The sequence below is a fragment of the Desulfotomaculum copahuensis genome (genome assembly GCF_001655685.1).
GTDB lineage: Bacteria > Bacillota > Desulfotomaculia > Desulfotomaculales > Desulfovirgulaceae > Desulfotomaculum_G > Desulfotomaculum_G copahuensis.
The window spans coordinates 115343-173013 of the sequence record NZ_LYVF01000137.1 but is presented as its reverse complement, the minus strand read 5'-3'; the positions used below and the strand labels follow the sequence as shown (position 1 = coordinate 173013).

Sequence of the window (57671 nt, the reverse complement as noted above, 5' to 3'; positions counted from 1 at the left end):
CGGCATATTGAATTCTGGTGGAATAATGTTCCATAAAGATTGAATGTCTTCATCCGGTATAAAACCCCTATAGAACCATTCGACAGCGTAAGTGCTTAATAGGGGGAATATTTTAATGTCCATCTGCATACGATGGATTTCTTTTTCCACCCGCGCCATTTCCTGCAGACGGTGGTTGTACTCTTTGAGCCGGGGATTGCGGTGGTCGAGGTAATATGCGAAATCCATAATAATCGCGGCTTCCCGGAAACGGCCCGCTTCGAAGTATTCTTTGCTTTCCCCCTTAAGGATGGACAGGATCATTTGTTTATCCTCTTCGTCTTTGATTGATTTTAAAAATTTACGCATGCGTGACTGGGCAGCGGAAAGCAACTGCCATTTTTCCGCTTCAAAAAGCACATGAAACCAGTTGGTCAAAAGATAAATATCATCCGGGGACGGGGAATCCTGTTCCGGCAGCGCGGACTGGGCCATTGCCCATGCTTCTTCTCTCATGCCGAGACGTAAATAAACGTCACAAAACAGCCCCGGGTGTTCCGTTACTTGATCGGGATAACGGCTTTGAAACTCTTTTAATACTTCCCCGGCCTCTTCCACCCGGTCCGTTTCCATCAGCATCCGGGCTTTTATACACAAAAAAGCAGCCTTGTTATCTTCCGGGATCACATCATAGGCGGCCTGGAACTGCTCCTGGAAGGAACTTTCATCTCCCTGCAGCAGTGAAATCTGGGCCAGAGCCAGACGCGCCTGGTAACTGGCGGGAGAAACCGTCAACACCTGGTTCAATAGATTGGCTGCTTGATTATATTTCCCGGCTTCGGCCAATTCGAACGCGTCATTCATCACATCTTCAATCTGGCCGCCATACTTGCGTAAAAGATTATACTCGTTGCGTTTAACCGGATCCCGCAGCGTTTCATAGGCCCGGCGAATTTGCTGGAATTCCTCGGGATGTGTCTCCGGCGGAAAGGCCTTCACCGCTTCAATATATCTTTTCTTGATCGTCTCCGGGCCGGCATTGGCCCGGGTGCCGAGGATTTTATAATAGTTTTCTACTTTTGGTTTGCGTTTTTTGCGTCTGAAATTACTTTCAAAGGCCATCTAGACATCCTCCTGAAATTCTATTTCAATCAGTAAGTCTGTGACCCGGTCAATGGTTTCCTGCAATCCATCCAGGTCGTTTTTTGTCATTGCCTCATCCAGCAGCGCGATTAGTTTTTGAATTTCAGGCCGTGATTCGTCGCCGCATTCCTCCAACAACCCCAGGGCGCGCTCACGGAGGCGGGATGCTTCTTCATGCAGCACTTCGGCCGGTAATTCTTCTTCCGGTTCCGGTGTGTCATCTAAGTCCCATTCATCTTCCATCCCATCATCAGGTACATCGCCGCCCGCAGCATTAAAAAGCGATTCAATCCTGGCTTTGCTTAGTTCAAAGGATTCCGCGGAACTGCGATTCAAATCGTCCTGAATCGTGACGTTTATTTCCTTGTTGTTGGAAACGCATCTGGCTGTTATTTCTAGGATGCCGTTCAAATTATAATGGAAAGTTACTTCTATGTCTTCCGCGCCGGCTCTGTTGGGGGGGATACCTTCAAGCAGGAATTCACCCAGCGGGTGGTTGTTTTTCACCCACTCGTTCTCTCCCTGGTAAACTTCAATGGATGCGGCTGTTTGGCCGGGCGATGCGGTGTAGAAAGTTTCCCTTCGCGTAACCGGGATGGTGGTGTTGCGCGGGATAAGCACATGAAACCCGCCCGGCCGCACGGAGATCCCTTTCCACTCTTTCAAAACGGCAATGCCCAGGGAAAAGGGGGCTACATCGGTTACGATGAGCCCGCTTTCGGCCAAAAGGCCCGACTTGATGCCCGCCTGCACGGCCGCTCCCAGTGCCACCGCCTCATCGGGATGCACATCGGAGCGGGGTTCTTTTCCGAAGTAGTCGCGGATTAATGCACGTACACGGGGAATCCTGGTGGAGCCGCCAACCAGGATGATTTCGTCTATCTCATTGGCTTTCAAACCCGCGTCTTTCAGTGCCTGGCCCACGAGATCCATTGTTTGCAGCAGCAGGTCGTCAATCAGAGCAATGAATTGTTCGCGGGTGAATATAATGGAAATGCCGACGGGTTGGTTATCCTTCACGGTTACCAGGGGCAGGAAGATTTGGAGTGATTCTTCCTGTGAAAGCCTGATCTTGATTTTTTCGGCTTCCTCTTTCAACAGTGCCCTGGCACGGATGTCGTCGCGCGGATCTATGCCGTGTTCCGCCATTATCTGTTCGGCCAGCCAGTCCACAATCAGCCAGTCGAAGTCCTCGCCGCCCAGGTGGTTGTTTCCGGTGGAGGCCTTCACTTCCAGGATGCCGCTCATCATTTCCAGCACCGACACGTCAAAAGTTCCGCCGCCCAGGTCATAAACCAGGATATAGCGGTCCTCCTTCAGGTGGGCCAAGCCAAAGGCCATGGCTGCGGCGGTGGGCTCGTTGATAATCCGTTCGACGATGAAACCGGCCAATTCCCCGGCTTGTTTCGTCGCCCGGCGCTGTTCGTCGGTGAAGTAGGCGGGTACGGTGATCACCGCTTCCTTTTCCCCCTCCCCGAACCAGTTGTCTGCGTAGCTTTTCAGTTCTTTCAGGATCAGCGCGGAAATTTCCTGGGGAAGCAATTCCCGGTCGCCGATCGGAATGCGTTCGTTCGAACCCATTTTTCTTTTTACGGCCGCTACCGTGCGGTTGGGCATGGCAATCAGCGCCGCCCGGGCATCCTCTCCGACGATGATGTTACCCTGCGGGTTGATCATCACCACCGACGGGATAATGCGCTCACCCCGTGGTGAGGGGATGATTTCAGGTTTGCCGTGATGCATGCAGGCAATTGCGGAATTGGTCGTTCCCAAGTCGATCCCGACCACCGGTCTCAAATTATTTTCCACATTATTTTTCTTGTTCATGCCGGGCTAATTATCCTCCTTGATCGTAATGACCTGTGCTTTTCTTAATAACCGCCCCTCGCTGGTTATGTAACCGCGTCTTACTACTTCCACCACCGCGTAGGGAGGATAAACATCCTGTCCTTCATCCGGGGGCATTTCCACTGCGCCGATGGCTTCGGCCAGTTGCGGATTAAAACTGCTCCCCAAAATGTTTATCTCCTGAATGCCGGTTTCAGCCAGGGCGGCCAATATTTGTTCAGTCCACTGTTCCAGCAGATGACGCCAGTGGTTCTGCCCGTCTGTTTCAAGCCTGTTCCGGATCATGTCGATGTCGTCCAGCCACCGGATGAGCATGGCGACCAGGTGTTCCACCTGGTGTTTTAACAAAGAAAAACCGGCTGCATCAATATCATGGGTGGCCTGCCACTGCTGAAGGGCTTCCAGACCGGTGTTCAGTTGTTTTATTCCGGTATGTGTTTCCTGACCAGTTTTATACAGCATGCGGGCAATCTTGTTCATCTGTGCGGCGACTTCAGACAGTTGATCGTTGTTTCTTGTTGCCCGGTCATGAAGCGCATTTAATGTTTTATCCATACGTTGCAGCTGTTCCGGCAAAATAGCAGCAAGGACATCAATGGGTTTTTTATTCTTTCCCCAGAACTTCCAGCCCAATTAGTATAACACCCCTTATCAGCGGCTATATTTTATCCTTTGACAGGCCCGTTTGCTTCCAGAAGATGCCGATTGTTTTTCCGGCAGGATTGCAAACCCGGTTTAATTTTTCGCGTTTATTTTTAATAATCCTTCCCTGTTGTAGCAGAATATCGGAAAGTTTTCTGTTATCAGGACACAATACTTGATTCCCCGTAATACATAATTTATTTACTGCCATTCCTCGTCAAGGTCACGTCAAAGTTAAAAACTATCAACAACCCGCCTAATTGTTAAAATTTGTCTGGCTTTTTGAAAAGGGCTGGGGCAGTTCCAAAAATTTCCGCATCCCCATCCCTTGATATGTATAGAAGAACCTGAAAATCAATTACATCCGGAATTGTTGCGTGAATTGGCGGAAGAATTCCGTAATTACAGCGAAAGTGGCGGACAGGTTTTTATTTCCACTCATTCACCTGATTTTATCAATGGCGTGGATATTTCGGAGCTGTTTTGGCTTACGAAGAAAAATGGTTTCAGTATAGTTCAGCGGGCATCTGAAAATGAACTTGTCAGGCGTCTCGTTAAAGAAGGCGATTTGCCGGGAGCTTTGTGGAAACAGGGTTTTTTCGAAGGAGCCGGTCCGCGATGAAAAAGATTGTTTTTTTATTGGAAGAGCCTTCATTAAAGGAGTTTTTGGAAATATTCCTGCCGAGGATTTTGCCGCCGGGGGTGTCGTTTATGGCGGTTCCCCATGAGGGGAAACAGGATTTGGAAAAGTCCATAATGGAGCGGAGATATTTGCCAACCAGTTATTGATAAGAGATGTTCTTGAATGCCTCCATGTGAATGCCGGCGGAGTTCGATCAGCCTGGCGGGCAGGGAAGTAACGTATACGTTCAGAGTGAGCAGCAGGGCCAAAAATGTACGCCTTCAGGTGGGAGTGGAAAACGGCCTGGAAATCATTATTCCCAGGGGTTTCGACCCGGGCGGCCTGGAGGGCATTATCCGGGAAAAACAGCACTGGGTGCTGGACAAGTTGGATTATCTCTCCCGTATGTCTTTCAACCGGCAACAAGACAACCGGGGGGTTTTATACCAGGGACGGGAATATGCGGTGGAAAACAGGCTCGAAAAGGGAGCCGCTTATAATGTAGTGGTGGAAAACGGAAAGATCATTGTGACCATGCCTGAGGGGGCAAAGGTAAACGCCGTCCTGGTCCTGGAACAATGGTATCGTTACCTGGCCCGTAATTTAATTCACGAACGGATTGGCACCTTGAACCAAAAGCTAAACCGTTCCTTTAACAGGGTTTTCATCAAAGACCAGAAAACACGCTGGGGAAGCTGTTCCGGGCGGAAAAATTTAAACTTCAACTGACGTTTGATCATGGCGCCGGTGCCGGTGCTGGACTATGTGATCATTCACGAGCTCATGCATTTGCTTGAGCCCAATCATTCCAAACGCTTCTGAGCGCTGGTGGCGGAGGCGTGCCCGGATTACAAGGAGCGCCGCGCCTGGCTGAGGAAAAACGGCCGACGTTTGATGCTTTATTCAACATGATTTTGGTTGAATAAAGTTCTTTAAGCCAATCTTAAATGCTCTTTGACAGGTCGTTTTCACGTCATTATAATTAATGTAATAATGCCTTTATGGGGGCTGATGATTATGGAGTCATTTGATCTAACAACTGACATCCAGCCGGTAACAGAATTTCGTGCCAAAACTTCCGAAATAATCGAAGACTTGAAAAAAAATCGCCGGACGATTATTTTAACCCAGCACGGCAGGCCGGCAGCGGTGCTTGAATCGGTGGAAGAATACCAGCGCAAGCAGGAAGAACTGCGCTTTTTAACAGGACTGGTTGCCGGCATGCGTGACCTGGATGCGGGCAGTGTTGTTAATGGTGAGAAATTCTTTCAATCGTTAAAGAATCGGGTGGACGATGGCAAGTAAAATGCCGGATAAAAAATTCTTTCTTACCAAACAGGTGGCCCTGGATATTCAGGAAATTGTAGAATATATTGCCCGGCACAGTGCTCAAAACGCCGTCCGGTTTATAGATGAACTGCTTGCAGTATGCCGCCGGTTACCGGATTTTCCAGAGATGGGCCGCATTGTGCCTGAGGTGGGGCAGCCTTTGATTCGGGAAATAATCCACAAAAATTACCGGATTGTTTACACCGTCCGTCAAGGGAAGGTATATATCCTGCAGATTTTTAATGCCGCAAGATTGTTTCGCATGCAGGGGTTGGACCTGAACCAGGGGCAAAAACAGGACAGATAAATAATCGCATGGTGCTGCAAGGCTTTCTGATCAATCAAAACCAGCAGCGACATGACCGGCGGACTTGAGGTAAAGTGTGAAGTAGCCGGCAAGTGGTTTTTGGTAAGAGGATATTTGCCGTTACCTGGCGAATATACACTGATTAAAGAATTTCCGGGGGGTGTGACGGTGAATCTTTTTGCCGTGATCCCGGAGCGGCTTTTTTCCGTCCTGTCCAGTCGCTTGAAGGAAGATTACGCGGCTATTTTATTCCGCATCTACGACCAGTACCAGTTGACCACTTTCGGCATGGAACGGGATGTGGTCATCGATCTGATCGTTGATTATATGGAGCAGAAGGACCAGTTTTTCGAGCAGGCGCTGGCCGATGAAATCTGGGAGGAGTCCCTGGATACGCCTGCCGGCTCCCGTGACCGGGCCGCTTTTATCCTGCGCAAGCTGGAAAGCACCGGCTGGCTGGCCGGCGAGGTTTACAGCAATTACGTACAGTATATCAGCCTGCCCGATTACGCCATTAAAATTTTGGATGTACTGGACAAGATCCGCCGCCACCGGCAGGTGGAATACCAGGGTTTTGTCTATGCTACCTATACCCTGTTGCATGCTCCGGAAGCCGATCGCCAGGGCAATCTGGCGCTGGAAAAGGCTTATGAGCAGACCGAACAGCTGATCAACGGATTAAAATCATTGAATCACAACATCAAGCGTTATATTGAACGGGTGCTGGCGGAAAAAGAACCGCGGGAGATTTTGAAAATTCACTTTCAGGATTACATGACGGAAATTATCGATCAAAGCTACCACCGCTTGAAAACTTCGGACAATGTATCCCGTTACCGGCCGAAAATCGTGGCCCGTCTGAACCAGTGGTACGGCGATCCGGTCTGGGTGGACCGGGCGGCCAACCTGGAAGTGCAGCGGGAACGCTATCCGGATCTGTCCGCCGCCCGGCAGGGGATCTACCGCAGTCTGGATTATATCCGCCAGGCGTATACCGGTCTGGACGATTTACTGGAGGAAATCGATCGGCGCAATGCCCGTTACGCCAACGCCTCCTTCCAGCAGTTGAAATACATCCTCAACAGCAGCCGGGACACGGAGGGTCAGTTGACGGAAATATTGAAATTTCTGGCTGAACAGCGCACCAGTGGGGGCAAACGCCCCGATGAACAGTTACCCGCCGGACTGAGTGGGCTGTTTGGCTTCTTTACCCAGGAATTTCTCAGCACGGATTCCCTTTATACCGGCCGGGAAGCGGTCCGGCACCACCAGCCGCAAGAGGTGCACGAACTGGAAACGGTTGATCCCGCCCGCCGGCAGGAACGTCTGCGTCACTTTCAGCAGCGGTTGGAAAGGCGTATGACCAGGGAAAAAATCAACGCCTGGATAATGGGCAAACTGGCCGGGCGGGAGGAAATTTACGCCCGGGAACTGGGTATTGCGGAAATGGATGATTTCATCAAGCTGGTCTACGCTTCCGCCTACAGCCGGTCGCGCCGGGTAAGCTACCGGGTGGAGCGCAAAGACAGGCCCCGGGTGACCGCCGCCGGCGGCAGTTTCGAATTCAAGGATCTACGCCTGAAACGGAAGTGAGGTAGCCATGGAACTGTTGGAACAGTTGAACCGCTTTTCCCCGGCGGAGCAGGAGGAATTTACGCGGGTGGTCAACCGCCTGCTGGCGTGCACTTTCATCACCCGGAAGAATGAGGACAACCGCCGGGACTATTACTTCACTGAACGGCACGAGGATTTGTTGCGCGACTATTTAAAGTTGGGCGGCTGGAACCTGGAGGGGGACCGTGCTTTCGGAATCTACCGGGTTTACAGCGAGTTCGCCTACAACCGGCTGCGTCTGAAGCTGGAAGAGAGCATCATTATACTGATCCTGCGCCTTTGCTACGAAGAAAAACGGCGTCAGATCAATCTGACGGAAAACATCATGGTTACCGTGCGGGAAATTCAGGATAAATATACCGCCTTGAAAATACGCAACCGGCCAATTGACAAAAAGACCCTGCGGGAGACCGTCGGTTTGCTCAAACGTTTCAACATCCTCCGTGTGCTGGACGGGGAGGTCACTGATCCGGACTGCCGGCTGGAGGTTTTTCCCACCATCCTTTTTGCCCTGCGGGTGGAGGACATCCGGCAGGTTTACGAAAAGCTGGATACCTACCGGCATGATGGCGGGGAAGAGCCAGAAGACAGGGCACAAGTTGAGCAACAAGCAGGAACTGGGACGGAAACGGAGTTGGTACCATGAAAGAACTGACCGGTATACGCCTGATCAACTGGCACTATTTTGTCGATGAAACCATCCGCATCCAGGGCAGCACCTTGATCACCGGGGACAACGGCAGCGGCAAGTCCACCATTTTAGACGCCCTGCAGTACGTGTTAGTGGCCGATTTGCGACGGATCCGGTTCAATGTTTCCGCCTTTGACGAGACCCGGCGCGATCTTTTGGGCTATGTGCGCTGCAAGACGGGCCGGGACAGCGAGAACGGGCGGAAATACGAACAACTGGGGGACATCACTTCCTACGTGGTTTTGGAGTTCTACGACGACATAAAGCGCAAGCACTTTCTTCTGGGGGCGGTCATTGACTCCTACGCCGACGACGCCACCTACGAGAGCCGCTTCTTTAAAATCGAGGACTGCCGGCTGGAGGACGATCTTTTCCTGTCCGGCCGGCGCACCCGGAACATTCGTGATTTCCGGACAGTGGTGCGGGAGCGGCGGGCCATTATTTACACTTCAGTGGAAAAATACCAAGCCGACCTCCGGCAGAAACTGGGCTCCCTGGGCGAGCGTTTTTTCTCCCTGCTGGTCAAGGCCATTTCATTCAAACCAATCACCGACATTCGCCAGTTTGTCTATTCATATGTGCTGGAGGAAAAACAGATCAACATCGATATCATGCGCGAAAACCTTTTGCGCTACAAGGAATACAGCGATCTGGCGGTCCAGACCGGGGAAAAGATTGCCGCCCTGGAAAACATCCGGGAAAAATACCTGGAGATCCGGCGGGACCGGGAGCGGGCGCTGATGCAGGACTACCTGATTTTACGGGCGGGCAAAGACGGCGCGGCGGCGGAACTGCAGGCCAACCTGGACGGCGCCCGGGCATTGGAAGAAGAACTGGTCCGGCTGGCACAGGCGCTGGAAGGGGTCAAGGAGAAGCTTAAACGCTGCCGGGAGGAAGAGCGTTCCTACCGGGACGCCCTGGCGGCCAATACCACTTTTCAACTGGTACAAAGCCTGCAAAAGGAAATTGAGGAGCTCAAGGGGCGTCGGAAGGAACTCTCCGCCGCCGGCCGCAGAGTTGCCCAAACCGCCCGGGAAGAATGCCTGGTGCTGGAACGTCTGTTGGAAAAAGCGGCCGGCGAATTGATCGCTCCGGCGGAGCGTGATTTGTTCACGCAATTGCTGGCCGGGCTGCGGGAACTGGCGGACGGCGGTACGGTTCCGGGTACGGATGAAAAGACACGACTCCCGTCGGCGGATAAGGATGGACTGGCCCCGCCATCCGCTACGGCGGCGGATTCATCAACGGGTGAAGAAACCCCGCCCGCCCTGGATCGCCTGATTGACCGGGGCCGGGAATCCCTGGCCCTGATCCGGGAAAGGGTGCAGGAGCAGATCTGGGAGATCAACCGCCGGCTGAAGGAACTGGCGCAGGAAGAGGGGACGCTGCAGCAGGAGTTGGCCAACCTGCGCCAAAAAAGGCATAATTACGACCCCAAGGTGACCGGGCTGCGTGATCTGATCCGGGAAAAGTTCCGCGCGGTCAAGGGTTTGGAAGTGGAGCCGCGGGTGCTTTGCGAATTGCTGGAAGTGTCCGATGAGAAATGGCAGGATGCGGTGGAGGGGTGGCTGAACACCCGCCGCTTTGATTTGATTGTGGAGCCGGAGCATTTCGACTACGCCCTGTCGGTTTATGAAAAACACAAAAAGGAACTGCGTCTTTCCGGAGTGGGTCTGGTGAACACCGGCCAGGTGCTCAAATACCTGAACCGCTATGAACCCGGTTCACTGGCGGTAGAAGTGCGTTCTCAAAACCGCTATGCCCTGGCCTACATCCACCATTTGATGGGTGATATAATCAAGTGCGCCGGTGAACAGGAATTAAAAAACCACCGCCGTTCGATCACAGCCACCTGTATGACATACAGCAACCATACCGCCCGTCAGATCAAGTTTGAAGTTTACGAGACACCGTTTATCGGGGAACGGGCTTATACCCGCCAGATCGCCCGCAAAGAAGCCCGCTTGCGCGAGATAGCCGCAATACACAGTGAACTGCTCCCCCAACTGGCCGGGCTGGAGACGATCAGCCGGGATTGCGGCGGCCGTGACGAACGTTATATTTTCCTGAAAGAGCACCGGGACACGTGGACGGAGCTGGCCGCCGCCAGCCGGGAACTGGCGGCAAAGGAGCGGGAACTGGCCGGCGTGGACACATCCGGTTTCGCCGCCTTGAAGCAAAAACTGGAAGAACTGGTGCTCGAAATTGATACTCTGGACGGCCGGGTGGGAAAATACAACCGGCGGCAAGGTGAATTGGAGACCGCCCTGGAACAAAAAGGGCGGGAACGGACCGCTCTGAAAATGGAACACGACCGGGCGCGGGAAGCATTTGAGCAGTTTTGCGCCCTGTATCCCCAACTTACCGTCGAAGGGGAAAAGCGTTACGCCCGGGAACTGCGCCACCATCAACCGCGGGAGATCGCAGCCAACTTCGCCCATAACCGCAAGAGTATGGAAACCCTGATCCTGAACAAGGAAAAGGGCCTGATCCTTCTAAAGACCGAATATAACAACCGCTATCAGTTCGGCGGCCGGGTGGAGGCTGGAGAGCACGAGGAATGGGAAGCGGAATACAAAAAACTGACGGAAAGCGAACTGCCCGCCTATGAGGAAAAAATCGGCCAGGCCAGGCGGGAGGCGGAAGAGGAATTCAAAGAGCACTTTATTTACAAACTGCGGGAAAATATTGAAAACGCCCGGGTGGAATTCAACTATTTGAATGACGCCTTAAAGGACATTTCATTCGGCGGGGATAAATACCGCTTCCTGGTTACCCCGGCGGAAAAACACCGCCGGTTCTACCAGATGCTGGAGGATACGGAAATGGTGGAGGGCGGGGTGTCCCTGTTTGACAGCATGTTTCAACAGCGGCACCGGGAGGCGCTGGACGAACTGTTCGACAAGATCATCAACCTGCCGCCCAAATATTTGCCCGATAGTATTTTCGAGTATACTGATTACCGCAGCTTTCTGGACTACGACATTAAGATCACCCATGCCAATGGCGATACCTCCACCTTCAGCCGGGTTTGCCGCGAGAAATCGGGCGGCGAGACCCAGACCCCGTTTTACGTGGCCATTGTGGCTTCCTTCGCCCAGTTATACCGGACCAAGACCGACCGGGACGGCATCCGGCTGATTCTTTTTGACGAAGCCTTTAACCGCATGGATATGGACCGCATGGAAAACTCCCTGCGCTTTATCAATGAGATGGGTATGCAGGCCATCATTGCCGCTCCCACTGATAAGTGCGAGTTCATCAGTCCTTACGTGCCTACCACTTTACTGGTTATGCGTGACGGCCGGGATGGCTGGATTGAGGATTACAAGCAGTTCAAGGAAGTTGCAGCCGGAGTGCGGGCGGAAGCGGCAGCGGCGGCTGGTTAGCCGCTGGCCGTCTGCACCGGATGCTTGTTATTGGCGGAATGCTGACGCATGAACCGTGGACATGCATTGTATAAGGTGTTAAAGGTATAAAGCAAAAATTATTAATGCTTAAATTACAGGCCAAAGTCCTTTGGCGAGTAATTCGCAGCGGTTTTTGACGCGTCAGCACTGTTGGCGGACTTGCCTGGCTTGGCTTCATTATATATACCGGTTTTTGTTAATTGAGCGCGGAAAAAACTTTGTCTTAAGTGGTGATGCCGTTTTGGATTACGCCCATTTTATCATGGAGACGCTGCTGGATAAACATGAGCGCCGTGATCCGGCCGGGGTTAAGGACGGGAAACGGCGCCTCTGGTTTCATTTCAATCGGCGGACCATGCCCGCTTACTTTGATGACACCACCGCCCGGTACAAGGAGGAGATCAACAGCGTCGCCCTGGCGCTTCAGCGCCAGGGTTTGATTGAAATTCGCTGGGTTAAGTACGAAGAAAACAATCTCATCGGGAAGGTAGCCCTGCAGGCGGAGCGTTTGCCGGATGTTTATGCCCTGCTTGGACGCCATCCCCGGGCCGCGCAACTGACCACGCTGGCCGGTCTGGCCCGTCATTACGCCCGGGGCGCGGCTCCCTGGGCGCAGGATTTTTTGCACACGGCGGCCTGCCGTCTGGAAGCAGGGGAACCCACCGGCTACTTTCAGCCGGAGCGCGGGCAGGCGGAGCGGCTTTTTAAAGTCATCCGGGAAATCGGCCTTTTGCCGGAGGAGGTGCCGTGCCGCATCTTCAGCCTGCGGGTGTTGGGCGACAGCAAGGCTTTCAACAGTCTGGCCGGCACGGTGGCACGCATCATCCGGGATTTCCACCCGGACTGGGGCGGTGCCGGCCGGGAAAACAGGCCGGAGATGGATGCCGGGGAGATAAAGCAGGTGCTGGCCGAAATGGGTGTGGTGGACAACCCCCAGCATATTTTCATCAGCGGCGGTCTGGATTTTGACACCGGTGAACGGCTGGTGCGGGTGAGTGATTTCTTCCCTGATCTGGGCCTGCCGGCGGAGATGGTGGACCGGCTGACCGTGAAAAACGTGACTGCCGATTATGTGCTGACGGTGGAAAACCTGACTTCATTTTATCAGTTCATCAAGAACCGCCGCGACAATTTCCTGGCCGTTTACTTGGGCGGGTATCACAATCTGTTGCGGCGGCGGTTTTTAAGCAAGTTGAAGGCATTTTTGGACGGCACCGGCCGGGCGGTTCCGTTTTATCACTGGGGGGACATTGATTACGGCGGTTTTTCCATTTTCGTCCACCTGCAAAAGCGCTGTCTGCCCGGATTGAAGCCCCTGTTCATGGATGTGCCTACCCTGGAGCGTTACCGCCGGTTCGCATCGCCCTTTACCGCCGCCTATGGCCGCCGGTTGCGCATACTATTGAAGGATGCGGATTACCGCATTTTTCATCCCGTGATTACCAAAATGCTTCAGGAGGGAGTGCGACTGGAGCAGGAGTGTGTGGACAGTTCGGACATGTTGGCCGGGTGTCGGACCACAGTTAACGGTAGGATTCCGTCATAGATGCTCTTAACCTCACCGGATACTATGTTAAATATTTTGGTCAGGAGAATATGACCCTGATGATCTGCTGCTACCGGTAGCGGGTATTGATGCTGTTTAGCGGATCTTTAGGAGTAGCCAGGTTTCCCGTTGGTATGAAACGCCCGGTGATTCAGGGATTTTGTTTTGAAGGCTTCTGTCCGGACATAAAAAGGAGTGGGGAACTGCATGCCGGAAGTGGAAAAACTTTGGACCAGGGATTTTATCTTTACGGATGTAACCGGCTTTTTATTGTTTTTCAGCTTTTATTACCTGATGTCCACTTTGCAGTATTATGTTTTACACATTGGCGGCAACCTGTCGTCGCTGGGCCTGGTCATGGGGGTCTTTACCATCATCGCCGTCATTTTGCGCCCCGTCACCGGTAACCTCCTGGATACCAAAGGCCGGCGCATCATTTTATTGCTGGGCCTGCTGATTATTTTAGCGTCATTTCTGGCCTACACCCTGGCCACCAGTGTCTGGTGGCTCGGGATAATCAGAATTTTTCACGGTATCGGCTGGGCTTTTGCCACCACCGCGGCCAGCACCATCATTGCCGACCTGGTTCCCCCGCGCCGCCGGGGCGAAGCTATGGGTTATTACAGCAATTTTATGGATCTGGCCATGGCCGCCGGTCCCTTTACCGGCGTTTTGATTTTACAGTTCGGCGGCTTTAACGCTGTATTCATCGCCGCGGCGGTCACCCTGTTGCCGGCGCTGGTTACCGGCTGGACGGTCAGGGAGCAATACCGGCCCGGTCCCGCCCCGGTCAAGCGCACGTTGTTCAGCCGTCCGGCCATCCTGCCGGCGTTGATCATGCTTACGGGCAGCATCGGTTACGGCAGTGTGGTCACCTATCTGCCGACATTCGTCCAGCAAAGGGGAATCACCGGCCGGTTTCTGGGCATTTCCGATTACGCCTTTTTTTACGTGGTCTATGCCATTACCCTGCTGGCCACCAGAGGTCCCTGGGGCCGTTTGTCGGATCGTTACGGACGTCAGGCGGCCATTATCCCCGGACTGCTGTTCCTGGCCGGTGGCACATTGGTGCTGGCTTTCGCCGGCTCCTTTCCGGTTCTCTTAATCGCGGGGATTGTTTACGCCGCCGGTTTCGGTTCCGCCCAGCCTTCGATCATGGCCTGGGCGGTGGACCGGGCCGGCGCCTCGGGTTGGGGGGCGGCGGTGGGCACTTTCTTTGCGGCCTTTGACGGCGGGATCGGGATCGGCGCCTTGTTGATGGGACCGCTCGCCCAGCATTTCTCCTACCGTCTGGTCTATGGCAGCGCCGGAGTATTGACCCTGCTGGGTTTTGTGATCTATGTTTTTGTTTATTTCGGTTCTTCAAAAACCCGTGGTAAAATGTATTGAATTTGAAGTGAAGACATGAAGAAAAATGGGGGCAGCCGGCGGTGAACACCACGTCCACATTTGGTCAATTAAGAAAAAATGAAAGGGAAATACGAAAAAACCTGATCATTGACGCGGCAATCGGCCTGTTTGCCACAAAATCATTTGAGAACACCAGCATTCGCGATATTGCCGCCGCGGCGGGAATTTCCCCGGCCTCGATTTACCGGTACTTTGCGGACCGGGATGAGCTTTTCGTGGAGGCTTTGTTGCGCGAGGGAAAAGATATCATTGCCGGTATGGAAAAACTGCTTGCGGAAAACGGCGGCTCTTCGATCGAAAAAATTTCCGCCGGTTTTGTTGATTATTTACTGGAGCATGATGCCTTTTTCCAAATGATGACCCACTTCATGCTGGGTGGTAACATCAGCGAAAAAGCCCTGACCAGGTTTAATCAGGCCGAGCGGTATTTGCTCAATGCTTTCGAAGGTATTTTTAAAGACATGGGGGTAAAGGAAAACGCCCGGCTTATCGCGCATGCTTTTTTTGCTTCACTGAACGGAATCGTGATCACCTTCAGAAAATATCCCGGCCGCAGCGAGGAAGAGGTGAAAAGGCACATGCGCCGTCTGGCCGGTCTTATAGCCGGCATTTTTAAAAAAGGTGCCGTGTGAGAGTTGCAAGTGTTCCCGTCCGGACAAAACCCCGGAGCGCCGGTTGAACTTTTCAGCCGGCGCTCCGGGTGTTGCAAAAAATGTGGATTTATTTTACCGGGCACGCTCACGCAATTCCTTTTTCAAAATTTTCCCCACAGCATTCCGGGGCAGTGCGTCCACGATGCGCACCGCTTTGACGCACTTGTATCCGGCCAGGTTTTCCCGGCAAAGCGCAAAGATTTCCGCATCAGTCAGATCCACCCCCGGCTTTTTGACCACATAAGCCAGGGGAACCTCGCCCCATTTGCTGTCCGGCACGCCTACAACCGCCACCTCGGCCACGGCCGGGTGCCGGCCGATCACCATTTCCAGTTCGGCCGGGTAGATGTTTTCACCGCCGCTGATGATCATGTCTTTCAGGCGGTCCACCACGTAAATAAAGCCGTCCTCATCCTTTTTCCCCAGGTCGCCCGAATGATACCAGCCGTCCTTCAATACACTGCCGGTGGCGCCGGGGTTGTTCCAATACCCCTTGAAAACCTGCCGCCCTCCGCAAACAATTTCTCCCACTTCCCCCGCGGGCAGCTCCCGGCCGGTATGCCAGTCAATTATCTTCACACTACCGTGAAAGACCGGTTTGCCCATGGAATTGCATTTTTCCAGTCCCATCTCATGAGTCCAGAACGATACCGCACCGGTATATTCCGAGATGCCGTAAACCTGATAGACTTTTATGCCTTTTTCGTAATACGTCTTGATCAGCGATTCGGGCACGGGCGCCCCCCCGCAAATGATAAAGCGCAGCGATGACAAATCCGTTGTGCTTGCTTCCGGCACCCTGATCATGACAGCGATCATCAGGGGCACGGACATCATGAAATTAATTTTTTCGGCTGCTATTAGCCGCCAGACTTCTACCGGATCAAAATTGGGCAAAAAGATGGTGGTGCAGCCTTTGTGGACATTGGCGATAATCGGGGCGAGACCCCCGATGTGAAAAAGGGGGGCCACGGACAGGAAGCGGTCGCCGAGACGCCAGTCAAGGGTATACGTAAGTCCGATCGAGGCCTGGTACAGGTTGTTGTGACTTAGTATGGCCCCTTTCGGTCTGCCGGTGGTTCCCGAGGTATACATGATTATGGCCGGATCCTCCCCGCCGGCGGTGGTTTCAGGTTCTTCTGTCCGCCGGCCGGCAAGAGCCTCCTCAAACTCAATGCCGGCACCGGATCCACCCACCCGGACCAAATTACGGATTGCCGGAACCTGTTTCAATTGTTCCACCAGCTGGCTGAATTCGCAGTCGTAAAGCAGGATCGAAGCTCCGCAGTCGGCAAGTATATAGGACAGTTCGGATGCCGTAAGCCGCCAGCTGAGCGGGACGGTGACAACTCCGGTTTTAGCGGCGGCATAAAACGCAGTGGCAAAATGCTGGTTGTTTTTGCACAATATGGCCATGCGGTCACCCCGGCCGGTTTTTTGCTCCGCCAGAAAGCAGGCGAACTGGTTTACCCTGTTATTAACCTGACGGAAAGTGTAGCGGTATCCCTCACCCGCAAATCCCTCCCGTTCCGGTGACAGAAAAGCCCGTCCGGTCATTGTTTCACCGATATTGATAGGCAAGTTTTATCCCTCCTGCCTCGAAAAATAACTGTATGTTAACGATGCCGGCATTGCCCGGCACCAACTGCCGGCGGTATAAATGCCTGTCCGGCTCCTTTCAACAGAGTATGTCCGCAGCCCCCACCTCCGCCAGCGCCTGTTCCTGATAGGCCAGGAAAAGGCTGTGGCACAGATCCTCCCACCGGCCCGCGGCATCCATGGCCTCCTTGCCCGGGACAAGGATTTGTTTGGCCAGGATTTCCTTGATTTGCGAAGAAAAATAATTCACCTTATCCTGGGGGGCTGCTTCAAGGATGCCGGCAACAAATTCCGCCGGGTCATACCACTCCGACGCCCTTTGCAAATCACGAAAAACCTGGGTCAGGAGAACATTGCGCGGACCCTCCCAGAGTTCGTTCACCGCCGCGTCACGGAACAATCTTGGCAGCGAGGAAAATTCCTCCATCACACCGTGTCCGCCGAAAATACTCATGGCCTTCCGGATAACATCCACGGCATCGGAAGCTGTAACAACTTTTTGCAACAGGATTAACTCCCTCAGGTTGAAACGTTTTTTTCGCATTTCCAGTGGTTCAGCCGAATTTAGTCCGGGCTGGAGCTTTCTGCCCAGGCGGACAAAAAGGTCGTATAGCTTGAAAGCTCCGGCGGTGGACCTTTTGGCGGTTTCCACCAGTTCAGCGACCTGGCGCGCCGCCATCGGAAACCGGTCGATCTTAAACCCAAAAACATCCCTGAACCTGCTGTACATGAGGGCCTCCCTGGCAGCCCGCAGCATTGCGGCCGCGCTTGAAACGCCCACGGCAATGCGGGACAGGGTCAGTACTATGCCCACGGCATTGGCCACACCACGGTCGACGGGACCAACGGCGTAGGCAACCGCGCCCCGGTAGTCCACTTCGGCCGTAGGCAGTTCCACAGTCCCCATTTTCCATTTCAGGCGGTTGATCACGTATCCGTTCCGGCGCTCCCCGGCCTTGTCGCCGGGAAGCCAGGACGGCACCACAAATGTGCCCACCTTTTCGCTGCCGGTCACCTTGGCGGTGACAACCGCGTAGTCGGCCTGCATCGCCGAACAGAAAAACTTGTTGCCATAAAGCCGGTAGGTTTTGCCGTCGGGCACCGCCTCAATGAGGTTGGCCGGTATGTCCGAACCCCCCTGGATTTCGGACATGAACTGGGCGCCGATGCCGAAATCGCCGTCGATCCCCTCCTTACAATGTGTGAGTATATTGTTCAGTTCGGGAATGCCGTGATCAGGGAAATTCTCAATCAGGGCGATCAGGCCTTCCGTGCAGGCCAGGGGGCACATGACCCCGGCTTCGCCGATCTGGTTGAGCAGGAAGCGTTTGGTAAATTGTTCCCAGACCGTTGTGCGCTCCGAGAATAAGCCCAGTGAAAAGATTTCCTTCTCCAACAGATGCGTTTCAAATGGCCGGACGATTCTGTCGATCCGGTGGTTGTGAGCATCATAATGCAAAATATAAGGACGGGCTTCCGGTCTGGCAATGGTGTCGGCAAGCTCTTTCCACCTGAATGAGACGCGTGGTGAAAACGCCAAAAGATTTTCATGCAGACTTTCCCATCCAACGCGGGCATATCTTTTTACGGTTTGCTGCAGAAACGGGTCGTCGCGGTAAAAATCAAAGCTGTTTCTCCGGGCCAGGAAATAATCGAAGGAATACGGGTTGTCACGGTCGGGCAGGCTCATTCCAAGGACACTCCTTTCCAATGTTGTTGGTGAAATTAACTAATTGAATAATACCAAACACTGTTTACCAATGTCAACATAAATCAATCAGATGAACGGTGATTAGGAGGCTTTGAAGAATGTATTCCCTGGTATTTACATGTGCGAACGGTATAAAATGATAACAAAATTCATTAGCGCAATAATTAAAAAGAAAACGGTCAGGGTCAAATTTCCGGCTGTTATGCGGGCGGCGGTGATCTCATTGAGTTTCCTGTTAATCAGGTCAAAGCACAAAAACAGCTTGTCGGAAAGCTGTCTGGCCAGGTCGGAAAGGGTTTCAATGGCGTCCCCCTTCTGGTGAAAATCGGTGGTCAGGATAAAATTTTGAAATTCACGTACATCGGCTTCAAACTCCTGCAATCCCTTCAACTGGCTGAAAGCGTGATCCAGGTTGACTTTAAGGTTTTTACTTTTTTTAAATAAACCCGTCTGCTCCTGATGAGTGGATTCCAGGAGATTGTCTATTTCGTCTTCAATTTTCCGTCCGGCTTCAAACAATTTTGCCGCCCACAAGTTACAGCATTTGTCATTGTTGATCAATCCGGCCACATTATGGTCGTATAACTCTGCTGCAAACTCAACCGCCGTTATTTCCGTCAATAATGAAGGCTTTTGTTGCAGAGCCTTTTGCACTGCTTGTAAAGCTTCGCCGCGCGTATAAATCAAAGCAATCACCACTTTGCCCGCTAAGATCCGATCCTGAAAATATTATGGGCACCCGGCTGCCTGATTACTCCTTTGGGGCGGGATGGAAAAAGGAACCGGGATTGCTTTCCCGGTTCCTGCTATTTCAACTGCGTTAGCGTTTTGTGATCTAACATGTTCGCAACTCAGTCATCACTGTCCAAATTGTTTTCCCGGAATTGCGTCTTGATTGTGGGTAAATTGCTGCCGGCTCCCTTTACGCTCTTCCAGATTGCTTCGTTTAAGAGTTGTTCGGGTGCCCGGTCTTCCACGGCCAGGTTCATTTTGGCCGACTCTGCGGCCAGGGGGGCGTTTGCTCCATTTATCTCATCGAGGGGTTGTTTGGGCACAATGGCCGTATAGGGAGTAAAATCAGGCTTGTCCGTAAAAGCGTTGATCATCGGTGTTGCCGAGGCGTCGAATTGAGTCATCGGCGGCACGCCTACGATCAGTTCCATGGTGCGCAGCATGGAGGTGGTTGTGTAAAAAGTGGAGTCCACTTTTCCTGTTTGTGTGTACGGGCTGATTACCAGGGCGATGGTACGGTGTGCATCCACATGATCCGGGCCGTTTTGAGCGTCATCTTCCGTCACAAAAATGGCCGTATCCTTCCAGTACCGGGACTTTGATACTGCTTCCACCAGTTGACCCAGGGCATAATCGTTGTCGGCTACCATTGCTTTGGGGGTCGGCATGCCCGGTTTGGTGCCCGAGGTATGGTCATTGGGCAGGCGCACAAGTTCTACGGCGGGTAGCTTACCGCTTTCCTCATAGTTGTGGAACTCTTTCAGCCATTCTTGAATACGCGTCTGATCTTTGATTTTCAAGTCATAACCGGGGTAATTATGATCCGTGTGGGCGGCAAGCCCGGGTTCAGTGGATGCCGTTTCACCTTTTGCCGAGGTAAAGAAACCGTAGTTGCGGTAATCAACATGGGCGCGGCCAAGGCTGTCCCAAAAATAAGCGTCTCTGGGATCCTTTGCGGGCGCCGTGGCCAAATTGCCTCCCTCGAAATCATAGGAGCGTCCTCTGCCGCCGTAATTGGTGGGCCAGTTCTTTTGCACATACGTATTGGCCATTGCTGCCGTAATCCAGTTCCAGCCGTCGGCTGAAACCTCGGCGTCGGCGTAAAAGTTGTCCAATGTAACGAACTGACGGGCCAGTTGACGCTGGTTGGGTGCTGATCCATCACCAAATAGATTCAAACCGGGGTCGCCGTTTCCTTTGCCCAGGCTGCCAAAAACCTGATCGTAGGTCCGGTTTTCTTTAACAACATAAATGACGTGTTTGATTGGTGAAGGATCACCGACGCGGCGGGGAATGACTCGTTCCTTTTGTGCTCCTTCAAGACGGACCTTCTCCTGTTCGTTAAAGCCGTTGTTTTCCACCACCTGCCGGGTATAGCGCGCCAGTTTGCCGGCATCAGGAGTATTGATGATCGACAGAGTACCGGTAATCATGGATCCCGTGTACTGGTCCGGCGGGGTGGGGGTTTTGCTGTAGGGATTGGGGCCGTTGGGGTTTGGCCCGGCGCCGTGGCCCTTGGCATTGGTCACGTAAAGCTGTTTTCCATCGGGAGAAATCTCAATTCCCGTCGGGTACCAGGCAGTGGGGATCATGCCTTCAATTTTGTCCTGGGCGTTGCCCCAGGCTTTGCCGTGCACATGCATAACTTTTGCCAGGCGGATCACTACAATATCATTGTTTCCCGCATTGGCTACATACAATGTGTTTCCATCCGGAGATACGGCCAGGGCGTTGGGGCTGCTGCCTTCCTGCGCACCGGGATAAGGCGACAGGTCTATGGTCCTGATCACCTGGTTGGTTGCCGTATCTATGATGGATATCGTGTCACTGTCGGAGTTGGCTACATAAAGTTCGCTACGGCCGGGGTTAATCGCCATGGCGCTGGGGTGTGTCCCGACGGTAATTGTTCCGGCGGCAGTTCCGTAGGTTGCATTGACAACCGACAGGGTGTTGCCGCCCCAGTTACTGACATAAGCCATTTTTCCGTCCTTCGCCAGCGTCACAGTGTAAGGATTGTGCCCTACCGGCACGGTTTTAATCACTTTGCGTTCCTTAACATTGATGATGGACATTGAATCATTGAGGTTGTTGGCAACGTAAAGGGTTTGTCCATCGGGTGAAATTGTCAAACCGGCCGGGAAATAGTTTACTTTTTTGCCCTGATCATCTGTGGCGGGGAAAACAATGGAACCGCTTTCGGTCAACTGCTGACCCTGGACGTCATAGATGCGTATTTTGTTGTTGTTTCCGGCGGAAGCATAGGCCTTTTTCCCGTCGGGACTGAAAACCACACCGATGTACAGCGCTTCCGGCTTTTTGTATTCGATGCTTTGCACAACCTTGCCGGTTGCCCGGTCCACAACCATCAGTGATTGTGTCGACTGTCCGTCATTACTGACCAGGATCGTTTTCCCGTCCGGGCTGATGGCCATTCCGTACGGGCGGTCACCAAGTTTCACCTGCTCGCCGGCCGGTGTGATCGCCCAACCGTTGGCCGGCCTTTCAATTATTGTTTGGTAGGGGTTGTCCCCGGCAATGGCCGGTGTCGCCGACCCGACGATGAAAAGGAGCGCCAGCGAAGCGACAGACCGCTTAAACCACTGCTTTTTCAATTACTTTCTCCTCCTCAAAAAAGATTTGCCTGAATCATATAGCAAGTTTGTTAAGCGATAATTCACTTAAGGTTAAACCAGGGTAAACAGGATACAGGTACCATAAAGAGAAGACGAACTGCCGGTTTCCCCCGAGCTAAAAAACTGTGTTCAGAAGGGCCTTTGGTCATGTTTAATCAAAAGGGATCTGCCCGCTCTCCGGCTTTGACAAAATTCGCGCAGGACAGGCCCCTTTGGGCGGTGGTTATCCTTGTTGAGCAACTGGGAGCAGGTGAGTACAAAAAAGGCGGCTTCGGCACAGTACCATTCTTCCGATTGGGGAATGATGTAGGCTTCCCGGACGTGGCGCAGTTTGGCGAGCGCCCGCTCGTAATCGCCGTGCTGGGCAGCATATAAGGCCAGGAGCGTCCAGGGGTAACCGGGCGGCTGTATGGTTGCCCAGTCCGGTTGATGGCGGTTGAACAGGGCATAAAGGCCGGCGCCCCGGTCCGAATCCGGTCCGGTTAAGCCATAGAGCGCCGGAAAAGCCTGGCTGGCGGCGTCGGGGTAAAAATTTTTTAGATCAATTTTTGTCCCGAACCGGCCTGTTTTCGCGGGGTGATAGCAGGCATGCCGCCGGTTCCAGAGCCTGCTTTCAATCCCGCCGGCGATGGCCGCCGCCCGTTCCTTGAAATACCCGGCTTCCCGGTCGCCCAGTGCCTGCAGCAATGCGGCGAAGTCCGCCAGACCCCGGTAGGCCTCGCAGTTATCCATCAGGTATTTTACCCGGTAATCAGCCAGGGCGAAAGTCAGGCCGTCTTTGTCCATCAATCCGGTGATCACCCGGGCCACTTTTTTTAGTCCGGAGAGGTTTTCCCGCACCCACCCGGTTTGGCCCGTTTTTTGCCGGTAGCGGGCGGCCAGGGAGAGGTATGTCCCGGCGTAGGCGTCCTCCGAATCGGGCCGGGTGATCTTGATCAAATTCATGCTGTGATCGTAGTGGTGGTCCGGGATTGCCCCGTCATTCCGCAGATGGCGCAGGTACCAGTCCAGGTAGCGTTCCACCAGCGGGTGGGCGGCCGGTTCCTCCAGCATGGCCAGGGCCGCGAGGTTGGCAAAGTAGGGGGTTACCCATTGCCGGTCCGGACGCCTGGCAATGGCCCCGTCGGCACGGTTTCCCGCGTCCAAAAGCTGGCAGCCTTTAAGCCAACTCAGCTGTGCCTGCATATTTCTCCGGAGAAAGTTGAAACTTCTTTTTATCACTTGATTTGAGGGCATCTTAAACACACCGCTATATGACTTTTATTGAATAAATTATGAATGTTTTTCTTTTTTGTCCCGGCATAAAAAATATATCTTCACCCATAATAAATTGCGGGTTATAAAATCAAAGGAGGTAATGTTCTTGGCCAAGCCTGATGATCGCAGTGATAATGTGGAAAAGATGCAAAGAATGATCCAAAACTCGATTGAAAACTGGCACGAGGCCAGGGAGACATTGAGCAACACGGATATGAGCGATGAGCAGCGGGAGGCTGTCAAGGCCAAAAACAGGCGGCGGGAAGAGGCGATTGAAAACTTCCGGGAAGAAATAAAGGACGAATATCACGACCGGCTGGAATAATGTTCCGGTCCCCGGAACCACCGCATGGTGGCTCCGGGGACCTTTTAAATATAGCGGCCTTACCGGGCGGTAACATTTCTTGACTGCCGGAATATCCGTCCGGGGAGCGCCCGGAGCGTGAGCCGGCGGCGAGCCGCCCGGTTCAGCGGGTTAAAAAGACGTTGCGTCAAGCTGATTCCCGGATCAGACCGTGCTTTTGACCGGTTTCATGCCATTACTTTAACCTCGTTCATCCTGTCGCCAATTTCCAGTTTGTCCACCACATCCATTCCGTCCGTAACCAGGCCGAAAACGGCATATTGCCCGTCCAGCCAGGGGGCGTCGGTTTTTAAAATATAAAACTGCGAGCCGGCGGAGTCCGGCCGCGCCGATCTGGCCATGGCCACCGCGCCGCGCACATTTTTTAAATCCGGGTGTGTTTCCAGCTTGATTGCCCAGCCGGGACCGCCGGTGCCGTTTCCCTTGGGGTCACCGCCCTGCACGACCCAGTGCTCCACCCGGTGGAAGGTCAACCCGTTATAAAAACCGCTGTTGGTCAGCTTGAGGAAGTTTTCCACAGTCACCGGCATCTGGCCGGGATATACTTCAAATACAATGTTTCCCTTGTCGGTGCCAATCGTTACTTTGTTATCCGCCATCCATTACCATCTCCCGTAATTTATTAACGGCCTTTATTATATACTGATTTGGCTGGAAAAAGCAAAAGCCGGGCGAAAATTTTTACCCGGCTTGCGAGAGCGAGTGAAAGTCAGCTTTGCTTAACGTTGAAAGATACGCTATGGCCTATTGCTGTTTTGCTTCGAGCACTTTGACCGGCGCGGCCCGTTCTTTTAAAAGCAGCGGATAATATTCCTGTCTGTTACTGTTTGACTTCAAGCGCCCTGACCAGTGCGGCGGCCGCTTCGGCCCGGGTTGTCAGGTGATCCGGGTTGAAGTTGGAGCCATCCCCCTTAATGATTCCCAGACCCCAGGTCAGTGCCACATAGCCGGTGGCATCCGGAGAGATGGCGTGGGCATCTTTATAGGGAAGCACGTAAATTCCCTTGATCCGGGCGGCGCGGTCCAGATCCAGCAGGCGGACCATCAGTTTGGCCAGGGTCAGCCGGCTTACCGTGGCGTTTGGCGTTTGGTCTTCAGTCAACCAGCCCAGATCATCGGCCTGTTTGATGATTTCTTGATCAGTCAGATCCCTGGTTGGTTCCACGCCGTTTTTAACCATCAGCATGGCCCGCAGCAGGGAGATCAGGGTGATCTTTTCATTGGGATGAAAAGCGTCGCCGTATTCCCCGAAGATGCCGGCCTGGCCGAGCAGGTTGATTTCCTTTTCGGCGAAATTGCCGGCGATATCGTTGAAGTGAAAGGCGCCGGACCGGGAAATTGGTTTGCCCTGCCAGTCCAGAGGGGCGCCGGTTTTAGCGTCGATCAAGTTTGATACCAGCATGCCGGGTTCGGCCAGCGGTTGGTAAACCAGACGCGCTTCACCCGGCCCGTCCGGGCCGAAAACCTGGGTGTAGGAAAGAGTCAGCGGACGGTACTTTAAAAAGGCGTCCACAGCCTGCTTGGCGCCGAGGATGCCGTCCGGTGCCGGAAAGTTCAGGGCCGGCCAGTTAAGATTGTAACTGACGATTTTTTTATTCACCGTATCCACTGCTATGGTCATCCCGTTGCCGGGGAAGGGAATGCCGTTAATCAGCCGCACATAGTTGAAATTTTGGACGGGCGGGTTCTGGCCGGCCTTCAACATCGGCATGGGCGCAGGTTGTTGTACGATATCATCAAGCTTCACTTCCTGGAAGCGCTGCGGTTGGACCTGCTTCAGGAAATCTTCAGCCATTTTTTGCGCCGCCGGCCGGTCCATGCCGCCGGATTGTTCCAGCCCGCCATTCGGATAGGGCAGGTTGAAGCCGATCAGTTCACCGGTTTGAGCGTTTACCCGCGCGCTGATGTACTGGGGTTCGCCGGCGCCGGGCTTGGTCGTATTCCAGCTCAAGGACCAGATGCGGATGTCCGGGGACTGCCAGTCAACGCCCAGGCCGACATCCCGCAAAACCATGTTGTCCGGGATGGGCAGCCACTTTTTGACGGCGGCCGCGGCTTGATCCTGGCTGATCAATTTGGCCGTTTTGGCGATTTCCTTTTGTTCGGCCGGGCTCAGCGGCGTTGAAGCCTGATCCGCCCCGCCCATTTCCGCGCCGCCCTTCCCGCCGGGCAGACCGTAATTCTGAATCCATTTTCCGCTTTCCGGTACCAGCGGCTTGCCGGTCAGGGCGTCAATCACTCCGTTGGACGGGTTGTGAATCTGGTAGACCAGTTTCACCGGTGCTTTTTCCCCGGCCGTCAGCGGTCTGATCCGGGAAGGCAGGAAATACTGCAGTTGCAGCATGCCGGCGTCGTCAAACACCTGCCGCGCCTTTGCCGCGGAGATTGCGCCGGTGGCCGGCGGGAAACTGGCTTTGGTCCAGTTGAGGTTGTAGTTCACCACCCGGCCGTCGGTGCCGTTGATGCCGATGGTCACCCCGTCGGTGGGGAAGGGGATGCCGTTGATCAGCCGCTGCCAGCGGAAGGAATAGGTCACCGGCCCGTAATTGAGGGGAATCACCTGGTTGTTGTCGGGTGCGGGCTGCAGTTCGGACAGGTGCTTTGCCGCCAGCCGTTTGAGCAAGTCAGTGGCGGTCTGCAGCGCCTTTGTCCGGGAGACGGCCGGGATCTGTACGCCCTGCGCGGGCTGCTTCACGGGCCGTAAGAAGTTCATGTTCACCACCTCGCCGGTGCCGGCGTCCACCTGGGCGTTGAAACTGCCGCCCGGCGCCCCCGTGCCTTGCGGGGCGCTCCAGGTCAGGGACCAGACCCGGGTGTTGTTGAAGCTGTTGTAAGCGGAAGTGAAGTTGGTGTAATCCGGCGGGATCTCGAAATTTTCCTTCACGGTTTTGATGGCCTGTTCCAGTGAAACAGCCGGTTTATCCGCCGCCAGGACGCCGGCGGGAAAAAATGTGATCAGCAGCATGACCGCCAGGCAACAGGCGGTTATTTTTTGCCCTGTTTTTTGCATTTTTGTTTGCGGCATTAATTACGCCCTCCTTCCTCTGCTTTTAATGTCCTACTGAAAAACACGGCTCCTTTGAGCCCGGTTCCCGTGACAACGCGGCAGTGGTTAAGCATCAACGCTTTCGTTTAATTTTCTTTAAGTCATCCGGCACCACCCCTCCGGCCTGCCGCCGCAATTACTGGCTACATTAAAATAGACGACCGAAAAGGGAAAAAAGTTCCCGCGGATTTAATCAATCCCCTCTTTTGATCATTTTTTTATATCCCCGGCCGGATTTTTGATCCTGCCTTGACCGGCGGCGGGGTTATAATTGGCCGGAAAAGAGGAGGTGATTGACTGGTGGATGGCCGGTTTTTTAACGGGGAATTCTATAAGTCATAACCGGGCCGGGAAAGAGGGGGTGTTAATTGTGCTCGAAGACATGCTGAAACCGGTTGGGCATGAGCAGCTGGCCTTGGCCCGGTCGTTGATTCGCGCCGGTAAATTGGATGGTGCCATGAAAACGCTGAAACGGATCATCTACAAAGAGCCGGGAAACGCCCGGGCTTTTAACCTGCTGGGAGCGATATATGAAAAGGAAGGCAATCTGGATGCGGCCCGCCGCATGTACCGCGCCGCCATAGCCCTGGATCCGGCCTGCCGGCCGGCGCAGGCCAACCTGTGCCGTCTGGTGCGCTGGCCGCCGGATCTAAGCGCACCAGATCTGGATATTTCCCGGACGGTTGAGGAAGCGGCGGCGGTGAAAGGAGGTCCGGCCAATGGGTGAACTGATCCTGGGCGGTTTGATTACCGCGGGACTGTTGTTTTACCTGGTTTACTCTTTGATTAGAGCGGAGGATTTATGATGAAGGGAATAGATCTTTTTCAATTGTTCTTGTACCTGGTCCTGCTCATTGCGCTGGCTGTGCCACTGGGCCGGTACATGGCCCGGGTTTACCAGGGTGAGCGGACGTGGTTTGATAAATTGGCCGGGCCGGTGGAACGGTTGATCTACCGGTTGACGGGAGTGGACGCCGGCCGGGAAATGAACTGGTGGCAGTATGCCCTGGCAGTGCTGGTCTTTAATATTTCCGGCATGGTTTTACTTTTTTTGTTGCAGCTGGTCCAGGGTATTTTACCCCTTAATCCCCAGCATTTTGGAGCGGTTAAGTGGGATCTTTCCCTGAATACGGCAATCAGTTTTATGACCAATACCAACTGGCAGGCCTACAGCGGCGAATCCACCATGAGCTACCTCACTCAGATGGCCGGGCTGACGGTGCAAAACTTTCTTTCTGCAGCCACCGGCATGGCTGTGGTTATTGCCCTGATCCGTGGTCTGGCCCGGCATACCGCCCGCACCATCGGCAATTTCTGGGTGGATCTGACCCGCTCCGTACTATTTATCCTGCTGCCCATATCGGTGGTGGGGGCGTTGTTCCTGGTTTCCCAGGGAGTAATTCAAAATTTGAGCCCTTACCTGAACGTGCATACCCTGGAGGGTGCCCGGCAGACCCTGGCCATGGGGCCGGTGGCCTCGCAGGAGTTCATCAAGGAATTGGGCACCAATGGCGGCGGTTTCTTTAACGCCAACTCCGCCCATCCTTTTGAAAACCCGACACCTTTGACCAATCTGGTGGAAATGCTGGCCATCCTGGTCATCCCGGCCGGTTTGGCCATCACTTTCGGTCGGATGGTGAAAGATGTCCGGCAGGGCCGGGTGGTGCTGGCGGCCATGCTCATTTTATTTGTGTTGGCCCTGGGAGTCTGCTACACGAGCGAAGTGACCGGCAACCCGCAGATCTCCGCTCTGGGTGTCAGCGGCCCGACGGCCATGGAAGGCAAGGAGGTCCGTTTTGGCATCACCAATTCGGCCCTGTTCGCTACGGTCACCACGGCTGCTTCCTGCGGCGCGGTCAATACCATGCACGACAGTCTGACTCCTTTGGGCGGCTTGGTGCCCATGCTGCAGATTATGCTGGGAGAAGTGGTCTTTGGCGGAGTGGGCTCGGGATTGTACGGCATGCTGATCTTCGTCATTCTGACGGTGTTTATCGTCGGTCTGATGGTCGGCCGTACACCGGAATACCTGGGGAAGAAAATTGAGTCCCGGGAGATGAAGATGGCCACGCTGGCGGTGCTCATCCCGGCAGCTACTATACTAATCGGGGCGGCGCTGGCCGCGGCGACCAAAGCCGGCACCTCATCCATCGCCAATCCCGGCCCGCACGGTTTAAGCGAGATTCTATACGCCTTTGCCTCCGGGACGGGTAACAATGGTTCTGCCTTCGCCGGCCTGAACGCAAATACGCTCTTTTACAACCTGGCTATTGGTCTGGCTATGTTTATCGGCCGTTTTGGCGTTATCCTGCCGGTGCTGGCCATCGCCGGCAGTATGGCCGCCAAGAAGGCGGTGCCGGCCGGTCCGGGGACGTTTGAGACCACCGGCGGCTTGTTTGCCGGCCTGTTGAGCGCGACCGTGCTCATTGTGGGCGCACTGACCTTTTTCCCGGCGCTGGCCCTGGGGCCCATTGTGGAACAATTGTTGATGTTTGCCGGCAAGGCTTTTTAAGGGAGGATCATTGCATGGACGGTTACGAAAAAGTTGCATTTCCGGAGCGAAAAGCAAACCGGGTGGAATCTGTCCCCGCCGGCGAGGTGGCCGCCACGTCCGGGACAGGGAAAAACAAGGGCGGTTTTGACCGGGAGATGATTTGGCAGGCGGTCAAAGACTCCTTTGTGAAATTAAATCCCCGGGTTATGCTGAGCAACCCGGTAATGTTCGTAGTGGAAATAATGGCCGTTCTGACCACTTTCTTTACCTTCAGTGCGCTTTCCGGCGCTCACGGCTCCCTCTGGTTCAACGCTCAGATCGCCGCTTGGCTTTGGATAACGGTTTTATTTGCCAACTTTGCCGAAGCTCTGGCCGAAGGCAGGGGCAAGGCCCAGGCCGCATCCCTGCGCCGCGCCCGCAGTGAAACGCGGGCCAAGAAGCTGGTTGGGGAACGGGTGGAAGAGGTTTCCTCCACCCGGTTGAACAAAGGTGATGTGGTGCTGGTGGAAGCCGGTGAGGTGATTCCCGGCGACGGGGAAGTAATTGAGGGGATTGCTTCAGTGGATGAAAGCGCCGTGACCGGCGAGTCGGCGCCGGTTATCCGGGAATCGGGCGGCGACCGCAGTGCGGTGACCGGCGGCACCCGGGTGCTCTCCGACTGGATTAAAGTGCGCGTTACAGCCAACCCCGGAGAAACTTTCCTCGACCGGATGATCCAGTTGGTGGAAGGCGCGCGGCGGCAGAAAACGCCCAATGAGATTGCATTGACCATACTGCTGGTCGGCCTGACGATCATCTTTTTGCTGGTGGTGGCTTCCCTGGAGCCTTTTGCCATGTATTCCGGCGCCCGTGCTTCGCTGCCCGTGCTGGCCGCCCTGCTGGTCTGTCTGATTCCCACCACTATCGGCGGTTTGCTCTCCGCCATCGGCATTGCCGGGATGGACCGCCTTTTAAGGCGCAATATTCTGGCCATGTCCGGCCGGGCGGTGGAAGCGGCCGGGGACGTGGATGTGCTGTTGCTGGATAAAACCGGCACTATCACTCTGGGCAACCGCATGGCCGTGGAATTTGTGGCGGCCCCGGGGGTAACGCCGCAGATGCTGGCCGATGCCGCCCAACTGGCTTCCCTGGCCGATGAAACGCCGGAAGGGCGGAGCATAGTAGTGCTGGCCAAGGAAAAATATAATTTGCGTGAACGCGATCTGGCCGGCCTGGGGGCCGTCTTCGTCCCCTTCAGTGCTCAAACCCGGATGAGCGGTGTTGATTTGAAAGAGCGGGAAATTCGCAAAGGGGCGTCAGACGCCATTGAAAAGTACCTTGCGGAGAGCGGTGAAAAACTGCCGCCGGCTGTAAACACGGTGGTGGAGGAAATCGCCAGAAAGGGCGGCACCCCTCTGGTGGTGGCTGAAAACAGACGGGTGCTGGGTGTGATTTACTTGAAGGATGTGGTCAAGGGGGGCATCAAAGAGCGTTTTGCCCAACTGCGCCGGATGGGCATTAAAACAGTAATGATTACCGGCGACAATCCCCTCACCGCTGCGGCCATCGCCGCCGAAGCCGGGGTGGACGACTTTATGGCGGAAGCCACGCCGGAAACGAAACTGGCACTGATCCGCCGGCACCAGTCCGCAGGGCATCTGGTGGCCATGACCGGTGACGGTACCAACGATGCGCCGGCGCTGGCCCAGGCCGATGTGGGCGTGGCCATGAACAGCGGCACCCAGGCGGCCAAGGAGGCGGGGAATATGGTGGATCTGGACAGCAACCCCACCAAATTAATCGAGGTGGTGGAAACCGGCAAACAGCTGTTGATGACCAGGGGAGCGCTGACCACTTTCAGCATTGCCAACGATGTGGCCAAATATTTTGCCATCATCCCGGCCCTGTTTGCCGTTACCTATCCCCAGTTGAACGTATTGAACATCATGGGGTTGGCCACGCCGCAGAGCGCCATTCTTTCGGCGGTGATTTTCAACGCCCTGATCATTGTTGCACTGGTTCCTTTGGCCCTGCGGGGGGTGACCTACCGTCCTCTGGGCGCCAATGCCATACTGCGGCGCAATATGTTCATTTACGGCCTGGGCGGTTTGATTGTCCCCTTTATCGGGATTAAGGCCATCGACCTGCTCCTGGTTCTCCTGGGATTGCATTAAAGAGCCTGGCGAAAGGAAAGTGAACGGTTATGTTGAAAACAATAAGCAGGGCGGTGCTTTTGCTGCTGGTGATGACCCTCTTGACCGGGATCATTTACCCCCTGGCAGTGACCGGTCTGGCCCGGGTGATTTTCCCCCGCCAGGCCGCTGGCTCGCTGGTTTACCGCAACAGTGCGGTGGTGGGCTCTTCATTGATCGGACAGAAGTTTGCCGGCCCGGGTTATTTTCACGGGCGGCCTTCGGCGGCCGGCGACGGTTATGACGCCGCTTCCTCATCCGGATCCAACCTGGGGCCGACCAATAAAAAGCTGATTGACACGGTCGCTGAGCGGGCGGCGGCGGTACGGAAGGAAAACGGCCTGCCACCCAATGCCCCTGTGCCGGCCGATCTGGTGACCGCATCGGGCAGCGGCCTGGACCCGGATATCAGTCCGCAGTCCGCCCTGCTGCAGGTGCCCCGGGTGGCCCGGTACAGACACCTGTCTGAGCAGACGGTCCGCCAGTTGGTGGAAAGCCATATTAAAGGGCGGCAGCTGGGCTTTTTAGGCTCGTCGCGGGTTAATGTGCTGGAACTGAACCTGGCTCTGGATGCCTTGAAATAAACCGGGTGGTTATGGATGGAAAAAGAAAAACGGGTTGATCCGGAAGCACTGTTGGCCAGCCTGGACCGGGAAGACCGTGGCAAGCTCACGGTCTTCCTGGGGGCGGCCGCCGGGGTGGGCAAAACTTACGCCATGCTGGAGGCGGCCCGGGACAGGCTGGCCGAAGGTGTGGATGTGGTGGCCGGGTGGGTGGAAACCCACGGACGGGCGGAAACGGAAGCTTTGTTGAAGGGGCTGACCGTTGTTCCGCCCCGTCATGTTGTTTATAAAGATAAAGAGTTTCAGGAAATGGATCTGGACGCTTTGCTGGCGCGCCGTCCCACCCTGGCCCTGGTGGATGAACTGGCCCATACCAATATTCCCGGCTCCCGGCATGTCCGGCGTTATCAGGATGTGGAAGAACTGCTGGCCGCAGGGATCAACGTCTATACCACCTTGAATATTCAGCACCTGGAAAGTGTAAACGATGTCGTCGCCCAGGTGACCGGGGTGCAGGTACGGGAAACCGTGCCGGACCGGGTTCTGGAAAGCGCCCGGGTGCAGGTTGTCGACATTCCGCCGGAAGAGCTGGTTCAGCGTCTTAAGGAGGGCAAAGTTTACGTTCCCGGGCAGGCCAGGGAAGCACTAAAAAAATTTTTTCGCCCAGGGAACATCAATGCCCTGCGCGAACTGGCCCTGCGCTACGCCGCCCGGCGGGTGGACCGGCAAAAGGAAGCCTATATGCGCCTGCACGGTATTGCCGGGCCCTGGCCTTCCGGGGAGCGGGTCATGGTCTGTGTCAGCCCCAGTCCCTTTTCGGCCCGGCTGATCCGCATTGCCCGGCGCATGGCCGAGAGCTTTCAGGCGGAATGGCTGGCTGTTTATGTGGAAACCCCGCGCCGCTTTCCGGCCGGGGAGGCGGCGCGGGACCGGCTGGCTAAAAACCTGCGTCTGGCTGAAGAGCTGGGCGCGGAAATCGTCAATATTTCCGGCAGTGATGTGGCGGAAGAACTGCTGGAGCTGGCTCAAAAACACAATGTATCCCAAATCGTGATCGGGAAACCGCTGCACTCAAAATTTTGGGAATGGACGCACGGGTCGGTGGTGGACCGGGTGATCCGGCACAGCCGGGGGATCAGTATACATGTCATACCCGGCCAACCGGAACCGGGCCACGGGCGGGGGCCGGCGCCGCGGCGCAAAGGCGGCAATTTCAATTTTCCAGTCACTCCTTATCTTATGGTGATGGCCATGGTTATTGCAGTGGTACTTCTGGCCGTCCCCTTGAAGCCGTTCCTGGGTCTGATCAACATTGCCATGATTTTTTTGCTGCCCGTTTTGTTCAGCGCCGTTAAATGGGGCAGGCCGCCGGCCATAGCCGCGGCGGCATTGGCGATCATCACTTTCGACTTTTTTCTGGTGCCGCCCGTATTGAGTTTTTCGGTTGCCGATATTCGCTATATTTTCAGCTTCGTCATTTTTCTGCTGGTGGCCCTGTTTACCGGCACTTTGTCCACCCGTTTGCGTCAGCAGGTGGAGAGCGCCCGTACCCGGGAGGTGAGAACCGCTGCCCTGTATTCCCTGAGCCGGGATATAGCCGCCGTGGCCGAACTGGCACCGGTTTTGGACAGCATCGTAAAAAAAGTTTCCGCGGCCGTGGACAGCGAGGTTGTGTTGTTGCTGCCCGCGGAAGATGGTAAACTGGAGTTGCGGGCCGGTGCGGCGGCCGGCGGGGAGAGTTCTTTGGACGAATCTGAACTGGCGGTGGCCGACTGGTCTTTCCGGCGGGGACAAAGGGCGGGCCGGGGGACGGATACTTTGAACGGCGCCGCGCGGCTTTATTTGCCTTTGCGTACGGAGCAGGGCGTCCATGGCGTTTTGGGCATCCGCCCCGCTGGTCCGGAAAGGCATCTTCCGCCGGAGCAAGTGCGCCTGTTGGAGGCGTTTGCCGGCCTGGCGGCGGTGGCCGTAAACCGGGTGCAGTTGACGGAACGGGCCAAGGAAGCACGGGTTTTGGCGGAGTCGGAGCGGCTGCGTACGGCTCTGTTCAATTCCCTTTCCCACGACCTGCGCACTCCCCTGGCCTCCATTATTGGCGCTGTAACCGGGCTTTTGGATGCGGACGGTGTTTACGGCCCGGAGGCCCGCCGCGACCTCTTGCAGACCATCCGGCAGGGGGCCATGCGCATGAACAGGTTTGTGAGCAATCTTTTGGATATGGCCCGGCTGGAAAGCGGTCTGTTAAGCCTGAACCGGGAATGGTGCGATATCCAGGACATTATCGGAGTGGCCGTGGGCAGGCTGGATGAGGCATTGCGGAACCGCCCGCTGAAGATCGATATTCAACCCGGGCTGCCCCTGGTGCGGGCCGATTTTGTACTGATCGAGCAGGTGCTGGTCAACTTGCTGGACAATGCGCTGAAATATTCCAGTCCGGGCAGTGAAATCACCATCTCTGTCAGTCAACAGTCCCGGCAGTTGGCGGTGGCGGTGGCCGACCGGGGACCGGCCGTTCCGGAAGGGGATTTGGAACGTATTTTTGATAAATTCTACCGCCTGCGTTCGCCCCGCCAGGTCAGCGGCACCGGGCTGGGCCTGGCCATCTGCCGGGGGATTATTGAAGCCCACGGCGGGCGGATTTGGGCGGCCAATATTCCGGCCGGCGGGGTAATGATTACTTTTGTCCTGCCCCTGGGAGACGATGCGCCGGGCGAGGTCCCGGACGGAAGGGCGGGTGACCGGCATGGCTGTTGAAGGAGCGCGGGTGCTGGTTGTTGACGATGAAATCCAGATCCGGCGGCTGTTGAAAGTAGCCCTTTCCGGTCACGGCTATGCAGTGGAAGAGGCCGCCAGCGGCAAAGAAGGGCTGAATAAGGCGGCCACCAGCCGGCCGGATCTGATTATCCTGGACCTGGGACTGCCGGATTTGGACGGTTTAAATGTACTGCAGCAACTGCGGGAGTGGTCTTTAATACCGGTGATCATCCTTTCCGTCAAGGAGCGGGAAGAGCAAAAAATTGCCGCCCTGGATGCCGGCGCCGACGACTATGTGACCAAACCATTCAGCATGGGTGAATTGCTCGCCCGCATCCGGGCTGCCCTACGGCATGCGGCCGGGACGAAAAACGAACCGGTTGTGCAGCTGGACGACCTGGTGCTCGACCTGGCCCGCCGCCGGGTTACCGTGGGCGGGCGGGAGGTCAAGCTGACCCCCACCGAATATGAGCTGATCAAAAACCTGGCCGTCAACGCCGGCAAGGTGCTTACCCACCGGCAGCTGCTGCGTGCCGTCTGGGGCCCCGGCTGTGAAAACGACACGCACTATTTACGTGTTTACGTCGGTCAGCTGCGCCAGAAGATTGAAGCCGATCCTTCCCGGCCGCGGCATATCATCACCGAGCCGGGAGTGGGCTACCGGCTGCTCTGATCTAAAACGGAGTTACCCCCTCAAACTTTTCATACTATTTAGACGCATCATAAAGTTATTTGGTTCCGTGCAGTCATAAGTTTTTATGAGGTTGTGTTAAAAAAGCCGGTGCTTTTACACCGGTTTTGAAACTTTAGATAAGGCATTAAAACGGCGCCCGGTTTAGCGGGGATCACACTGCCGGTCCGAGGGGCATAAGATGCTTTAGTCTGGACGGACGGCAGGATTTTGCCGCCGGCTGCCGAATAGTTTTGCATTACCGGTATTGTACAGAGCCGGGCGGGGTGGGGAAAAACGGTTGCCGCTCCGTATATGCCGGATATTTTTAATGCAGAAGGAGGGGCTGTTGATGTTTTTCGGTCATCTTTATGAAAACGACCGTCCGGTGATGCTTCATCCCTAAGTTGCGGGGATGAAGGCCATGCCCCGTCTTAGGGATTTACAGCCTGATCAAAATCCCTAAACGGAGGTTTGATGATGAATAAAAATATACTGGGCGCCATCTGTCTTTCGTTAGCGGCGGCCATCTGGGGCGGCATGTATGTGGTCAGCAAGTACGTGCTGACCTTTATTCCGCCGTTTACCCTGATCTGGTTGCGGTACGTCATTGCTTTAATCATATTGGCCTTAATCATGGCGGTAAATCGTACGCCGCTGCCCCGGCGCAGGGATCTGGGCCTTTTGGCCTGGATTGGTTTTATCGGTTACTTTGTGTCCATTGGGGCGCAGTTTGTAGGTACGAAACTTTCTAACGCCCATATGGGGGCGATCATCACTTCCGCCTCGCCGGCGTTCATCGTCATTTTTGCGACCTGGCTTTTGAAGGAAAAACTGACGGCACGCAAAGCAGGTGCGGTGCTTCTGGCCACGGCCGGCGTGGTGGTGGTGATCGGCTTCGGGGGCGCCGGCAGCGGCAGACTTTCCGGCAACCTGGCGCTTATACTGGCGGCGGTGACCTGGGCGCTGCTCTCGGTTTACGCCAAGCTGGCCGGGGAGCGTTACTCCTCCCTGACCGTAACCACCTGTGCCATCTTCTTTGCCCTGCTCTTCAATACACCAGTGGCGGCCCGGGAGCTTATTACGGCCGGCATCGGCCACTTTCCCGCCCTGCCGGTCTGGTCGGGGGTGCTCTACATGGGGGTGGTGTCCACCGCCCTGGCCTTTTTCCTCTGGAACAAAGGCATGTATTTGATGGATGCGGGCACCGGTTCGCTGTTCTTCTTTTTTCAGCCGCTGGTCGGTTCGTTTCTGGGCTGGCTGTGGCTTAAAGAACCACTGAACTGGAACTTTTTTGCCGGCGGGGCGCTGATTCTGCTGGCGGTGGCACTGATCTACCTGCCCGGGGGCCAGGCGGAAGAGAACAACAGCGGGGCTCAAACGATGTAGTGGAAGTGACATTTTGCCAGGGGATAATGCCGCCGGAAACTATGGTGGCATTATCCCTTTTTAACATTCCCCTACGACTGTTCCACGATAATGCCCACCCCGTCCGGAATGACGGTGATTGATGCGTCCGCGCCTTTTACCGCTCTGGCTTTGGACAAAGCCTCTTCCAGGGTGGGTGCCCAGTCCATGTGCATTTGCCGTATATAGCCGGCCAGGAAGGGATCGGTGACCATAATCACTTTATGCTTGATCAGAATCCGGGCCAGGATCTGGGATTCCCACTGGTCCAGGACCGTTTCCTCCCTTGGGGTGGCCATGATTTTATCCATGGTGCCCTGTGGTGAGGGCTGATCGGCCAGTTGGTGGAAGAAATAGTCGCCGCCCAGCCCGTCCCGGCAGCGGGCAACCATGATGATCACTGCGTCCGGTTTGGCCGTGGCTTCGGCGGCGGTCATGCCCTTTACCGACTGATAGACGTTCTGGTCCAGGGGGTAGCCGCCGTTGGTGCTGATCACAATATCGGCCGGCTGTGCTTTGACGGCGGTGATCTTGCGCACGAACTCACATCCGGCATGGTGGGCTTCCAGGGGGTGTCCGGCCACGCAGTGGATGATTTCCTTTCCGGCGTTGATCACCACGTTGAGGATAAAGGCCAGTTTGGCCTGTTGAGCCGACCGGACCATGTCCTTGTGAATGGGGTTATTTCCCAGGACGCCGGTACGGGCGTACGGGCTGGCGATGAATTGGGCGTTGTGGTTGAACAGGACGGTCTTGCGCGAAGCGATGCCGGGCAGCACGCTCTTGCGCCCGCCGGAAAAGCCGGCAAAAAAGTGTGGTTCGATGAATCCTTCGCCGATGAGTAAATCCGCTTCCACGGCCAGCCGATTGATCCACAGTTCACCGCCGGATGGAAGGGTGCCCAAAAATGTCATCTCCCCGTCCGCTTCCGCCCGGTGGTTGACCACCGTCACCCGGTCCAGCACCGGACGGCCGAACTTGTGCGCCAGTTCTTCCGGCGTGGACGGCCGGTGCATGCCGGTGGCCACCAGCAGGGTGATTTGTGCCTGCGGGTTGGCCTTTTTGATTTCCGCCAGTAAAATGGGCAGTGTGATCCGGCTGGGCACGGGGCGGGTGTGGTCACTGGTGATGATCACAATTTTGTTTTTGCCCCGCACCAACTCCGGCAACGGCGGCGAGGCTAGGGGGCTTTCCAGCGCGCGGCGCACGGTTTCCTCCGGTGTGTCCGGCGGCCGGAAGTTGCTGGAAGGGGGAGTTAATACCTGCACGTTGTCGCCCGGCTCAAGGGGAAGTGACAGGTGGCCGGTATCGTAAGGGAGTGGCAGCAAACCAATCATCCTTTCATAAAAAGCTGGTTTTGACTTTCCTATTGCGGCAGTACCGTACCCGGATATATGCATTGTAGCAAAAACATATCCGCTGAACAAGTGACCGGACCACTAGGCGTATTAAAAAAACACTTTCACCTCCGGCGGCAGGCCGGAGGTGAAAGTGTTGAAAACTTACCTGTTTTGTCCGTTTGATGTTGCTTGTTCTCAGTCGGGGAAAACCGCCCTATGGACGGTGAGTTATCCCGACTGGTTAAAGTCGTCTCTTAAAAGGCCGGGATTACCGCGCCTTTATACTGTTCCTCGATGAATTTTTTCACTTCCGGCGAATTCAACGCCGCGGCCAATTTCTTCAGCGCCGGGTTGTCCTTGTCCTCCGGACGGACTACCAGTACATTGGCAAAGGGGGAACTCTTGTCTTCCAGGAAAATGGCGTCCTTGACCGGGTTCAATTTCGCCTCCAGAGCATAGTTGCCGTTGATTACGGCCGCGTCGACATCGGACAGCGCCCGGGGCAGCATGGCGGCGTCCAGTTCCTGGATGTTCAAGCCGGCCGGTTTTTGCACGATGTCCATCCTGGTGGCCATAATCCCTTTACCCGCTTTTAATTTGATGATCCCCGCCTTCTCCAGCAGCATCAGTGCGCGGCCGCCGTTGGTGGCGTCGTTGGGGATGGCAATGGTTTTGGCATTTTTCAGGTCGCTGACGTTTTTAAACTTCTTAGAATAAACACCCATTGGTTCTACGTGTACTTTGGCGATGTAGACCAGGTTTTTACCTGTCTTCTGGTTATAGTCATCCAGGTAGGGAATATGTTGAAAAAAGTTGGCGTCGATTTGCTTGTCCGCCAGGGCGGGGTTGAGCTGCGCATAGTCATTGAAAGTTTTGATGTTTAAGGTAATGCCCTCTTTGGCCAGGATGGGCTTGACTTTTTCCAGTATCTCGGCATGCGGACGGGCGGTGGCGCCCACGGTGATTTCATTTTTCGCCGCTCCGTTCTGTGCCGCTTTTTGCTGGCCGCAGCCGGCCAGAACAACTCCCAGCAGGGCTAAAGAAAAGAGCAGGGCCAGAATCTTCTTCATTTTTTACCTCCTCCTTTACTGCTACCGTTTGTTGACCCGGGCCGTGACATAATCACCCACCATTTGAATTAGCTGGACTAAAATAATCAATAAAATCACTGTCACGACCATCATGTCGTTTTGATAGCGCTGAAAACCGTATTGATATGCCAGGGTGCCCAGACCACCCCCCCCCACCACGCCGGCCATGGCCGAATAACCGACCAGAGTGATGGTGGTCAGCACGAAGCCGGCCACCAGGGAAGGCATGGCCTCCGGCACAAGTACCCGGGTGATGATCTGCCAGGTGGAAGCACCCATGGCCTGGGCCGCCTCGATCACCCCCCGGGGGATTTCCCGCATGGAGGTTTCCACCAAACGGGCGACAAAAGGAATGGCGCCCACGGACAAAGGTACGATGGATGCCGTGGTACCGATGAAGGTACCCACAATCAGCCGGGTGAAAGGAATGATGGCGATTAACAAGATAATAAAGGGGAAGGAGCGGCCGATGTTCACCAGCGTCCCCAGTAACTGGTACAGGCGGGGGTTGGGTTTAATTTGCCCTTCACCGGTAATGAGCAGGATAACACCCAGCGGTAGGCCGAAGATATAGGAAACCACCACGGAAACTGTGACCATATAAATGGTTTCCAGTGTGCCCTGGGCGACCATGTGCAGTAATTCGCCCGTCCATTCACTCATTTTCGCTCAACACCTCAATATTCAATTGCTGCCGGCGCAGGAAGCCGACCGCGGCTTCGATGTCGGCAGGCGGTCCAATCAGTTCCAGGGTCAGGGTGCCGAAGGGAGTGCTTTTGATGTGATCAATTTTACCAAACAGGATGTTGGCGTGAACCCCAAATTCTTTAATCATTGTTGAGATGACCGGTTGACCGGCCGACCGGCCGATGAAGGAAATGCGCACCAGCCTGCTTTCGCCGGTTTCGGGCGGACGGTGGTTTTGCCTGACCTCTTCCGGTATGGCCGTATTTAAAACGCTTTTGACAAATTCCCGCGCCGTTTTAGTTTGCGGGGCGGTGAATATATCCAGTACGGAGCCTGCTTCCACGATCCGCGACTGATCAATCACGGCCACCCGGTCGCAGATTTCCTTGATTACCTGCATCTCGTGGGTGATGATGATGATGGTCAGGTCCAGTTTTTTATTGATTTCCTGCAGCAGGTGCAGGATGGAGCCGGTGGTTTGCGGATCCAGGGCGGAAGTCGGTTCATCGCATAAAAGCAGCCGCGGTTCGCTGGCCAGCGCCCGGGCAATCCCCACCCGCTGTTTTTGCCCGCCGGAAAGCTCGGCCGGATAAACATCCGCTTTTTCAGCCAGTCCGACCATATCCAGTAGATTGTTCACCCGCTGCCGGACCGCGGTCCGGGGGATCCCGGCGATCTCCAGGGGAAAGGCCACATTACCGGCTACTGTACGGGACGAGAGCAGGTTGAATTGCTGGAAGATCATGCCGATCTGCCGCCGGGCGTGGCGCAGTTCCTTTGACGGCAATGCCGTCAGATCCCGGCCGTCTACGATTACCCGGCCGGTGGTCGGCCTTTCCAGCATGTTGATGCACCGGATGAGGGTGCTCTTGCCGGCTCCGCTCAAGCCGATGATGCCGAAGATCTCCCCGTCCGGGATGTCCAGGTTGATATCCTGCAGCGCCTGGATTTGGCTGCCGTCACGGGTGGAATACACCTTGCTCAAACTTTCGATTTTAACCGTTGCCATTCCCCTCCCGCCTGTAGACACGAAAACACCTCTTTGTCGGGAGCTGAAGACAAAGAGGTATTATCTTGCGGACGATGAAAAACCTCCGGGCGGCCAAATGCAATTTCCCGCTGATTTCGAGCTCGGTAACATCATATCAAAACTGAAGACGGGCTGTCAACAGATAATCATTCAACCCGCTGCCGTCGTCCCCAAAACGTTACGGTCGCAACCGGTGGTCCCGGAATTGCATTTTGTGCCGCAACCAGTCCCGCACACTGAACACCTGTATAATGCCTTTCTACAGTTCATGCGCCGGCGCTGTCTATAATCCTGCTTGGGACAGGTTTGAGTTTATTGGGGAAAATTAATTTTACCGGGAACCTGGAGCGGCTTTTATACGTCTATTATTTTTAGATGATTGCGTCTAAAAATGAGGACGGGTAACTTGGACAGGCAGGGGCCGCCTGGTGCCGGCCGGGGGAAGTGCGGGTGCGGGTCAACAGCAGCAGCCCGCCGGGCGGCAAAGGCTTTTATTTTCCGCCGCCGTTGGTGGTCTTCAAGGGGGTGATGCCATGATCCGGACCGCCGGACTGGTTAAAAACTACGGCCGGGTGACGGCACTGCGGGGCATTGACCTGGAGGTGCCGGCCGGGGCGGTCTATGGGTTTATCGGCCGGAACGGGGCCGGCAAAACCACCACCCTGCGCATCCTGGCCGGCCTGCTCGTTCCTGATGGCGGAGTGGCCGAAATATGCGGCCGGGATGTGGTCGAAAACCCCCGGGCCGTCCGGGCGGCGGTGGGCTATATGCCTGATTTTTTCGGTGTATACGACGGCCTGCGGGCCGGCGAGTACCTGCTGTTTTACGCTGCAACCTACGGGATCCGGGGGGAGCGGGCGGCAAAATTGCGGGATGATCTGCTGGAACTGGTGGAACTGGGGGATAAGCGTGAGGACTTTGTGGACACTCTTTCCCGGGGGATGCAGCAGCGGCTCTGCCTGGCCCGCTCGTTGATCCACGATCCACCCGTGCTGCTGCTGGATGAGCCGGCCAGCGGCCCGGACCCCATGGCCCGGGTGAAAATGCGGGAAATTTTGAAGGAATTGTGCCGGCTGGGGAAAACTATGCTCATCAGCAGCCATATTCTTTCCGAACTGGCCGATCTGTGCACGCACATCGGTATTGTCACCGGGGGACGGCTGGTGCGCCAGGGACCGTTGAACGAAATCCTGGCCGGCGCGGCAGAGCGCAACATTATCATGCGTTGTAATGAACAGTTGCCGGAGGCGGTGAAGCTGGTGGCCGGCTGGCCGGGGGCGGAAATTGTCAACGCTACGAAGGAGCAGATTGAATTTCGTCTGGCCGGCGGGCCGGCGGATATGGCCGGGTTGCTCCGGGCGCTGATCACCCTGGGGGTGCCGGTGACCCACTTTGCCCAGACCGAACAGAGCCTGGAAGAAACCTTCATTCAACTGGCCGGGGAGGGGAATGGGGCTTGATGGAAAAGAAAGACTTTTGGGCGCCGGAAAAAACGGCTGAAGCAGCCTGGCCGGTTGTGGCGGGGACGGCGGGGGACGAAAGTAACGGGCGGGAATTTCCGGCCCGGGAAAACGTGTCCCTACCGGGAAAGAAGAAGGAGTTGCCGGAAGCACGGGCCTGCGCCGGGAAGACAGGGGATGATGCTGCAACCGGCCGGACAAAAAGATTCAGTTTGACCGCCGGCTGGCGGGAGTATTGGAGCGGCTTGCGCAACGGGCTTACTCCCGTGCTGGGCAAGGAAATGCGCCGCCGCACCCGTGGTTGGCGTTCGCCATTGTTGTTATCCATTTACCTGGGCCTGTTCAGCGTAGGGATGATCACTTTTTTTTGGTTCAACCCGGATCGGAACAGTGTCATTTTACCTGCCAACAGGCTCAATTTATACGGCATTTTTGTTTTCGGCCCGGTCATGCTGCTTTCCTTCACCGCGCCGGCGCTGACTGCCGGGGCGATCAGTGGCGAGCGGGAAAGGGGCACCTTCGACCTGCTGCTGGTCACCAGGGCGTCATTGACCGGCATTGTGCTGGGCAAGTGGCTGGCTTCGACAGCCTGCCAGCTATTCCTGGTGCTGGCCGCTTTACCATTGCTGGCGGTGGTTTTTCTTTTCGGCGGCGTGCCGTTGGCCGATATGGCCATGCTCCTGGCGATTTGCCTGGTCACCGGTTTTGGTTACAGTGCCTTTGGGCTGGTCCTGTCCGCTGTTTTCCGGCGCAGCCGGGCGGCGACCATTGTATCCCTGGTGCTGGTTTTCGCCCTGCTCTTCGGCACCCTGGTGGTGGCCGGGGTGGCTGCGGCCGGTTGGCAGCGGTCCGTGCCGACGGAGCCGGCACCCGTTGTGAATGTGGCGCAGGCGCCCTGGTATGTTTACCTGAGCCCGCTGACGGCACTCACTTCGGTAATGCCCGCCGTGGAAGGACCGGGAATGTATCTGGGGCGTGGACTGCCGGTTACCGGCACGGTTGTGAACGAGTTGATGCGCCGGCTGCGGCCGGGTGTGCAGGCGCCCGGTGCTTATAACGGACCTTATCCGGGGGCGTACGTCTCCGGCGGGATTGCGCCGGCCAAACCGCATGGGCTGGCTGCCTGGGCGCCCTTGGCGCGCTTTGCCTTGGACCAGGGAATCATGGCTGTGCTCTGCCTGGCGGCGGCCATAGTGATCATTGCGCCGCGCAAACCCTGGACCGTCTGGCTGGCCAAACGCCGGGCGCGCAAGGCGGCGTGGAAAAGCTAAAATCTGTGGCATGGGGGGAAAAGGGTGTCTCAAGGTTCTTTGAGCAATGGGGACATGGTGGCGATGCCACACTGGAGGTATTTGACGCCCTGGAGGAAATGCAAGATCATGTCCCCCCGGAACTCTTTGAGATCGTCAAGGGGGCGGGACAGGAACCGCCCCTGGAGGACCTGGATATTTAAATGGGACGCCCGGTAATCCGATGAAAAAGCGAGGAGAGTGCAATTTTTTGGAAGAAGAAAACGTTGTCATGGGGCCTCCGGGGCCCCCGCCGGACACCTCAATGGGATATAGCCGGTGCAAAGCTGATCAGAGCCGGAATATAGCGAGTAAAAGACAGAACCGGTCGATGTTACGGACCCTTTTTATTTTCTTAATCCCGCTTCTGCTGAGCAATGCCTTGCAGTCCACCAGCGGTACGGTGGGCAGCATTTTTATCGGGCGCTTCATCGGGGTGCGGGCGCTGGCAGCTTTATCGTCATTCTTTCCCCTGCTGTTCCTGCTGATTTCGTTTCTGATCGGCCTGGGCAGCGGCAGCACCGTCTTGATCGGCCAGGCGTACGGGGCCGGACGCTATGACCGGATGAAAGCCGTGGTGGGCACCACGTTGACTGCCACCTTCGTCCTGGGCGCTGTGCTGGCTGTGCTGGGCGGGTTGTTTACAACGCAGGTGCTGCGCTTGATGGGCACTCCGGCCGATATTGAGGGCATGGCCGCCGGATTTTCGCGCATCATGTTCTGGGGCCTGCCCATTATGTTCGTCTACATCGTGTATACAACATTTCTGCGCGGCAGCGGGGACTCCAAAACGCCTTTTTATTTCCTGGTGGTCAGTACGATCATCAGCCTGCTGTTATATGTCCTGTTCATTCCCGGTTGGTTCGGCCTGCCCCGGTTGGGGCTGAATGGCGCCGCCTACGCCAGCATTTTGGGGCCTTTGAGCACATTGGTGCTCATGCTGGTGTATCTGCACCGGACCAAACACCCCCTGGGCTTGGACCGGGAGGTCAGGCGGCACCTGGGGGTCGACTGGGGTATGCTCAAGACACTGGTCAAGATCGGCGTCCCTACGGGCATCCAGATGATCAACGTGTCCCTGTCGGAAGTGGCGGTGGTCACTCTGGTGAACGGTTTCGGCTCCAATGCCACGGCGGCGTACGGCGCCTATTATCAGGTGGCCAATTATGTCCAGATGCCCGCCGTGAGTATGGGCATCGCCGCTTCCGTGTTCGGGGCGCAGGCCATCGGCGCGGGCCGGACGGGGCAAATACGCGATGTAATACGTGACGCGCTGAAGCTCAACTATGTGATCGGCGGATTGCTGATGGTCTTTTGCTACGGGTTTGCCCGGGAAATCCTGTCGCTGTTCCTGACGGATCCGGTGCCGCTGGATATCGCCTACCGGCTGTTGATGATCACGCTGTGGAGTTACCTGATATTGGGCAACACCCAGGTTCTGGCTGGTATCATGCGGGCCGGCGGGACGGTGTTGGGGCCCACGATTCTGTCCATTGTTACCATCTGGGGGGTTGAAATTCCGATCGCTTATGTGCTGTCCCGGCACATCGGGGTGGATGGGATTTGGGTGGGCTACTCCGCCTCTTTTGTCGCCGGCCTGTGCCTGCAGTATCTTTATTACCGGCTGTTTTGGCGTCAGCGCGAACACCGCGCGCTGATTTCATAAGCTGCCGGCCGGGTCCGGCCGGCAGCCGGTAAAAGTTGCGGCGCCCGTCCCCCGGGAGCTCCGGTTCCGGGGCGTCTGGCGGGGACATAGTGGCGACACCAACAGAGGTGTTTAATTTTAACATCAACCCTTTTCCGGCTGCACCGCCCCGGCCAATTGTGTGGCGTAATACTTGGCGCCGGCGGGATTGAGGTGGACACCGTCCGGGGAGAAAAACGAGTTATGTCCGGCGCTGGCAGTATACCAGTCAACCAGCGTGGCATGCGGGAAGGTGGTAGCCACTTGTGCCAGGGTGGCATTGACTACGCCCTCCCATGGCCGCGGGACACGGGTATTGACCAGTATCACCTGTTGTACGGGTCCCAGCGATTTGAGCAAGGACATCAGCTGATCCGGAGTAAACGGTCCATTTGTGCCCAGTTCAATGATCACGCGATTGCCCAGTTCGCCCTGTGCCCTGAGCCGGTCCACCACCGTCCGGGCTTCGGTCAACTGGCGGCCGATTTTGGCGTCGATAACGATGCCGGGAAGCTGCTGACGCAGGTATGGGGCGGCATCAACCAGCACCGAGTCGCCGATGGCGGTGACCCCCCGTCCCGGTGCGGCTTTGGCCGGAGTTGAAACGCCCGTACCGCCGGATATCCGGCCGGTTCCCTGATCTTGTGCCGGCGTGGCGGCATCCGGGCTGCCGGTCTTTGTCCCCGGTCCGGCTTTTCCCGCGCCGCCGGGGGCTGTTGCCGGTTTTCCCCGGTCCGGCCGGGGAGCGGCGTCGGATCCGGACGGTGTCAAGCCGCCTTTACCGGTATTCCCGGTGTTACCCTGCTCCGCCCGGCATCCGGGAGATGATGCCGGTCCAGTGGAAGTCAGGCCGGCGGGCTGTACAGAGGAACCGGCGGTGGCGGAGACAATTCCCGTCATCCCGGCACAGAACACGCCGAGGACGAACACGGCGGCCGCCGAAACAATCCAGGTGGTGACGGGCAGGCGGTTCCGCCGGCGACGCTCCCGTACCGGCGAATGCTTTTGCCCCCATAATTTTTGCAGCGCGCCATGGCGGATGGGATCCTCAATAAACCGCCAGGACAGGGCTGCCAGTACAATGCAGGCCGTTATTTGCAAAGCGGCCCGGAACAGGTCAACCCCGCCCGTATCCACCGCCGGGCTGGTCAATATAATCACCGGGTAATGCCAAAGGTAAATGCCGTAGGAGCGCACACCCAGCCAGCGCAAGGGCCGGCAGCCCAGCGCCTTGCCCAGGCGGCTTGCCGGGTGGGCAAGCGCGGCCACCAGCACGGCGGCGGCGACTGACAGCAACAGCAGTCCGCCGCGGTAAAGAAAGGTTTCATACTGGTTGGTCCACCGGATCATCAGCAACATTACAAGCAATCCCGCGCCTCCGGCCAGATCAATGCCAGGGTGTGCCCGGTGCGGAAGCCGGACGGACAGTATTGCGCCGGGCCGGACCAGGGCGAGTGCGGAGCCAATGAGCAGGGCAAAGGCGCGGGTGTCAGTGCCGTAATAGACCCGGCTGGGGTCGCTGCCGGGCTGGTAAATTACAGCCATGGCCAGTGCCGAGCAGGCGGCGCCGGCCAGGGTAAGAAAGATCAAAACACTCCGGCGTGGTATATGGCGCAGTCCGAACCAGAGCAGCAACGGCCAGAGCAGGTAAAACTGCTCCTCCACCGCCAGTGACCACAGGTGGCCGAGCGGCGAGGGGGGACCGAAACGGGCAAAATACGACACGTGATGGAAAACGAACCACCAGTTGCTCACGTAAAGCATGGCCGCCACCACGTCCTCCCGCAGGCCCGCCAGCCGGGCGCGGTCGAACAGAGTGACCCAGCCGGTCACCACTACGAGCATGATCACCAGCGCCGGCAGTAAACGCCGCGCCCGGCGCAACCAGAAATTTTTCAGGTTGATTTGCTGGTTGTCCTGCCATTCGGCGACCAAAAGGCCGGTGATCAGATAGCCTGAAATAACGAAAAACACGCCGACACCGAGCAGTCCGCCCGGTGCAAAGCTTAAATTTAGGTGATAGGCGATCACGGCGAGTACCGCCAATGCCCGCAATCCGTCCAGGCCGGGCAAGTAACGGCCGTTGCCCTTGACCGGTTCAGGCATGCTCGCGCCCTCCCTGCCGTCCGGCATCGACTGTCCGCGCCGCCCGTTTTTTACCGCCCCGGCTGAACCGGCCGGTTTTTCCCGGCCTCCCCACATCCGGCTGCACCATCATTATGTACCGCGTGTACCGCATATTCCGTCCGCTCCATTCCGTCGTTTCGGGTGATTTCCGCCGCGGGCGGGTTATTCAATATCCCGCAAATTTTTCATCCCCTTATTTAGACGAATGGAAAGACGGTTTGGTTCCCCGGTTCTAAAAAAATTTGAGCTTTTTGCGGGAATCGGTAAGAAAAATGACGTTTTGTGTAATTTGTCTTTAAAGCCGGGTGCCAATCTGCGATCAGCTTCACCGGTTACACCGGCCGGCCGGAAAAATAATGCTTGAAAATTGACTGGGACGGCAGGCAGGAAAACCCGCCGGGCGGGGAGAACCATTCAGGTAATGGATTGTTTGGACCGCCTGCGGGCATAAAGAAGGTGACGGGATGAAAGACGGCTACCAGCGGGAAATCAATTATCTGCGCATTTCAGTCACCGACCGTTGCAATTTGCGTTGTGTTTATTGCATGCCGCCGGAGGGGGTGCCGTTTGTTCCGCACGCGGAAATATTGACCTTTGAGGAAATATGCCGCGTGGTGCAGGCCGCCACCCGCCTGGGGGTGAAAAAGGTGCGCCTGACCGGCGGCGAGCCGCTGGTCCGCCTGGGCCTGACGGAACTGGTGCGCCGGCTGGCGGCCGTCCCGGAAGTTGACGACCTGGCCCTGACCACCAACGGCATTTTGCTGGCCGAAAAGGCGGCGGCTTTAAAAACAGCCGGCCTGCGCCGGGTGAATATCAGCCTGGATACACTGGATGAACAGCGCTACCGGCGGATTACCCGGGGCGGGGAATTGCGCCGGGTATGGCGGGGTATTGAAACAGCCCTGGCACTGGGGCTGCAGCCGGTGAAGCTGAATACCGTGGTGGTGCGCGGGTTCAACGACGATGAAATCATCCCGCTGGCCCGTTTATCATTGGACCGGCCGCTGCACGTGCGGTTCATCGAACTGATGCCGGTGGGTACCGCCAATGACTGGGCGGCGGAACAGTACATCTCCAGTGAGGAAATAAAAGATTTGCTCAACCGGCGGCTGGGCCGGCTGCAGGAAGTGCGCAAGTTGTCCGGCAGCGGTCCGGCCCGCTATTACCGGCTGGACGGGGCGGCGGGCACGATCGGCTTTATCAGCGCGGTGAGCGACCATTTCTGTGCCCGCTGCAACCGCCTGCGTCTGACGGCCACCGGAGGACTGCGCCCCTGTCTTTTTGACCGGCGGGAAATCGATCTGAAAGCTGCCCTGCGCCGGGGAGCCGGTGCGGACGAACTGGCCGGGTTGATTGAGCAGGCCGTGCGCAGCAAGCCCGACCGGCATCATCTGGCCGGGGGCTGGAATGACGGGCATAAGATCATGTCCCAGATCGGCGGGTGAGTTCAGCCGCCGGTAACGGATGCCGGAACCGGAGCGACTGCTGGCGCATGAACAATCCCCGGATGAACCCGGGGGAGCTCCGGTATTGAAGCGAAGACACGCACCCGGTTCTCTGGAATACCGCGGATATAGCCCGGGGTAATCCGGCATTTTACGGGAAAATTCGGGTGCTTGGCGGGGGGAACCGGAAAGATGGACAACGGCTTGAATCATTTCGATTCGCGGGGTAATGCGCACATGGTGGATGTGGGCGCCAAGGACGATACGGACCGGGAAGCGGTGGCCCGGGGTGCGGTGCGCATGCGTCCGGAAACACTGGCCTTGATCAAAAGCGGCACGGCGGCCAAAGGCGGCGTGCTGGGCGTGGCCCGCATCGCGGGCATCATGGCCGCCAAGGAAACGGGCCGTCTGATTCCCCTGGCCCATCCGATTACGCTGAGCGGGGTGAATGTGGATTTTCGCCTCTGTCCGCCGGACCGGGTGGAAATCCAGTCCCGGGTGCGCACCACAGGCAAGACCGGGGTGGAGATGGAGGCGCTTACCGCCGTCGGCGTGGCGGCGCTGACCGTTTACGACATGTGCAAGGCGGTGGACCGGGCGATGGTCATTGAGAATATCCGGCTGGTAAGCAAGTGCGGCGGCAAAAGTGGTGTCTTCCGGCGGGACGGGGAAGCGGACTGGGTATGAGATATCACGTCAACCGTATATCCCGGGGAGTTACCATGCTTTCGGGAAGCGGCCCGTTCGCCGTCCCGCCGTTTTGATCCGGTGCGGACGGGTTGGTAAGAACCACCGTCCCCTTTTCCGGTTGGAGGACAGGTGCAATTTGATCACAGGGGGGAATGGTCCATTGGGGTGATTATTGCCGTTTGCAGCAGCCCGGAAAAGGGCATGCGCAAACAAAACATAGGTACCGGCATGCTGATCAAGGAGCATGGTCTGGAAGGAGACGCCCACGCCGGTCCCTGGCACCGCCAGGTCAGCCTGCTGGCCATGGAGAGCATAAACAAGATGCGCGAAAAGGGCCTGGATGTGCACCCCGGCGATTTTGCGGAAAACCTGACCACCGGGGGGATTGAGTTGTACAGTCTGCCCGTGGGTACCCGCCTGGCCATCGGTCCGCAGGTGGTTGGCGAAGTGACCCAGATCGGCAAGGAATGCCATACCGGCTGCGCCATCCGCCAGTTGGCCGGGGACTGCATCATGCCCCGGGAGGGTATCTTTATCCGGGTGCTCACCGGCGGGCCGGTCAAGGTGGGGGATCGCATCGAGGTGGCGGGAACGGATGGAAAACTCCAAAGTTGAGCCTCCGGTAATCTGTGTGGTGGGAACGGCCAATACCGGTAAAACCACTTTTCTGGAAAAACTGATCGTGGAGTTGAAAGGCCGCGGCTGCCGGGTGGGGGCGGTGAAACACCATCACCGGGGTGATTTTGAAATCGACCGTCCCGGCAAGGACACCTGGCGTTTTGCCTGCGCCGGTGCGGACGCGGTGTGTATTTCCGCTCCCCGCAAGGCGGCCGTGATCCGCCGGGTGGCGGACGAACTCATGCTGGAAGAAATTGTTCCCTTGCTGGGCGCGGTAGATCTGGTGCTGGCTGAAGGCTTTAAAAAAGCCGGTTATCCGCAGATAGAGGTATGTCCGCCGGATGGATGCACGGAACTGGTGGGCCGTCCCGATCAGCTCATTGCTTTGATCGGCGACTACCACGGCCGGTTTGACCGGCCGCGTTTCGCTCCCGGCGAGGTGGCGCAGGTGGCGGATTTCATTCTCGGCTGGAGCGGGAGGTGAGAGATGATGGCCGTGGTGGAAGTCAGTGTGGTGCCCATCGGCACCGGCGGTCCCGGTTTGAGCAGTTATGTGGCCGGTTGCCTCAAAGTGCTGGAAGCGGAAGAAGGTATCAGTTACCAGCTTACTCCCATGGGCACCGTGATTGAAGGAGATTTGGACCGGGTGCTGGCGGTGGTGCGTAAAATGCACGAAGCGCCGTTTGGCCGGGAGATCTCCCGGGTGGTGACAACGGTTAAAATCGACGACCGGCGGGACAAGCAGTTGACCATGCAGGGTAAAGTGGCGTCGGTGCAGGGCAAGCTGAAAAGCTGATTTACAGCAGCCCGTACAGGGCAACAGACGGATCCGCCGGATGGCTGTTGCTTTTGCGCCATGCTAGGTGCGGCATATTTTACGGGCGGGATGCGTACGGAAAAGCAGAAAGTATCTGCCTTGATATTCCGGCCGGTATCTGAAGTTTTACGGAAATTTGAGCTTTTGAAGGCTTCACCGCGTGGCGGGAACCGTCTGACTTTGCGGGAAGGAAAAAGAAAGGAACGGCGCGGGTGTGAAATACTACCTGGACCTGCTCAAAAACCTGGAACGGGGCGAGATTGCCCCGGTCTATCTCTTTTACGGCGAAGAGGGGTATTTGCGCGCACAGGGTGAAATGCGCTTTCGCCAGGCCCTGCAGCCGGCGGAGCTGGCCGACTTCAACCTGGATCTGCTGGACGGGGAGGTGGCAAGCGGACTGGAAATTGTGTCCCGGGCCGAAACGCCGCCCTTTATGGCCGCGCGCCGGCTGGTTGTTGTCCGGCACGCCCGTTTTTTTACCGGGCAAGGTAAGTCTAAATCCGCTGCGGACGGGGAAGACGAGCCGGTGAATTTGTCACCCGGCGAACAGGCGCTGCTTGATTATCTGAAAGATCCCCTGCCCACCACCTGTCTGATTTTGAACACCGGCTATCCGGTGGACAAGCGGCGGCGCCTTTTCAAGGCCGTAAAAAACGCCGGGCAGGTGGTGGAATTCACCCCGCTCACCCCCCGGGACATCACCCGCTGGCTGAGCAAACAGGCCCGCCAGGCCGGCCTGGCCATTGAACCGGAGGCGGCCGCCCTGCTGATCGAACGGGTGGGACGCAGTTTGTTTTTGCTCGCCTCCGAAATGGAAAAGCTGACGGCCTTTGCCGCCGGAGGAAAAACGATCAGCGTTGAAGATGTGCGCCGGATCACCGTTCCCCGGGCGGAGGAAAACATCTTTGCCGTGGTGGATGCCATTGGCGAGCGCCGGCCCGCCCGGGCGCTGGACGGCATCCGTGAACTGCTGGCCGCCGGACAGCCGGGGCCGGTCATTGTGGCCATGATCGCCAGGCAGTTTCGCCTGCTCCTGCAGGCCATCGAATTGCGGGAAGCGGGCTGTCCGGCGGCTGAACTGGCCAGGCGTCTGGAAGTGCACCCCTTTGTGGCCCGCAAACTGTCCGCCCAGGCCGGCAACTTTACGTGCGCGCAGGCGGCCGGGGCATTAAGGGAATTGCTGGCCCTGGATGCGGCGGTCAAATCCGGCCGGCAGGAATTTTATCCGGCCATGGAGATGTTTGTCTTGTTATCGGCCTGAGCAGAGATTCGATCGGTTATTTCCGAATGTGAGCGGGTTTCATTGCTGACAAACCGTCCGGGTAAGGTTGGTCCGGGCGGTTAATTTTCGTCGCTGAATTGACAGGCATGTTGTCGGGCAACTGACATTCCGGCTGCGGGTAAAATGCTAATCTTATGCACAAAGGCGCCCGGCACACCAGGACGTTTCATCTGTGCGATATGCTTCCGTGCACGGGTGAGGGGCAGGAGGATGCCGGATGCCTGGACTTCCACAGGGGACGGCGGGTACAGGACCCCGATAAAACTGGAAAGGAGTATGCTTATGGCAAGAACCGGCAATGCAAGTATGGCCCAAGTTCTGACCCCGGCCGACTACCTGGTGCCGTTGCGCCTGGTGCTGGGGTGGATGTTTTTTTCCGCCTGGCTGCGCCGCTTTATAAGCGTTCCAGCCAAGATGGATCCGAATTCGCCGCTGTACATCGGCAAGAAGTTTGACACCTTCCTGCCTCATGCCGTCATGATCAAACCCATGCTTCAGTACCTGACCACCCACCCGCAGCTTTTGCACATTTTCGTTTACACTTTTTCCTGGATTGAATTTTTAGTTGGGCTTTCCTTGATATGCGGCCTGCTCACCCGTTTGGGAGCCCTGGGCGGCACGCTTCTCAGCCTGGGCATCCTGATGGGGGCGGGCTGGATCGGAACGACCTGTCTGGATGAATGGCAGATTGGCACTGTGGAGGGAGTTGCATCCCTGGTCCTTTTGTTTACCGGCGGCGGTCTTTTCAGCCTGGACCATTTGATTGGGAACAGGTGGTTGAACAGTTCTTCCCCGGGGAATGACGCCGGGCGAAAGCTGATCATCGGGGCCACTGTCTTCGCGCTGTTAATAACGCTGGGAACTTATCAAATTTTCTTTGGCGGCTTTTCCAGCCTGCATAACGATTCCAAGTCGCCCCACCTGGATCTGGGCGGTACCAGCCTGACTGCCGGCGGAGTTTTGCATCTGGAGTTATACCGCGACGGCGGACCGGATACCTACGGTTCATTTGTTACGAGTGTGAAGGTGGACGGTCTTTATACCTGGACGGCGGCGGAACTGGCCAAAACGAGTCCGGCGGCCATCAACAATGTTTATCCGCTGCAGAAAGTGAAGACCGGTCCGGAAGGCCTGGTGGTACCTTTGGGGGCCAGGGCCGGCGTATCCCTGCGGTTGCCGGCGGGCAAAGCGGTGCAACCCGGTGTCTCCTACCACGTCACTGTTTACGACGTCAGCGGGGCGCACTGGGACGCCACAGTTGCGGCCGGGTAAGCCCGCGGTCCTTTTGCTCTTCCTGCCGCTTCCGGTAAAGGATGCGGCCGGGGCTGAACCGTTGCCGCATTTTCGAGGCAGACTGTTTATACCCGGCGGTTGTTGAAAACAGGAAGCAATCTCCCGTCTGAAGAGGTGGAATATTCGGTCTTTAACCGCTTTTCCGGATATGTTTTATAAAATGATATAGTGAAAAAACTAAAGTCACCCCGCGGGGTGACTTTAAACTTCTATTCTCTTACCGTCGGGAGGTTGGAAACTCCTTTAACCGGCCTGCTTGTTAAAGCGTTTGGTCAGACGGGATTTTTTGCGGGCGGCGGTATTTTTATGTAAAATACCCTTGGTCACCGCTTTGTCGATGGCGACCAGCGCTTTGTGCAAAGCCTGCCCGGCTTCTTCCCGGCTGGTGCCGCCGGCGGCGCTTTCAAACTTGCGGATGGCCGTGCGCAGGGCCGACTTCAGCCGGGCATTGCGCAGGGTGCGTTTGCGGGTTACTTTAACCCGTTTAATCGCCGATTTGATGTTTGGCATTTTGGTGCTCACCTCCCAACGGGAACAATTTTACCATGTGCTTTTAAAAAATGCAAGAGCAGCCGGTATAGGACGGTGTTTTTTTGTGAAAGCTAGGCACAGGAAAAGAAAAGGAGGTGAGTTATGTCATGCAATGGGTTGGAGTGCTGGTCAGGTTTGTGGTTTCCGCCCTGGTGCTGATCGTGGTGAGCTGGCTTTCCCCGGGTTTTGTGGTCCGGGGCGGTTTTGTCGGCGCCTTGATTGCCGCCGTGGTGATCGCCGTTTTAGGTTACATCGCGGAGGCGCTGTTGGGCGAACGAATATCCCCCCAGAGCAGGGGGATTGTTGGTTTCATCGTGGCGGCTGTGGTTATTTATCTGGCCCAGTTCATCATTCCCGGACTCTTGAGCGTCAGCCTGGTGGGCGCACTCATATCCGCCTTCATCATCGGACTTATTGATGCAGTGGTACCGACCGTTTTGCGTTAAACTGGAAAACCCCGCCCGCAGGCGGGGTTTTCTTCATGATTGTCCCTTTCCGGGCATAAACTTTTTTAGACTGATCCGGAAGGGGTTTTTTTATGGCACGGGCCATTTACTCCTATCAGCAGCGCGATGCGGGACAATGCCTGTACCGGCGTTTGAACGCCGGTATGGCGGTGCTTTTTCTCGCTTTGCTTGTCATGGCGGGAGCGGCTTTTTGGTCTTTTATGCCGTTTGGACAGGCCGGACGGCTAATAGCATATTTCCGGGAAGCAGTCAATCCGCGGGGACTGCTGGTGTCGGCCATGCCCCTTTTAGCCTGGAGCGCGCCGCCCGAGGAGATACCGGAAACCGTTAACGCGAGATACATGCTGGCCGCCCTGCGAAGGCAGTTCTTCAGCTGGCAGTCGCCCCGGGCCATGCTGCAGTCCCAGGTGCCTTTACTGGCGGCGTTGCCGGCGCCGGGTGGAAACGGCGCGGCCGGAGCATCCGCCGGGCCGCCACCCCGGGAGCAAGCGCCGGCCGCCGCGCTGAACGGGGAGTACCTGGTGGCCATTTATCACACCCACACCGGGGAAACTTACGCCCTCAGCGACGGCACGGCCCGGGAGGACGGCAAGCGGGGCGGGGTGGTGGCCGTGGGTGAGGCCGTCAAGCAGGTGCTGGAGTCAAAGTACGGCACCCCCACCCTGCATGATGAAACAATTAATGACGCCAACTATAACACTTCGTACATGGTGTCGGAGCAGACGGCACGCAAGATTCTGGATGAAAACCGGCATATCCAGGTGCTGCTGGACATCCACCGGGACGCTGGCCTGCCGCGCCGGGACTGTCTGGTCAAAGTGAACGGCCAGGCAGTGGCGCCGCTCCTGTTTATCGTCGGTTCAGACGCCCGGGCGCCCTTTCCTGACTGGCGGAAAAACTACCAGTTTGCGCAGCAGCTTGCGGCGGCGGTGAACAAAAAATACCCCGGGCTTGTCCGGGGGGTGCGGGTGAAAGAAGGCCGCTATAACCAGTTTTTGCATCCCCGGGCGCTGCTGGTGGAGGTGGGCAGTTCCAACAACTATACCTCCGAAGCGGTGGCGGCCGGCAAGCTCTTTGCCGATGCGTTGGGGGGAGAAGTGAAAAAGATCATGCTAAACCAGAGGACCGGGGAGCAGGTAAGTCAGAGCCGGCCGGACCAGGGCGACAGCACCCGGGCGGACGAGTCAAAGGCACAGACCCGGGGGGAGTAAACTTCCTGCTTGAGCCGCGGGTAAAACCCACGCACCGCCTGCGAGGACGCCATCAAGGAACGAAAATATTTAAGTTGTGATAAATTTGATGTAAGTATTTTACGATTGATAAAGATATAATAATAACAGCAAAGGAGGGATGTTATTATGCCAAATATTAAACCCATTTCTGATTTGAGAAACTACAACGAAATCCTGCGCGATATTGCCGTGGGTGAGCCTGTATTTTTGACAAAAAACGGTAGGGGGCGCTATGTGCTGGTTGATATAGAGGAATACGAAAAAACGCAGGCGACCATTAAGCTGTTGTCCATACTGTCCGAGGCTGAAACCGCGGTGAAAGACAGGGGATGGCTGTCGGCGGAAGATGTAAAAGAATGTTTGGGAGTATAGTTCATGTACAGGATCTGGGTCAATCCTCTTGCGCTCAAGGACTTGCAGGAAATCAATCCGGATGCATAAGAATCCTGATCGGTGATTTGCCGCCGGAAAAATAAAATGCAAGATATAGAAACGTCAGCTTTGGGGCTGACGTTTTTCACCGCAAAATCAGTGACCTAAAATTGTCTTGAATCGATCACCGAAACAGTTTTTGATCAGAAATTTAAAACGGACTTTATACTTTTAATCAAAACAAAACTTGCCTTTAACGCTGCGATGATATATTTTATCTGGTTTTCGGGCAGCGGTATGACAATCTTGTTTAAGGGAGGCGAAGTTTTGTTCCAGTTCAAGTCACGGGTCAAAAAGAAAGTGCCAGTTTTTTTATCGCTGTTGCTTCTAGGGGCGGCAGCAGTTGCCGCCGGTTGCGGCGGACCGGCGACCCAAGGCGCGGGAGGCGGCACGGGCGGGGTTACCACCATCGAATACTGGCATGTCAACTCGGAAAGCTTCGGGGGACAGGCCGTGCGTGATCTGGTCAACGAGTTCAACCGCACCCATCCGGATGTCAAGGTGGTGGATAAATTTCAGCCGAACATGTACCTGGGTCTGATGCAGAACCTGCAGGCAGCCATTGCGGGCGGACACCCCCCGGCGGTGGCCCAGATCGGTTATAATTTCCTGGAATACGCCACGGCCAACCTGCCTCATCAGACGGTGGATGATGCTGCCGGACAGGATAAAGACGGCCGGGCGTTTCTGAATGATTTCCGGTCCAATATCCTGGACCTCGGCCGGGTAAACGGCAAACTGGAGGGCATGCCCTATTCCATCAGCGATCCGGTGTTGTATTATAACAGCGATCTGTTCAGCCGGGCCGGGATCAACGGTCCGCCCCGTACCTGGGACGAGGTGCGCCGGGATGCGCGCTTGATTAAGGAAAAGACCGGCAATTACGGCCTTTACGTCCAGGAGCCTTCGGACAACTGGGCGCAGCAGGCCATGATGGAATCCAACGGGGCAAAGGTTTTAACTAAAAAAGACGGCCGGGCTACCGCCACCTTTGACAGCGCCGCTGCGGTGGATGCCTACCAGTTGATGGCGGATATGGTGCTCAAGGACAAAACTGCGCTGCATGCCCCCTGGGACCAGGGGACGCAGGCCTTCATCAGTGGCAAAGTGGGCATGACCGTGACCACCATCGCCAAACGCAATTATATTGAAAGCAATGCCAAATTCAAAGTGGCCACCGTTCCTTTTCCCACTTTCGGTGAAAAGCCGCGCCGGGTGCCGGCCGGCGGCAACGCCCTGTTTATTTTTGCCCGTGATCCGCAGCAGCAAAAGGCGGCCTGGGAGTTTATCAAATATCTGGAGTCTCCGGCGGCGCTGACCGTCTGGACCAAAGGCACCGGTTACCTGCCGCCGCGCAGCGGAGTGCTTGACGATCCCAAATACCTGAAACCGTTTATGGATGCCAACCCGTTGATGAAGGCGGCGGTGGACGAACTGCCCGATCTGGTGCCCTGGGTTAGTTTCCCCGGTAATAACGGTTTGCAGTGCGAACAGGCGATGCTGGATGCCCGGGACGCCATCCTGGGCGGGCGTCAAACGCCGGCGGGAGCGCTGCATGCGG

The 57671-nt window shown here is 56.3% G+C and carries 50 protein-coding genes and 1 pseudogene (2 of these 51 running past the window's edge); 35 read left to right on the top strand and 16 right to left on the bottom strand.

Going from position 1 to position 57671, the window contains the following annotated elements; genetic code table 11:
* The 3 genes in view from A6M21_RS08930 to A6M21_RS08920 are tightly spaced (at most 6 nt apart) and all read right to left on the bottom strand, a layout consistent with a single transcriptional unit that may run on beyond the window.
* Positions 1-1101: the 5' portion of a J domain-containing protein gene (locus tag A6M21_RS08930; protein WP_066667922.1), read on the bottom strand. It extends 162 nt beyond the left edge of the window; only the first 1101 of its 1263 coding nucleotides appear in the window; its start codon is at positions 1099-1101; its stop codon lies beyond the left edge, outside the window.
* Positions 1102-2949, bottom strand: a complete 1848-nt coding sequence (locus A6M21_RS08925; protein WP_066667921.1) for an Hsp70 family protein — start codon at positions 2947-2949, stop codon at positions 1102-1104. It lies immediately after the preceding gene.
* Between the two features lie 6 nt (positions 2950-2955).
* Positions 2956-3603 (bottom strand): nucleotide exchange factor GrpE, encoded by a 648-nt coding sequence (locus A6M21_RS08920; RefSeq protein WP_066667914.1) that lies wholly within the window; start codon positions 3601-3603, stop codon positions 2956-2958.
* Positions 3604-3904: 301 nt separating this feature from the next.
* On the opposite strand from A6M21_RS08920, the gene A6M21_RS08915 reads away from it, so the two are divergent.
* The 11 genes and pseudogenes from A6M21_RS08915 to A6M21_RS08870 all read left to right on the top strand — a co-directional run bounded on the left by A6M21_RS08915 (position 3905) and on the right by A6M21_RS08870 (position 15173).
* The gene (locus A6M21_RS08915) at positions 3905-4234 is read left to right on the top strand and encodes an AAA family ATPase (RefSeq protein ID WP_078060526.1); all 330 of its coding nucleotides are present in this window, start codon (positions 3905-3907) and stop codon (positions 4232-4234) included.
* Entirely contained in the window at positions 4231-4401 is a 171-nt protein-coding gene (locus A6M21_RS18770; protein ID WP_161486040.1) for a hypothetical protein, read from the top strand. Before A6M21_RS08915 ends, A6M21_RS18770 begins: the two co-directional genes overlap by 4 nt.
* Before the next feature lie 16 nt (positions 4402-4417).
* A pseudogene (locus tag A6M21_RS08910) lies at positions 4418-5056 on the top strand (M48 family metallopeptidase).
* A 195-nt stretch (positions 5057-5251) separates the two neighbouring features.
* A complete protein-coding gene (locus A6M21_RS08905) occupies positions 5252-5539 on the top strand; it encodes a type II toxin-antitoxin system Phd/YefM family antitoxin (RefSeq protein ID WP_066667910.1) in 288 nt (95 codons plus the stop codon).
* A gap of 1 nt (position 5540) precedes the next feature.
* Positions 5541-5870, top strand: a complete 330-nt coding sequence (locus A6M21_RS08900; RefSeq protein WP_066667907.1) for a type II toxin-antitoxin system RelE/ParE family toxin — start codon at positions 5541-5543, stop codon at positions 5868-5870.
* 168 nt (positions 5871-6038) lie between these two features.
* Positions 6039-7463 carry a Wadjet anti-phage system protein JetA family protein gene (locus tag A6M21_RS08895; protein WP_151191867.1) on the top strand — a complete coding sequence of 475 codons (1425 nt, stop codon included), beginning with the start codon at positions 6039-6041 and terminating at the stop codon, positions 7461-7463.
* Between the two features lie 7 nt (positions 7464-7470).
* Positions 7471-8130 (top strand): DUF4194 domain-containing protein, encoded by a 660-nt coding sequence (locus A6M21_RS08890; RefSeq protein WP_066667903.1) that lies wholly within the window; start codon positions 7471-7473, stop codon positions 8128-8130.
* Positions 8127-11564 carry an ATP-binding protein gene (locus A6M21_RS08885; protein ID WP_066667899.1) on the top strand — a complete coding sequence of 1146 codons (3438 nt, stop codon included), beginning with the start codon at positions 8127-8129 and terminating at the stop codon, positions 11562-11564. Before A6M21_RS08890 ends, A6M21_RS08885 begins: the two co-directional genes overlap by 4 nt.
* 262 nt (positions 11565-11826) lie before the next feature.
* A complete protein-coding gene (locus tag A6M21_RS08880; RefSeq protein ID WP_151191866.1) occupies positions 11827-13131 on the top strand; it encodes a Wadjet anti-phage system protein JetD domain-containing protein in 1305 nt (434 codons plus the stop codon).
* Positions 13132-13338: 207 nt separating this feature from the next.
* Positions 13339-14520, top strand: coding sequence for an MFS transporter (locus A6M21_RS08875; RefSeq protein WP_066667895.1), 1182 nt, complete (start codon positions 13339-13341; stop codon positions 14518-14520).
* A gap of 41 nt (positions 14521-14561) precedes the next feature.
* Positions 14562-15173, top strand: coding sequence for a TetR/AcrR family transcriptional regulator (locus A6M21_RS08870; protein WP_066667893.1), 612 nt, complete (start codon positions 14562-14564; stop codon positions 15171-15173).
* Positions 15174-15266: 93 nt separating this feature from the next.
* Here A6M21_RS08870 and A6M21_RS08865 read toward each other — a convergent pair whose 3' ends face one another.
* The 5 genes from A6M21_RS08865 to A6M21_RS08845 all read right to left on the bottom strand — a co-directional run bounded on the left by A6M21_RS08865 (position 15267) and on the right by A6M21_RS08845 (position 23015).
* Positions 15267-16775 carry a long-chain-fatty-acid--CoA ligase gene (locus A6M21_RS08865; protein ID WP_078060521.1) on the bottom strand — a complete coding sequence of 503 codons (1509 nt, stop codon included), beginning with the start codon at positions 16773-16775 and terminating at the stop codon, positions 15267-15269.
* A gap of 97 nt (positions 16776-16872) precedes the next feature.
* Positions 16873-18483 carry an acyl-CoA dehydrogenase family protein gene (locus A6M21_RS08860; RefSeq protein WP_066667891.1) on the bottom strand — a complete coding sequence of 537 codons (1611 nt, stop codon included), beginning with the start codon at positions 18481-18483 and terminating at the stop codon, positions 16873-16875.
* A 135-nt stretch (positions 18484-18618) separates the two neighbouring features.
* A complete protein-coding gene (locus A6M21_RS08855; protein WP_066667889.1) occupies positions 18619-19200 on the bottom strand; it encodes a hypothetical protein in 582 nt (193 codons plus the stop codon).
* A gap of 155 nt (positions 19201-19355) precedes the next feature.
* Positions 19356-21848: a bifunctional YncE family protein/alkaline phosphatase family protein gene (locus tag A6M21_RS08850; protein ID WP_066667887.1), complete on the bottom strand. Its 2493-nt coding sequence runs from the start codon at positions 21846-21848 to the stop codon at positions 19356-19358.
* Between the two features lie 150 nt (positions 21849-21998).
* Positions 21999-23015 (bottom strand): glucosidase family protein, encoded by a 1017-nt coding sequence (locus A6M21_RS08845; protein WP_151191865.1) that lies wholly within the window; start codon positions 23013-23015, stop codon positions 21999-22001.
* 211 nt (positions 23016-23226) lie between these two features.
* On the opposite strand from A6M21_RS08845, the gene tlp reads away from it, so the two are divergent.
* Entirely contained in the window at positions 23227-23451 is a 225-nt protein-coding gene (gene tlp, locus A6M21_RS08840; RefSeq protein WP_201721857.1) for a small acid-soluble spore protein Tlp, read from the top strand.
* Between the two features lie 206 nt (positions 23452-23657).
* Here the strand turns inward: tlp and A6M21_RS08835 are convergent, their stop codons facing one another.
* Both A6M21_RS08835 and A6M21_RS08830 read right to left on the bottom strand, forming a co-directional pair.
* A complete protein-coding gene (locus A6M21_RS08835) occupies positions 23658-24089 on the bottom strand; it encodes a peptidylprolyl isomerase (RefSeq protein WP_066667881.1) in 432 nt (143 codons plus the stop codon).
* Positions 24090-24310: 221 nt separating this feature from the next.
* Positions 24311-26515 carry a YcdB/YcdC domain-containing protein gene (locus A6M21_RS08830; RefSeq protein WP_078060520.1) on the bottom strand — a complete coding sequence of 735 codons (2205 nt, stop codon included), beginning with the start codon at positions 26513-26515 and terminating at the stop codon, positions 24311-24313.
* A gap of 292 nt (positions 26516-26807) precedes the next feature.
* Here A6M21_RS08830 and A6M21_RS08825 point away from each other — a divergent pair, with 292 nt between their 5' ends.
* The 8 genes from A6M21_RS08825 (at position 26808) to A6M21_RS08790 (ending at position 36577) form a co-directional block, all read left to right on the top strand.
* Entirely contained in the window at positions 26808-27263 is a 456-nt protein-coding gene (locus tag A6M21_RS08825) for a tetratricopeptide repeat protein (protein ID WP_066667879.1), read from the top strand.
* Positions 27256-27342 (top strand): K(+)-transporting ATPase subunit F, encoded by an 87-nt coding sequence (gene kdpF, locus A6M21_RS19475; RefSeq protein ID WP_066667877.1) that lies wholly within the window; start codon positions 27256-27258, stop codon positions 27340-27342. The genes A6M21_RS08825 and kdpF overlap by 8 nt, the downstream gene beginning before the upstream one ends.
* Entirely contained in the window at positions 27342-29048 is a 1707-nt protein-coding gene (gene kdpA / locus A6M21_RS08815) for a potassium-transporting ATPase subunit KdpA (RefSeq protein WP_066667875.1), read from the top strand. Before kdpF ends, kdpA begins: the two co-directional genes overlap by 1 nt.
* 137 nt (positions 29049-29185) lie before the next feature.
* Positions 29186-31183 carry a potassium-transporting ATPase subunit KdpB gene (gene kdpB / locus A6M21_RS08810; RefSeq protein ID WP_066668012.1) on the top strand — a complete coding sequence of 666 codons (1998 nt, stop codon included), beginning with the start codon at positions 29186-29188 and terminating at the stop codon, positions 31181-31183.
* Between the two features lie 29 nt (positions 31184-31212).
* Positions 31213-31785, top strand: coding sequence for a potassium-transporting ATPase subunit KdpC (kdpC, locus tag A6M21_RS08805; protein WP_066667873.1), 573 nt, complete (start codon positions 31213-31215; stop codon positions 31783-31785).
* Positions 31786-31800: 15 nt separating this feature from the next.
* The gene (locus A6M21_RS08800; RefSeq protein WP_066667871.1) at positions 31801-34518 is read left to right on the top strand and encodes a sensor histidine kinase; all 2718 of its coding nucleotides are present in this window, start codon (positions 31801-31803) and stop codon (positions 34516-34518) included.
* Positions 34508-35191 (top strand): response regulator, encoded by a 684-nt coding sequence (locus tag A6M21_RS08795; RefSeq protein ID WP_066667869.1) that lies wholly within the window; start codon positions 34508-34510, stop codon positions 35189-35191. Before A6M21_RS08800 ends, A6M21_RS08795 begins: the two co-directional genes overlap by 11 nt.
* A 477-nt stretch (positions 35192-35668) precedes the next feature.
* Entirely contained in the window at positions 35669-36577 is a 909-nt protein-coding gene (locus A6M21_RS08790) for a DMT family transporter (RefSeq protein ID WP_066667867.1), read from the top strand.
* Between the two features lie 71 nt (positions 36578-36648).
* Here A6M21_RS08790 and larA read toward each other — a convergent pair whose 3' ends face one another.
* From larA to A6M21_RS08770, 4 genes are all read right to left on the bottom strand, one after another.
* Entirely contained in the window at positions 36649-37929 is a 1281-nt protein-coding gene (gene larA / locus A6M21_RS08785; RefSeq protein WP_201721861.1) for a nickel-dependent lactate racemase, read from the bottom strand.
* Between the two features lie 260 nt (positions 37930-38189).
* The gene (locus tag A6M21_RS08780; RefSeq protein ID WP_066667863.1) at positions 38190-39005 is read right to left on the bottom strand and encodes a MetQ/NlpA family ABC transporter substrate-binding protein; all 816 of its coding nucleotides are present in this window, start codon (positions 39003-39005) and stop codon (positions 38190-38192) included.
* Positions 39006-39026: 21 nt separating this feature from the next.
* Positions 39027-39689, bottom strand: coding sequence for a methionine ABC transporter permease (locus tag A6M21_RS08775; protein WP_066667861.1), 663 nt, complete (start codon positions 39687-39689; stop codon positions 39027-39029).
* Complete coding sequence (locus tag A6M21_RS08770; protein ID WP_066667859.1) at positions 39682-40722, bottom strand: methionine ABC transporter ATP-binding protein; 1041 nt, start codon at positions 40720-40722, stop codon at positions 39682-39684. Before A6M21_RS08770 ends, A6M21_RS08775 begins: the two co-directional genes overlap by 8 nt.
* Positions 40723-41276: 554 nt before the next feature.
* Here A6M21_RS08770 and A6M21_RS08760 point away from each other — a divergent pair.
* The 4 genes from A6M21_RS08760 to A6M21_RS08745 all read left to right on the top strand — a co-directional run bounded on the left by A6M21_RS08760 (position 41277) and on the right by A6M21_RS08745 (position 45158).
* Positions 41277-42203, top strand: coding sequence for an ABC transporter ATP-binding protein (locus A6M21_RS08760; RefSeq protein WP_066667855.1), 927 nt, complete (start codon positions 41277-41279; stop codon positions 42201-42203).
* Entirely contained in the window at positions 42203-43474 is a 1272-nt protein-coding gene (locus A6M21_RS08755) for an ABC transporter permease (RefSeq protein WP_242868808.1), read from the top strand. The genes A6M21_RS08760 and A6M21_RS08755 overlap by 1 nt, the downstream gene beginning before the upstream one ends.
* On the top strand, positions 43462-43656 hold the full coding sequence (locus A6M21_RS18765) for an EXLDI protein (RefSeq protein ID WP_066667851.1): 195 nt from the start codon (positions 43462-43464) through the stop codon (positions 43654-43656). The genes A6M21_RS08755 and A6M21_RS18765 overlap by 13 nt, the downstream gene beginning before the upstream one ends.
* A 167-nt stretch (positions 43657-43823) precedes the next feature.
* Positions 43824-45158 carry an MATE family efflux transporter gene (locus A6M21_RS08745; RefSeq protein ID WP_201721856.1) on the top strand — a complete coding sequence of 445 codons (1335 nt, stop codon included), beginning with the start codon at positions 43824-43826 and terminating at the stop codon, positions 45156-45158.
* Between the two features lie 123 nt (positions 45159-45281).
* Here the strand turns inward: A6M21_RS08745 and A6M21_RS08740 are convergent, their stop codons facing one another.
* The gene (locus tag A6M21_RS08740) at positions 45282-47282 is read right to left on the bottom strand and encodes an acyltransferase family protein (protein WP_066667849.1); all 2001 of its coding nucleotides are present in this window, start codon (positions 47280-47282) and stop codon (positions 45282-45284) included.
* A 485-nt stretch (positions 47283-47767) separates the two neighbouring features.
* On the opposite strand from A6M21_RS08740, the gene moaA reads away from it, so the two are divergent.
* The 7 genes from moaA to A6M21_RS08700 all read left to right on the top strand — a co-directional run bounded on the left by moaA (position 47768) and on the right by A6M21_RS08700 (position 53427).
* Positions 47768-48748, top strand: a complete 981-nt coding sequence (moaA, locus tag A6M21_RS08730; protein WP_066667845.1) for a GTP 3',8-cyclase MoaA — start codon at positions 47768-47770, stop codon at positions 48746-48748.
* Between the two features lie 192 nt (positions 48749-48940).
* Positions 48941-49435: a cyclic pyranopterin monophosphate synthase MoaC gene (moaC, locus tag A6M21_RS08725; protein ID WP_066667843.1), complete on the top strand. Its 495-nt coding sequence runs from the start codon at positions 48941-48943 to the stop codon at positions 49433-49435.
* A gap of 162 nt (positions 49436-49597) precedes the next feature.
* The gene (locus A6M21_RS08720; RefSeq protein WP_066668008.1) at positions 49598-50053 is read left to right on the top strand and encodes an MOSC domain-containing protein; all 456 of its coding nucleotides are present in this window, start codon (positions 49598-49600) and stop codon (positions 50051-50053) included.
* Positions 50034-50540 (top strand): molybdopterin-guanine dinucleotide biosynthesis protein B, encoded by a 507-nt coding sequence (mobB, locus tag A6M21_RS08715; RefSeq protein WP_066667838.1) that lies wholly within the window; start codon positions 50034-50036, stop codon positions 50538-50540. Before A6M21_RS08720 ends, mobB begins: the two co-directional genes overlap by 20 nt.
* Positions 50541-50546: 6 nt before the next feature.
* Entirely contained in the window at positions 50547-50852 is a 306-nt protein-coding gene (locus tag A6M21_RS08710) for an MTH1187 family thiamine-binding protein (RefSeq protein ID WP_066667836.1), read from the top strand.
* 235 nt (positions 50853-51087) lie between these two features.
* Entirely contained in the window at positions 51088-52134 is a 1047-nt protein-coding gene (holA, locus tag A6M21_RS08705; RefSeq protein ID WP_066667834.1) for a DNA polymerase III subunit delta, read from the top strand.
* Between the two features lie 327 nt (positions 52135-52461).
* A complete protein-coding gene (locus tag A6M21_RS08700; RefSeq protein WP_427854619.1) occupies positions 52462-53427 on the top strand; it encodes a TQO small subunit DoxD in 966 nt (321 codons plus the stop codon).
* A gap of 264 nt (positions 53428-53691) precedes the next feature.
* Here the strand turns inward: A6M21_RS08700 and rpsT are convergent, their stop codons facing one another.
* Entirely contained in the window at positions 53692-53958 is a 267-nt protein-coding gene (rpsT, locus tag A6M21_RS08695; RefSeq protein WP_066667832.1) for a 30S ribosomal protein S20, read from the bottom strand.
* Between the two features lie 128 nt (positions 53959-54086).
* Here rpsT and A6M21_RS08690 point away from each other — a divergent pair, with 128 nt between their 5' ends.
* From A6M21_RS08690 to A6M21_RS08675, 4 genes are all read left to right on the top strand, one after another.
* Positions 54087-54425 carry a phage holin family protein gene (locus A6M21_RS08690; RefSeq protein ID WP_066667831.1) on the top strand — a complete coding sequence of 113 codons (339 nt, stop codon included), beginning with the start codon at positions 54087-54089 and terminating at the stop codon, positions 54423-54425.
* Positions 54426-54517: 92 nt separating this feature from the next.
* A complete protein-coding gene (gene spoIIP / locus A6M21_RS08685; RefSeq protein WP_066667828.1) occupies positions 54518-55657 on the top strand; it encodes a stage II sporulation protein P in 1140 nt (379 codons plus the stop codon).
* 147 nt (positions 55658-55804) lie between these two features.
* Complete coding sequence (locus A6M21_RS08680; protein ID WP_066667825.1) at positions 55805-56050, top strand: type II toxin-antitoxin system prevent-host-death family antitoxin; 246 nt, start codon at positions 55805-55807, stop codon at positions 56048-56050.
* Positions 56051-56377: 327 nt separating this feature from the next.
* Positions 56378-57671, top strand: partial view of an ABC transporter substrate-binding protein gene (locus tag A6M21_RS08675; protein WP_242868806.1) — the 5' portion only. 35 nt of this gene lie beyond the right edge of the window; the window shows 1294 of its 1329 coding nt (coding positions 1-1294); the start codon lies at positions 56378-56380; its stop codon lies beyond the right edge, outside the window.

Coding starts and splice junctions, on each gene's coding strand:
- A6M21_RS08925 (WP_066667921.1), bottom strand. CDS start 2,949: ATGAACAAGAAAAATAATGTGGAAAATAATTTGAGACCGGTGGTCGGG.
- A6M21_RS18770 (WP_161486040.1), top strand. CDS start 4,231: ATGAAAAAGATTGTTTTTTTATTGGAAGAGCCTTCATTAAAGGAGTTT.
- A6M21_RS08905 (WP_066667910.1), top strand. CDS start 5,252: ATGGAGTCATTTGATCTAACAACTGACATCCAGCCGGTAACAGAATTT.
- A6M21_RS08900 (WP_066667907.1), top strand. CDS start 5,541: ATGCCGGATAAAAAATTCTTTCTTACCAAACAGGTGGCCCTGGATATT.
- A6M21_RS08890 (WP_066667903.1), top strand. CDS start 7,471: ATGGAACTGTTGGAACAGTTGAACCGCTTTTCCCCGGCGGAGCAGGAG.
- A6M21_RS08885 (WP_066667899.1), top strand. CDS start 8,127: ATGAAAGAACTGACCGGTATACGCCTGATCAACTGGCACTATTTTGTC.
- A6M21_RS08875 (WP_066667895.1), top strand. CDS start 13,339: ATGCCGGAAGTGGAAAAACTTTGGACCAGGGATTTTATCTTTACGGAT.
- A6M21_RS08860 (WP_066667891.1), bottom strand. CDS start 18,483: ATGAGCCTGCCCGACCGTGACAACCCGTATTCCTTCGATTATTTCCTG.
- tlp (WP_201721857.1), top strand. CDS start 23,227: ATGTTCTTGGCCAAGCCTGATGATCGCAGTGATAATGTGGAAAAGATG.
- A6M21_RS08835 (WP_066667881.1), bottom strand. CDS start 24,089: ATGGCGGATAACAAAGTAACGATTGGCACCGACAAGGGAAACATTGTA.
- A6M21_RS08830 (WP_078060520.1), bottom strand. CDS start 26,515: ATGCCGCAAACAAAAATGCAAAAAACAGGGCAAAAAATAACCGCCTGT.
- kdpF (WP_066667877.1), top strand. CDS start 27,256: ATGGGTGAACTGATCCTGGGCGGTTTGATTACCGCGGGACTGTTGTTT.
- kdpA (WP_066667875.1), top strand. CDS start 27,342: ATGAAGGGAATAGATCTTTTTCAATTGTTCTTGTACCTGGTCCTGCTC.
- kdpB (WP_066668012.1), top strand. CDS start 29,186: ATGATTTGGCAGGCGGTCAAAGACTCCTTTGTGAAATTAAATCCCCGG.
- kdpC (WP_066667873.1), top strand. CDS start 31,213: ATGTTGAAAACAATAAGCAGGGCGGTGCTTTTGCTGCTGGTGATGACC.
- A6M21_RS08800 (WP_066667871.1), top strand. CDS start 31,801: ATGGAAAAAGAAAAACGGGTTGATCCGGAAGCACTGTTGGCCAGCCTG.
- A6M21_RS08795 (WP_066667869.1), top strand. CDS start 34,508: ATGGCTGTTGAAGGAGCGCGGGTGCTGGTTGTTGACGATGAAATCCAG.
- A6M21_RS08790 (WP_066667867.1), top strand. CDS start 35,669: ATGAATAAAAATATACTGGGCGCCATCTGTCTTTCGTTAGCGGCGGCC.
- A6M21_RS08780 (WP_066667863.1), bottom strand. CDS start 39,005: ATGAAGAAGATTCTGGCCCTGCTCTTTTCTTTAGCCCTGCTGGGAGTT.
- A6M21_RS08775 (WP_066667861.1), bottom strand. CDS start 39,689: ATGAGTGAATGGACGGGCGAATTACTGCACATGGTCGCCCAGGGCACA.
- A6M21_RS08770 (WP_066667859.1), bottom strand. CDS start 40,722: ATGGCAACGGTTAAAATCGAAAGTTTGAGCAAGGTGTATTCCACCCGT.
- A6M21_RS08760 (WP_066667855.1), top strand. CDS start 41,277: ATGATCCGGACCGCCGGACTGGTTAAAAACTACGGCCGGGTGACGGCA.
- A6M21_RS08755 (WP_242868808.1), top strand. CDS start 42,203: ATGGAAAAGAAAGACTTTTGGGCGCCGGAAAAAACGGCTGAAGCAGCC.
- A6M21_RS08745 (WP_201721856.1), top strand. CDS start 43,824: ATGTTACGGACCCTTTTTATTTTCTTAATCCCGCTTCTGCTGAGCAAT.
- A6M21_RS08740 (WP_066667849.1), bottom strand. CDS start 47,282: ATGCCTGAACCGGTCAAGGGCAACGGCCGTTACTTGCCCGGCCTGGAC.
- moaA (WP_066667845.1), top strand. CDS start 47,768: ATGAAAGACGGCTACCAGCGGGAAATCAATTATCTGCGCATTTCAGTC.
- moaC (WP_066667843.1), top strand. CDS start 48,941: ATGGACAACGGCTTGAATCATTTCGATTCGCGGGGTAATGCGCACATG.
- mobB (WP_066667838.1), top strand. CDS start 50,034: ATGGAAAACTCCAAAGTTGAGCCTCCGGTAATCTGTGTGGTGGGAACG.
- A6M21_RS08710 (WP_066667836.1), top strand. CDS start 50,547: ATGGCCGTGGTGGAAGTCAGTGTGGTGCCCATCGGCACCGGCGGTCCC.
- A6M21_RS08700 (WP_427854619.1), top strand. CDS start 52,462: ATGGCCCAAGTTCTGACCCCGGCCGACTACCTGGTGCCGTTGCGCCTG.
- rpsT (WP_066667832.1), bottom strand. CDS start 53,958: ATGCCAAACATCAAATCGGCGATTAAACGGGTTAAAGTAACCCGCAAA.
- A6M21_RS08690 (WP_066667831.1), top strand. CDS start 54,087: ATGCAATGGGTTGGAGTGCTGGTCAGGTTTGTGGTTTCCGCCCTGGTG.
- spoIIP (WP_066667828.1), top strand. CDS start 54,518: ATGGCACGGGCCATTTACTCCTATCAGCAGCGCGATGCGGGACAATGC.
- A6M21_RS08680 (WP_066667825.1), top strand. CDS start 55,805: ATGCCAAATATTAAACCCATTTCTGATTTGAGAAACTACAACGAAATC.